53 protein-coding genes (1 of these 53 running past the window's edge) are annotated in these 57,671 nt (G+C 51.1%); 26 read left to right on the top strand and 27 right to left on the bottom strand.

Annotated elements, in window-relative coordinates; genetic code table 11:
• The 3 genes from gspE to gspC all read right to left on the bottom strand — a co-directional run.
• Positions 1-941, bottom strand: partial view of a type II secretion system ATPase GspE gene (gspE, locus tag D515_RS14930; RefSeq protein WP_051997517.1) — the 5' portion only. 532 nt of this gene lie to the left of the window's left edge; 941 of the gene's 1,473 nt are visible here — the first part of the coding sequence; it begins with the start codon at positions 939-941; its stop codon lies beyond the left edge, outside the window.
• 67 nt (positions 942-1,008) lie between these two features.
• Positions 1,009-3,027: a type II secretion system secretin GspD gene (gspD, locus tag D515_RS14925; RefSeq protein ID WP_002539733.1), complete on the bottom strand. Its 2,019-nt coding sequence runs from the start codon at positions 3,025-3,027 to the stop codon at positions 1,009-1,011.
• A gap of 23 nt (positions 3,028-3,050) precedes the next feature.
• Positions 3,051-3,965, bottom strand: coding sequence for a type II secretion system protein GspC (gene gspC, locus D515_RS14920; RefSeq protein ID WP_002539731.1), 915 nt, complete (start codon positions 3,963-3,965; stop codon positions 3,051-3,053).
• Positions 3,966-4,241: 276 nt separating this feature from the next.
• On the opposite strand from gspC, the gene hslR reads away from it, so the two are divergent.
• The 4 genes from hslR (at position 4,242) to D515_RS14900 (ending at position 9,594) form a co-directional block, all read left to right on the top strand.
• Positions 4,242-4,652, top strand: coding sequence for a ribosome-associated heat shock protein Hsp15 (hslR, locus tag D515_RS14915; RefSeq protein ID WP_002539730.1), 411 nt, complete (start codon positions 4,242-4,244; stop codon positions 4,650-4,652).
• Positions 4,653-4,670: 18 nt separating this feature from the next.
• On the top strand, positions 4,671-5,546 hold the full coding sequence (hslO, locus tag D515_RS14910) for an Hsp33 family molecular chaperone HslO (RefSeq protein ID WP_002539728.1): 876 nt from the start codon (positions 4,671-4,673) through the stop codon (positions 5,544-5,546).
• Between the two features lie 312 nt (positions 5,547-5,858).
• A complete protein-coding gene (gene pckA / locus D515_RS14905) occupies positions 5,859-7,490 on the top strand; it encodes a phosphoenolpyruvate carboxykinase (ATP) (RefSeq protein WP_002539726.1) in 1,632 nt (543 codons plus the stop codon).
• A gap of 214 nt (positions 7,491-7,704) precedes the next feature.
• Entirely contained in the window at positions 7,705-9,594 is a 1,890-nt protein-coding gene (locus D515_RS14900) for an AsmA family protein (protein WP_002539725.1), read from the top strand.
• Positions 9,595-9,607: 13 nt separating this feature from the next.
• On the opposite strand, the gene D515_RS14895 is transcribed toward D515_RS14900, so the two are convergent.
• From D515_RS14895 to D515_RS14885, 3 genes are read right to left on the bottom strand one after another with little or no spacing between them, the layout of a single operon-like run.
• Positions 9,608-10,552, bottom strand: a complete 945-nt coding sequence (locus D515_RS14895) for a bifunctional GNAT family N-acetyltransferase/hotdog fold thioesterase (protein ID WP_002539722.1) — start codon at positions 10,550-10,552, stop codon at positions 9,608-9,610.
• A 33-nt stretch (positions 10,553-10,585) separates the two neighbouring features.
• The gene (gene dtd / locus D515_RS14890) at positions 10,586-11,020 is read right to left on the bottom strand and encodes a D-aminoacyl-tRNA deacylase (protein WP_002539721.1); all 435 of its coding nucleotides are present in this window, start codon (positions 11,018-11,020) and stop codon (positions 10,586-10,588) included.
• 21 nt (positions 11,021-11,041) lie between these two features.
• Positions 11,042-11,935 carry a virulence factor BrkB family protein gene (locus tag D515_RS14885; protein WP_002539719.1) on the bottom strand — a complete coding sequence of 298 codons (894 nt, stop codon included), beginning with the start codon at positions 11,933-11,935 and terminating at the stop codon, positions 11,042-11,044.
• Between the two features lie 42 nt (positions 11,936-11,977).
• On the opposite strand from D515_RS14885, the gene D515_RS14880 reads away from it, so the two are divergent.
• Positions 11,978-12,613, top strand: a complete 636-nt coding sequence (locus D515_RS14880) for a DUF2959 domain-containing protein (RefSeq protein WP_002539717.1) — start codon at positions 11,978-11,980, stop codon at positions 12,611-12,613.
• 138 nt (positions 12,614-12,751) lie between these two features.
• Positions 12,752-13,000 carry a GlsB/YeaQ/YmgE family stress response membrane protein gene (locus D515_RS14875; RefSeq protein WP_002539716.1) on the top strand — a complete coding sequence of 83 codons (249 nt, stop codon included), beginning with the start codon at positions 12,752-12,754 and terminating at the stop codon, positions 12,998-13,000.
• Positions 13,001-13,069: 69 nt separating this feature from the next.
• Here the strand turns inward: D515_RS14875 and typA are convergent, their stop codons facing one another.
• Positions 13,070-14,899 carry a translational GTPase TypA gene (gene typA / locus D515_RS14870; protein WP_002539714.1) on the bottom strand — a complete coding sequence of 610 codons (1,830 nt, stop codon included), beginning with the start codon at positions 14,897-14,899 and terminating at the stop codon, positions 13,070-13,072.
• A 623-nt stretch (positions 14,900-15,522) separates the two neighbouring features.
• On the opposite strand from typA, the gene glnA reads away from it, so the two are divergent.
• The 5 genes from glnA (at position 15,523) to add (ending at position 21,347) form a co-directional block, all read left to right on the top strand.
• The gene (glnA, locus tag D515_RS14865) at positions 15,523-16,932 is read left to right on the top strand and encodes a glutamate--ammonia ligase (protein WP_002539711.1); all 1,410 of its coding nucleotides are present in this window, start codon (positions 15,523-15,525) and stop codon (positions 16,930-16,932) included.
• A gap of 121 nt (positions 16,933-17,053) precedes the next feature.
• Entirely contained in the window at positions 17,054-17,617 is a 564-nt protein-coding gene (locus D515_RS14860; protein ID WP_039850157.1) for a DUF4124 domain-containing protein, read from the top strand.
• Positions 17,618-17,737: 120 nt separating this feature from the next.
• Positions 17,738-18,784, top strand: coding sequence for a nitrogen regulation protein NR(II) (gene glnL / locus D515_RS14855; RefSeq protein ID WP_002539708.1), 1,047 nt, complete (start codon positions 17,738-17,740; stop codon positions 18,782-18,784).
• A 9-nt stretch (positions 18,785-18,793) separates the two neighbouring features.
• Positions 18,794-20,200, top strand: coding sequence for a nitrogen regulation protein NR(I) (glnG, locus tag D515_RS14850; protein WP_002539706.1), 1,407 nt, complete (start codon positions 18,794-18,796; stop codon positions 20,198-20,200).
• Positions 20,201-20,342: 142 nt separating this feature from the next.
• Complete coding sequence (gene add, locus D515_RS14845; RefSeq protein WP_002539704.1) at positions 20,343-21,347, top strand: adenosine deaminase; 1,005 nt, start codon at positions 20,343-20,345, stop codon at positions 21,345-21,347.
• Between the two features lie 352 nt (positions 21,348-21,699).
• Here add and hemN read toward each other — a convergent pair whose 3' ends face one another.
• The 5 genes from hemN to D515_RS14820 all read right to left on the bottom strand — a co-directional run bounded on the left by hemN (position 21,700) and on the right by D515_RS14820 (position 26,189).
• Positions 21,700-23,073: an oxygen-independent coproporphyrinogen III oxidase gene (hemN, locus tag D515_RS14840; protein WP_002539701.1), complete on the bottom strand. Its 1,374-nt coding sequence runs from the start codon at positions 23,071-23,073 to the stop codon at positions 21,700-21,702.
• A gap of 135 nt (positions 23,074-23,208) precedes the next feature.
• Positions 23,209-23,706, bottom strand: a complete 498-nt coding sequence (locus D515_RS14835) for a DUF2489 domain-containing protein (RefSeq protein WP_039850154.1) — start codon at positions 23,704-23,706, stop codon at positions 23,209-23,211.
• Positions 23,707-24,252: a Der GTPase-activating protein YihI gene (yihI, locus tag D515_RS14830; protein ID WP_002539698.1), complete on the bottom strand. Its 546-nt coding sequence runs from the start codon at positions 24,250-24,252 to the stop codon at positions 23,707-23,709.
• Positions 24,249-24,896: a class I SAM-dependent methyltransferase gene (locus tag D515_RS14825; RefSeq protein WP_002539697.1), complete on the bottom strand. Its 648-nt coding sequence runs from the start codon at positions 24,894-24,896 to the stop codon at positions 24,249-24,251. The genes yihI and D515_RS14825 overlap by 4 nt, the downstream gene beginning before the upstream one ends.
• A gap of 675 nt (positions 24,897-25,571) precedes the next feature.
• A complete protein-coding gene (locus tag D515_RS14820; RefSeq protein WP_002539694.1) occupies positions 25,572-26,189 on the bottom strand; it encodes a c-type cytochrome in 618 nt (205 codons plus the stop codon).
• A 149-nt stretch (positions 26,190-26,338) separates the two neighbouring features.
• Between D515_RS14820 and yihA the strand changes: the two genes are divergently transcribed.
• A complete protein-coding gene (yihA, locus tag D515_RS14815) occupies positions 26,339-26,995 on the top strand; it encodes a ribosome biogenesis GTP-binding protein YihA/YsxC (RefSeq protein WP_002539693.1) in 657 nt (218 codons plus the stop codon).
• 611 nt (positions 26,996-27,606) lie between these two features.
• Here yihA and spfP read toward each other — a convergent pair.
• Positions 27,607-27,654 carry a small protein SpfP gene (spfP, locus tag D515_RS26485; RefSeq protein ID WP_438356882.1) on the bottom strand — a complete coding sequence of 16 codons (48 nt, stop codon included), beginning with the start codon at positions 27,652-27,654 and terminating at the stop codon, positions 27,607-27,609.
• A gap of 209 nt (positions 27,655-27,863) precedes the next feature.
• Entirely contained in the window at positions 27,864-30,659 is a 2,796-nt protein-coding gene (gene polA / locus D515_RS14810; protein ID WP_002539692.1) for a DNA polymerase I, read from the bottom strand.
• Positions 30,660-31,188: 529 nt separating this feature from the next.
• Between polA and elbB the strand changes: the two genes are divergently transcribed.
• Positions 31,189-31,839, top strand: a complete 651-nt coding sequence (elbB, locus tag D515_RS14805) for an isoprenoid biosynthesis glyoxalase ElbB (protein WP_002539690.1) — start codon at positions 31,189-31,191, stop codon at positions 31,837-31,839.
• Between the two features lie 216 nt (positions 31,840-32,055).
• Here elbB and D515_RS14800 read toward each other — a convergent pair whose 3' ends face one another.
• From D515_RS14800 to recQ, 4 genes are all read right to left on the bottom strand, one after another.
• Complete coding sequence (locus D515_RS14800) at positions 32,056-32,496, bottom strand: GNAT family N-acetyltransferase (protein WP_002539688.1); 441 nt, start codon at positions 32,494-32,496, stop codon at positions 32,056-32,058.
• 129 nt (positions 32,497-32,625) lie between these two features.
• A complete protein-coding gene (locus tag D515_RS14795) occupies positions 32,626-33,291 on the bottom strand; it encodes a 7-cyano-7-deazaguanine/7-aminomethyl-7-deazaguanine transporter (RefSeq protein WP_002539687.1) in 666 nt (221 codons plus the stop codon).
• Between the two features lie 143 nt (positions 33,292-33,434).
• Positions 33,435-33,743 carry a DUF3630 family protein gene (locus tag D515_RS14790; protein ID WP_002539685.1) on the bottom strand — a complete coding sequence of 103 codons (309 nt, stop codon included), beginning with the start codon at positions 33,741-33,743 and terminating at the stop codon, positions 33,435-33,437.
• On the bottom strand, positions 33,736-35,586 hold the full coding sequence (gene recQ, locus D515_RS14785) for an ATP-dependent DNA helicase RecQ (RefSeq protein WP_039850164.1): 1,851 nt from the start codon (positions 35,584-35,586) through the stop codon (positions 33,736-33,738). The genes D515_RS14790 and recQ overlap by 8 nt, the downstream gene beginning before the upstream one ends.
• 277 nt (positions 35,587-35,863) lie before the next feature.
• On the opposite strand from recQ, the gene rarD reads away from it, so the two are divergent.
• The 3 genes from rarD to D515_RS14770 all read left to right on the top strand — a co-directional run bounded on the left by rarD (position 35,864) and on the right by D515_RS14770 (position 39,217).
• Positions 35,864-36,760 carry an EamA family transporter RarD gene (gene rarD, locus D515_RS14780; RefSeq protein ID WP_002539681.1) on the top strand — a complete coding sequence of 299 codons (897 nt, stop codon included), beginning with the start codon at positions 35,864-35,866 and terminating at the stop codon, positions 36,758-36,760.
• Between the two features lie 170 nt (positions 36,761-36,930).
• Positions 36,931-38,703: a gamma-glutamyltransferase gene (gene ggt, locus D515_RS14775; protein ID WP_002539680.1), complete on the top strand. Its 1,773-nt coding sequence runs from the start codon at positions 36,931-36,933 to the stop codon at positions 38,701-38,703.
• Positions 38,704-38,719: 16 nt separating this feature from the next.
• A complete protein-coding gene (locus D515_RS14770) occupies positions 38,720-39,217 on the top strand; it encodes a DUF2780 domain-containing protein (RefSeq protein WP_002539678.1) in 498 nt (165 codons plus the stop codon).
• 71 nt (positions 39,218-39,288) lie between these two features.
• Here D515_RS14770 and uvrD read toward each other — a convergent pair whose 3' ends face one another.
• Positions 39,289-41,466: a DNA helicase II gene (gene uvrD / locus D515_RS14765; RefSeq protein WP_002539677.1), complete on the bottom strand. Its 2,178-nt coding sequence runs from the start codon at positions 41,464-41,466 to the stop codon at positions 39,289-39,291.
• A gap of 381 nt (positions 41,467-41,847) precedes the next feature.
• Between uvrD and D515_RS14760 the strand changes: the two genes are divergently transcribed.
• Genes D515_RS14760 through D515_RS14745 form a run of 4 tightly spaced genes read left to right on the top strand, consistent with a single transcriptional unit; the run spans position 41,848 to position 44,185 of the window.
• Positions 41,848-42,108 carry a BufA1 family periplasmic bufferin-type metallophore gene (locus D515_RS14760; RefSeq protein ID WP_002539675.1) on the top strand — a complete coding sequence of 87 codons (261 nt, stop codon included), beginning with the start codon at positions 41,848-41,850 and terminating at the stop codon, positions 42,106-42,108.
• Positions 42,109-42,129: 21 nt separating this feature from the next.
• Positions 42,130-42,981, top strand: a complete 852-nt coding sequence (bufB, locus tag D515_RS14755; protein ID WP_039850152.1) for an MNIO family bufferin maturase — start codon at positions 42,130-42,132, stop codon at positions 42,979-42,981.
• Positions 42,978-43,727 carry an HvfC/BufC N-terminal domain-containing protein gene (locus D515_RS14750; protein ID WP_002539672.1) on the top strand — a complete coding sequence of 250 codons (750 nt, stop codon included), beginning with the start codon at positions 42,978-42,980 and terminating at the stop codon, positions 43,725-43,727. The genes bufB and D515_RS14750 overlap by 4 nt, the downstream gene beginning before the upstream one ends.
• Before the next feature lie 20 nt (positions 43,728-43,747).
• Positions 43,748-44,185, top strand: a complete 438-nt coding sequence (locus tag D515_RS14745; protein WP_002539671.1) for a DoxX family protein — start codon at positions 43,748-43,750, stop codon at positions 44,183-44,185.
• On the opposite strand, the gene D515_RS14740 is transcribed toward D515_RS14745, so the two are convergent.
• The 6 genes from D515_RS14740 to lptM are packed head-to-tail and all read right to left on the bottom strand — an operon-like array spanning position 44,182 to position 48,791.
• Complete coding sequence (locus D515_RS14740; RefSeq protein WP_002539669.1) at positions 44,182-44,898, bottom strand: HAD-IA family hydrolase; 717 nt, start codon at positions 44,896-44,898, stop codon at positions 44,182-44,184. The two genes, D515_RS14745 and D515_RS14740, sit on opposite strands and share 4 nt — an antisense overlap.
• Positions 44,899-44,925: 27 nt before the next feature.
• A complete protein-coding gene (gene xerC / locus D515_RS14735) occupies positions 44,926-45,843 on the bottom strand; it encodes a tyrosine recombinase XerC (protein WP_002539668.1) in 918 nt (305 codons plus the stop codon).
• Positions 45,840-46,514 (bottom strand): DUF484 family protein, encoded by a 675-nt coding sequence (locus D515_RS14730; RefSeq protein ID WP_002539666.1) that lies wholly within the window; start codon positions 46,512-46,514, stop codon positions 45,840-45,842. The genes xerC and D515_RS14730 overlap by 4 nt, the downstream gene beginning before the upstream one ends.
• Complete coding sequence (gene dapF / locus D515_RS14725) at positions 46,511-47,341, bottom strand: diaminopimelate epimerase (protein WP_002539665.1); 831 nt, start codon at positions 47,339-47,341, stop codon at positions 46,511-46,513. The genes D515_RS14730 and dapF overlap by 4 nt, the downstream gene beginning before the upstream one ends.
• Positions 47,342-47,351: 10 nt before the next feature.
• The gene (lysA, locus tag D515_RS14720; RefSeq protein ID WP_002539664.1) at positions 47,352-48,605 is read right to left on the bottom strand and encodes a diaminopimelate decarboxylase; all 1,254 of its coding nucleotides are present in this window, start codon (positions 48,603-48,605) and stop codon (positions 47,352-47,354) included.
• 24 nt (positions 48,606-48,629) lie between these two features.
• Positions 48,630-48,791 carry an LPS translocon maturation chaperone LptM gene (gene lptM / locus D515_RS25350; RefSeq protein ID WP_002539662.1) on the bottom strand — a complete coding sequence of 54 codons (162 nt, stop codon included), beginning with the start codon at positions 48,789-48,791 and terminating at the stop codon, positions 48,630-48,632.
• A 74-nt stretch (positions 48,792-48,865) separates the two neighbouring features.
• Between lptM and cyaY the strand changes: the two genes are divergently transcribed.
• A complete protein-coding gene (gene cyaY / locus D515_RS14715) occupies positions 48,866-49,177 on the top strand; it encodes an iron donor protein CyaY (protein WP_039850150.1) in 312 nt (103 codons plus the stop codon).
• A 77-nt stretch (positions 49,178-49,254) separates the two neighbouring features.
• Here the strand turns inward: cyaY and D515_RS14710 are convergent, their stop codons facing one another.
• On the bottom strand, positions 49,255-51,807 hold the full coding sequence (locus tag D515_RS14710) for a class I adenylate cyclase (RefSeq protein ID WP_476729714.1): 2,553 nt from the start codon (positions 51,805-51,807) through the stop codon (positions 49,255-49,257).
• A 388-nt stretch (positions 51,808-52,195) separates the two neighbouring features.
• On the opposite strand from D515_RS14710, the gene hemC reads away from it, so the two are divergent.
• The 5 genes from hemC (at position 52,196) to D515_RS25880 (ending at position 56,657) form a co-directional block, all read left to right on the top strand.
• The gene (gene hemC, locus D515_RS14705; protein WP_002539659.1) at positions 52,196-53,131 is read left to right on the top strand and encodes a hydroxymethylbilane synthase; all 936 of its coding nucleotides are present in this window, start codon (positions 52,196-52,198) and stop codon (positions 53,129-53,131) included.
• The gene (locus tag D515_RS14700) at positions 53,128-53,901 is read left to right on the top strand and encodes a uroporphyrinogen-III synthase (protein WP_002539657.1); all 774 of its coding nucleotides are present in this window, start codon (positions 53,128-53,130) and stop codon (positions 53,899-53,901) included. The genes hemC and D515_RS14700 overlap by 4 nt, the downstream gene beginning before the upstream one ends.
• Entirely contained in the window at positions 53,885-55,102 is a 1,218-nt protein-coding gene (locus D515_RS14695) for a uroporphyrinogen-III C-methyltransferase (RefSeq protein ID WP_002539656.1), read from the top strand. The genes D515_RS14700 and D515_RS14695 overlap by 17 nt, the downstream gene beginning before the upstream one ends.
• Entirely contained in the window at positions 55,099-56,286 is a 1,188-nt protein-coding gene (locus D515_RS14690) for a heme biosynthesis HemY N-terminal domain-containing protein (RefSeq protein WP_002539654.1), read from the top strand. The genes D515_RS14695 and D515_RS14690 overlap by 4 nt, the downstream gene beginning before the upstream one ends.
• 221 nt (positions 56,287-56,507) lie before the next feature.
• A complete protein-coding gene (locus tag D515_RS25880) occupies positions 56,508-56,657 on the top strand; it encodes a hypothetical protein (RefSeq protein ID WP_002539653.1) in 150 nt (49 codons plus the stop codon).
• A 91-nt stretch (positions 56,658-56,748) separates the two neighbouring features.
• Here D515_RS25880 and D515_RS14685 read toward each other — a convergent pair whose 3' ends face one another.
• Entirely contained in the window at positions 56,749-57,519 is a 771-nt protein-coding gene (locus tag D515_RS14685) for a class I SAM-dependent methyltransferase (protein WP_002539651.1), read from the bottom strand.
• Positions 57,520-57,671: the final 152 nt, after the last annotated feature.

Genomic DNA, 57,671 nt, shown 5'->3' with positions numbered 1-57,671 from the left:
GGGTCCTGACGCAAAATGGCGCGAAGACCGCGGGCGAAGGTCATATCCACCTTGGTGTTCACCTGTGTCTGGCCGATGCCATCGATATCAAATTCGATAGGGTCTTCGACCGTCAGAATGTTTCGCTCTGCACTGTTTAGCTCCGTCAGACCTGCATACAGCGTGGTCGATTTACCCGAGCCTGTCGGACCGGTCACCAGCAAAATGCCGTGCGGGCGTTTGATAAGATGCTGGAAGTTGTCGTGAACAGCCGGAGTCATACCCAGACTTTCCAAATCAAGCTGAGTAGCGTTTTTATCGAGAAGACGCAGCACTACGCGCTCGCCGTGGGATGACGGCATGGTCGATACACGCACATCTACCGCACGTCCACCGATACGCAGTGAAATACGGCCATCCTGTGGCACGCGCTTCTCTGCAATATCGAGTCGCGCCATGACCTTGATACGTGAAACCAAAAGCGGCGCCAGCTTGCGGCTAGGACTTAATACCTCACGCAGCACACCATCTACACGGAAGCGGATAGACAGGCTCTTCTCGAAAGTTTCGATGTGGATATCGGAGGCCGTTTCTTTGATGGCCTCGCCGAGCATGGCGTTGATGAGCTTGATGATGGGTGCATCATCTTCCGATTCCAGCAAATCCTCGCTCTGCGGCAGCTCTTCGGCCAGCGCAAAGAAATCGTCACTATCAGCGCCGATGTCTTCCATTAATTGCTGGGCTTCGGAAGAGTCACGCTGATAAAGCTGGGTCAGCTTAGGCTCGAAATCTTCTGAGCGCAGCTGGATCGGTGTAAAGCCATGACCGAGCACGCGGCGTACTTCATTCAGCACCGCAGGTTTTGGCTGGTCACGGTAGTACAGCAGGAAACCGTTCTCTGTTCGCTCCACCACCACGCCATGGCGCTTGGCAAAGCCAAATGGCAGCCGTGTGGCTACCATTGGGGCATCAAGGTCCTGAGCCAGTTCTGCTTCGACTTCCGTATCCTGGGACAGCAATTCCATGGCCTTACCTCAGCTCAGCCATAATGGCGCGTACTTCCGCAGGCATGGTCAAATCAGAGCCAAATTCCGGCAATACTGGCGTTGTCACGCCCGGCATCAACTTCACTTCTTCCTGTGCACGGAAAATCTGCTCGGCGCGGATGTAGTTGTACTTACGCTGTGTGATGCCATCTGCGGTCAGACCGGTGCGGATGATCGTCGGTTTGATGAACAGCATCAGGTTACGCTTGGTTTTGCCTGACGAGGTAGATTTGAACAAGTGGCCGAGGATAGGAATATCACCCAGCAATGGAACCTTCTGCTCACTCTCGTTGGTTTGCTCGTCAATCAGACCACTCAACACAATCATTTGCTGATCTGCCGCCAGTACCGAAGTATTGATTTGACGCTTACCAAAGCGGATATCGACGGCGCCACTTGCGCCCAATACGTTCGAAATTTCCTGTTCGATGTTGAGCTGTACGGAATCACCTTCGTTGATTTGTGGGGTAATCTTCAGCTTCACACCAACATCTTTACGCTCAACAGTCTGGAATGGGTTGTCGTTGTTGGAACCTGTGGCAGAGCCCGTCACAACAGGCACTTCCTCACCCACGATGAATGAAGCTTCTTCGTTATCCAATACCATCAGGCTTGGCGAAGAAAGGATGTTGGAATCACTGTTGGTCGACACTGCAGTCACCAGAGCAGTCCAGTCACCAAATACCACACCAGCAGCGAGGCCACTGACGCCACCCAACACTTCTGCAATCGCCGTTGGGTCGCCAGACTCAGTAATTGGCACCTGAACCAGGTTGTTATTGTTGTCGAAGCGCGACTCTGTCGTTGTGGTGTCTTTCGCTTCTTCCTGAGCGGCCAGATAATTGGTAATTGGTACGCCAGTATTACCAAACTGGATACCACCACCGTCCAGTGAGCCCCACTGAATACCGAGATTTGCACCGTCGCTTTCTGACATTTCGACGATCATCGCTTCAATCAGAACTTGGGCACGGCGAATATCCAGCTGCGAAATCACGCCTTCCAAAGCACGCATAATGTCTGGTGGCGCAGTAATGACCAATGAGTTTGTGCCTTTATGCGCAGAAATCTTTACGTCGCCACCCACGCTGGCAGCAGCCTTCTGACCGCCCTGTTTCTCAGCAATCAAGTTTTCAGATACGCCCTGAAGCACATCAACAACATCTTCGGCCTTGGCGTAACGCAGATAAATAACGCGGTTATTACCAACGGTTGCCATTTCACGGTCAAGCTGGGAAATCAGACGGCGAATGCGATCGCGTACCTGCGGCTCACCGGAGATCAGTACGGAGTTGGTGCGCTCATCGGCAACGAAACTTGGCTGCAATAGCGCTGGAGTGTTCTTGCCGTCGCCTTGCTTATTCAGGCTTTCAACAATACGCACCATTTCTGATGCCGAAGCATGCTTGAGGTTAACGACCTCAACTTCTTTGTTACCCGCTTGGTCAACGCGCTCAATGATGTCAGCCAAACGGTTTACTACCGCTGCACGGCCTGTGATCATGATGACATTTGCTGGGTCATAGTGAACCACGTTACCGGCACCGGCATTATCAATCAGCTGACGCAGCAACGGAGACAGTTCACGTACAGAGACGTTTTTCACTGAGACAACGCGGGTCACAACCGCATCGCCCTGAATATTGTCATTGTCGCCCACGACTGGAATTGCCGATTGCTTGGCGTCTTTGTCACGCACCACTTTCAGCACACCGTTTTCCATTTCGACCACAGCAAAGCCGTAAACCGACAGTACGTTGAGGAAAAATTGGTAGTACTGATCTTCATTCAGCACGTCGTAGCTGCGCACGTTCACTTTACCGCGCACCGCTGGGTCAACAATGATGGTCTTTTCGAGGTTGCGTCCGACAATCTCGATAAATTCCTGGATATCTGTTCCCTTGAAACTGGCACTGAATTCGGCAGCCCAAGCTCCCATGCTTTGCATGGCAAGCACACCTGCAACTAACCAGGATGTTTTACGTTTTTTCCACGTATTCACTTCGTTCTCCGTTTCCAGTCCAGTTACAGACCGATATAAATTTCGTGCAATTGACCGTCACGCTGGACGGTAAGGCTGATTTCAGAGGCATCAGACAAGCTTTGCCAGATACGGTTCATTTCTGCTGGGTTGGTCAAGTCAGCACCATTGATACCCACAGCAATGTCACCGGATTGAAGACCCGCCTGTTCGAACAGTCGGCTGTCTCCACCTGGCCCAAGGCGATAACCCACCAGCCCTTCTTCGTTTCTCTCTTGAGACAGTGTGATGTATTTCAGCAATGCTTGCGGATTATTCATGATTTCTGCTTTCACATTGCTCAGGTCAGCTTCACCCGTGTTCTTTGGAATATTCGGTTTGCTTTGCGCTCGAGTGGGCGCTGGGGAAGAGCTGGACTGGTTGTAATCGACCCCCGCTAGCATCAGCGCTTCATCACGCCCATTGTTTCGCAAAATAACGCGATCGGTTTGCACCTGACGAAGAATAACCCGCGTCCCCTCTATCGCTTCACCAATGCCGTAGGTTTTTTGCGAGCCACGGTTGGCTATCACAGCTAAACCGCGATCAGGTTCAGAACTAGCGACCAAGCCCACCAAGGTCAGATTCAGGCGGGTACGAGGAGCCTCGACGACAGGTTCAGGTTTTTTCTCGACGGGAGCGGCTTTGGCGCTATATCGGCCAAAGAAGTGACGGTTGACCAATTGGTCAAGCTGATAGGCGGGTCCCTGTGCGACAACTGTCGCCGCAGCAGCAGGCGCACCGGAAACGGCTTCAGGCGCAGAGTTGGGCACCCAAACCCATACCAGTCTTCCCAGCGTCCATGCCAGTATCAATACCAGCAAACGCGTTACCCACTTCGCGAGTGTAGCCGGGAACGCTTTTCCTAGTTGTGGTTGCGCCCAGACAGGTAAGCGCTTTATCCCAAAATTCGAAGACATGTTTTTCCTGTTACAAACATCGGCACTTCATTGCCATTCAGTCAATTGCCGCAATCTGATGCCTTTTGGCACCTTAGAATAAGAATATGAAATTGACTCACCAATTTACCTGTTTTCTTGTCCATTGCCGATAAGTGAGAACTGATTTTTGTCTGAATGATTCCATTGCGGCTTGAAAGTTAGACGAATGGACACCATATAAGAGCTCGAATTGTGATGCTGATCGTATTCAGCAAACGTGATAAGTTTAGCCCCCCGAATGTAAAGGAGTGTCTAGTGGGCTCGAAAGATAACGATTTTGATCAGGATCTGCAGGTCAGACTGGATAAATGGCTGTGGGCGGCACGTTTTTATAAAACCCGAACCATCGCCAGAAATATGATTGATGGTGGCAAGGTTCACTACAACGGCCAACGTTCCAAACCGAGCAAACTGGTAGAAATCGGCGCAGAGATCAAACTGAGACAAGGCTTTGATGAGAAAATCATCATCGTCGAACAACTGAGTGAGCGTCGCCGCGGCGCGCCGGAGGCTCAGGCCCTTTACAGTGAAACCAATGAAAGCGTGACGCGCAGGGAACAACGAAGCCTTGAGCGTCAGCTAAATGCACACAACCCAAGTCCAGATCGTCGTCCTGACAAAAAGCAGCGACGCGATATTATCAAATTTAGACACAGTAACGATTAACGCCGGAGAAGTTATCCCATGGCACAAGACAGTCTGCACCGTTACTTGTTCGATGGCGTCTCTGTACGCGGCGAACTGGTTCAACTTTCTGATTCATTCCAACAGCTGACGGGCAGCAAAAGCTATCCGGCACCGGTAAAAAACCTGCTGGGAGAGCTGATGGTAGCAACCAGCCTGCTGACAGCAACGCTGAAGTTTGAAGGCAGCATTACCGTACAAATTCAAGGTGACGGCCCAGTATCTCTGATTGTTATCAACGGTAACCACAATCAGGTGCTTCGCGGCACGGCACGCTGGAACGGCGATCTGCCAGAAACCGCAACCCTGCCAGAACTCATGGGTAAAGGTCACATTGTGATCACCATCGAGCCGGAGCAAGGCGAGCGCTACCAAGGCATCGTCGGTTTGGAAGGTGACACGCTTCAGGAATGTCTGGAAGATTACTTCGCACGTTCTGAACAGCTGAAAACCCGTCTATGGTTACGCACCGGGGAAGCGGACGGCCAATCAAAAGCGGCTGGCATGCTGTTGCAAGTATTGCCGGATGGCATGGGCAAAGAAGACGATTTCGATCATCTGGCAAAACTGACTGAGACAGTGAAAAACGAAGAGCTGTTCTCGCTGGAAGCGCAGGAAGTATTATACCGTCTTTACCACCAAGAAAATGTGAAAGTCTACGAGCCAAAAAGTGTGACATTCAAGTGTTCATGCTCGCGTGAGCGCAGCGCTTCTGCAATTGCTGCCATTGAGCGTCAGGAAGTTGAAAAAATGGTCGCTGAGACTGGAAATATCAAACTTCACTGCGACTACTGCGGTGCTGACTATGAATTCGATTCTGTTGATATTTCAGCAATTTTTGACCAAAACGGCCCTTCATCAGAAGCCGTACATTAATAATTTTCTTAAATAATTAATGGTTAAAAATCCTTCAAAAACCGGCCTCTGAGCCGGTTTTTTTCTGCCAAATCTCCACTTTTCGCAAAAAAAGTACGCTGAACGCTAACCTCTTAATTTTGTACAAATAATAACCAATCTCGTGTGGCACACATGCGCAACATGACGGTAATATTATAAGTACAGACTGGTTAAGACTATTACAAACCCTTAATTTGTTTGTGGTTATTTTTTGAGTTAACTCTCTGAATTGACTAATTCAGGTTGCTAGCATGGACGACAGTTACATTACATCTTACCCAAGGAGCACCTATGACTGTCATGAACGTCGAAAAAAAGGTTGCAAATAATATCGATTTGTCAAAACACGGCTTACACGATGTTAAAGAGATTGTTCGTAACCCTACCTATGAACAACTTTTCGTTGAAGAAACAAAGCCGGAGCTGGAAGGATTTGAGAGAGGCACTGTAACGGAGCTAGGCGCAGTGGCTGTCGATACCGGGATTTTTACCGGTCGTTCTCCCAAAGACAAATACATTGTGCGCGACAACACTACCGAAAACACCCTGTGGTGGTCAGATCAAGGAACGAATGATAATAAGCCTATCGACCAACACGTCTGGGATGACCTTAAAGCCCTCGTTACCCGCCAACTATCAGGCAAACGTGTGTTTGTGATTGATGGTTACTGTGGCGCCAACCCCGATACCCGACTGAGCATCCGCGTGATCACCGAAGTGGCCTGGCAGGCACACTTCGTGAAAAACATGTTTATCCGCCCAACCGAAGAAGAGCTGGAAAACTTTGAACCTGATTTCGTGGTCATGAACGGTGCGAAGTGCGTCAACGAGAAGTGGCAGGAGCATGGTCTGAACTCCGAAAACTTCACGGTATTCAACCTGACTGAGCGCATGCAGCTCATCGGTGGCACCTGGTACGGCGGTGAAATGAAGAAAGGTATGTTCGCGATGATGAACTACTTCCTTCCGCTCCAGGACATTGCTTCTATGCACTGCTCCGCCAACATGAACAAAGATGGCGAAGTGGCTGTCTTCTTTGGTCTTTCCGGCACGGGGAAAACCACACTATCTACCGACCCAAAACGTGCACTGATCGGTGATGACGAGCACGGCTGGGATGACAACGGCATCTTCAACTTCGAAGGTGGCTGTTACGCGAAAACCATCAAGCTCTCTAAAGAAGCTGAGCCAGACATCTATAATGCGATTCGTCGCGATGCACTGCTCGAGAATGTCACCGTTCGCAACGACGGCTCCATTGATTTCGACGACGGTTCAAAAACAGAAAATACCCGTGTTTCTTACCCGCTTTATCACATTGAAAACATTGTGAAGCCGGTATCGAAAGGCGGCCATGCTAACAAAGTGATCTTCCTGTCTGCAGATGCATTCGGCGTATTACCACCTGTATCCAAACTAACGCCTGAGCAAACCAAGTACCACTTCCTGGCTGGCTTCACCGCCAAACTGGCGGGTACTGAACGTGGCATCACCGAGCCAACGCCAACCTTCTCAGCGTGCTTCGGCAATGCGTTCCTGACGTTACACCCAACCAAGTATGCAGAAGTACTGGTGAAGCGTATGGAGGCGTCAGGTGCAGAAGCTTATCTGGTCAACACTGGCTGGAATGGCTCAGGTAAGCGTATTTCTATTAAGGATACCCGCGCGATCATCGATGCGATTCTGGACGGTTCGATTGAAGAAGCTGAAACCAAAGTGGTGCCAATCTTCAATCTGGAAGTGCCTGTGAAGCTGCACGATGTTGATCCGGATATTCTGGATCCTCGTGACACTTACGTTGACCCTCTGCAGTGGGAAAGCAAAGCCGAAGATTTGGCAAAACGCTTTATCGACAACTTTGCGAAATACACTGACACCCCAGAAGGTCAGGCGCTGGTGAAAGCAGGCCCACAGCTCAACTAACCGACCGTCGCCACAAACATAAAGATAGAAAGCCCCCTGCTCCGGGGGCTTTTTGTTTTGCAGTTTGACGGACAATCTCTAAATTCCTCCATTGCCTTGGCGCTGAAACAGATTACTGCTTGAATAACGTTGATTTTTGCGCCAACCTCAACAGAATCGCGGCGTAACACGCTGCCCCTTTCGCATCTGATAACCATAGAGAGAACACCGCCAAATGCGTTTCCTCGCCAAGTTGTTTGCCTCGCTTGTCATTATCACCTTGGTCGCATTGGGTGCGCTTATTACCGTACTCAGCACGAATTACGGTCTGCCATTGGTGCAAAAAACCGTGGCAACCCTCACGCCTTATACCTTACGTGCCAGCTCGCTGGATTACGATCTGCTCTCGCCTTTTTCCCTCACACTGATTGAACCAGAATTGGTTGAACAGGAAACAGGCAATACCCTTTACCGTGCAGGCTACGCCTCAGCAGCACTGTCGCTGTGGGACTCCATTGATGGTTCGCTGACATTGCAAAGCGTAGTGATCCGCAAAGCGACGATTGATTTAGCCGACAAAGCGGCACTTCCGGAATCACTGTCTATAAAGCATCTTGCACTGGACGATGTCGCCTACCAAAGCAGCGCGTTTGCGTTTGACCATGCCGATATTCAAATCGCCAACTGGCAAAATACCGAAGAGAAATGGGGAAGCTGGCAGGGACAGTTCCAATTCTCGACCCCCTCTCTTTCTATCGATGGCCAGACACTGACCAACCTCTTGCTCGACAGTGAGCTGAATGAGGAAAAATGGGAAATTTGGGGACTGTCGTTTAACAGCGAGTTTGGCAATATCACTGGCAGCGCTACCATCGAGAACCGCAAAGTCACACTCCACCAGCTTACATTGAGTGACGCACGTATTGAGCCTTCTAATAACCTTTCAAATCTCACTGCAATGTGGGCATCGTTGAGCGAAGATTACGATATTGCCATCAACCGCCTTGATTTGCTGGACGTCAGTGCATCTCTGGACACGCTTACCCTCGAGCATCTAAACCTCTCGGCACAATCAGTCAACTTGCAGGGCGGCGAATTGGTGTGGGCCGCCAACGATGCTTCCTCCCTGCTTTCTTTCAATGCCAATCTGATTAACTACGACACGTGGCTCTTGACCGATGTATTGGCAGAGATGTCGCTTTCCCCTTCACGTATCGAGGTCGGAGCCTTTTCCTCCAAAGTAGATGACGAGGGGTATATCTCCTTTGCCGGTGACATGACACCAGCGTCACTTTCATTGCGTTCGTTGGTGTTGAATGGCCTCACCCTTGAGCTTGAAGACGGGCTGTCCCGATCACTTTCGACGTACTGGAAGGGTTTTGACAATATCCGGTTGAACAACCTTACTGTGAGACACACGAACATCACAGTGCCAGATCCGGCTTTCCCACTGCAGGTGATGGGTCTCAACCTGAAAGGAAAAGATTTACTGCTAAGACAAGCCAGTCACAACGGGATGTGGCTAGGTGAGCTAACGGGGAGTGCTAAAGCCGCCAGCATCAACCGTATTCCGGTTTCCTCTCCGTATCTGGCTATGCGCGTCGAAGATGGCATATGGCGGCTTGACCCACTGAGCCTGACGTTTCAACAAGGCCAGCTGGCCGCTAAGGCTAATGCCGACCTAACCAATCCAAGTCGCCCTTGGCTGTTTGAAGGCACAGGACTCAGTTTGCCTACCGCCATTTATTCGCGCTGGTTAGGGCTGAACCTGCCTCTCGAAGGTGAACATGATCTCTCAGTGCGCGTCTCTGCACTGGGTGGAGATAAGGACAGTCTGGCTTACAGCCTGACCGGAGATCTCAAAGCCACACCGCACCGTACCGTGATGCTCGTTAACCAAGGAGAATCCTTCGGTCAATCTTTGTTGATGTTGTTTGCGGATAAAAGCGGGGAAGCGGAGAAAGTGGCACTGCCAGTGAGTCTTGGCGAAGTAAAAATCGCTGCCGATCGCGGCCGGATTGGGCTGGCTCCGCTCAGTTTGGTGCAGGAAGGACAGCGCTCAACGCTGTCGGGACAATGGGACCTGGTGACGGGCAATGGCGGATTATCCCATTCACGCCAGTAAACAAGTTGGAAAATCAGCCAAACAGTAATGTTTGGCTTTCAATGGTATCTGCTGCTTTTTCCTGCTCAGGAACCAGCATGTAGGTGCCTGTGAAGGTCCCCGCCACTTCATCACCACTGTAGAAAGTGACTTCCAGTTTCACCCGGGCTTTGCGGCCGTTTTCAAGGCGATCGAGATCGCCACTTAACCCATCAAGAGAGACCACAGCGCGCGGACGTTCCAGAATCGGCCGACGGTATCGGATATGGCTGTCAGCCAGCACGATGCTTGCTGACAACTGACGCTCTTTCATCAGCAGCCATACCATCCCCCAGCCAGCGAGGGTTGCCATGCTAAACACACTGCCTGCGAACATAGAGTCATGGGGATTAAGGTTGGCATTGAGCAGCGCGCAAATTTCAAAGCGGTAGCCGGTAAACTGATTGATGCGGATACCCATTTTGTCGCTGATAGGGATTTGCTGTTCCCAGCGCTGCTGAAGCTCGTGACACCATTCCGGGCGGCGCACGACATCGGACATCATATCGAGGGTTTTCAGCATCTGTTGGTGGCGCACAGGGCCGCGCTCTTCACTGAGCTCGCCCTGATTGACAAAACCGTTCTGGCTATAGAAACCAATGGCGTCTTCACGGGCGTTACAGACCAGTCGTTTCGCGCCTTCCTGGCGTGCCAGCGATTCCAGCGTCATCAGAATAAGTGCACCCAAACCACGCTGACGATATTGCGGAGCCACAGCCATGTAGCGGATTTGACCGTCGTTGTCCGGTGTCAGGTAAAGACGGCCAATAGCGATCGGCTCGCCTTTAGCGTCTACAATCATGCGGTGGTGAGAGCCCACATCATAGGCGTCACGTTCAGAGCCTTCCGGCAGACGCCAAGGTTCACGAAGCATCTTCCAGCGAAAATGAAAATACGCCTGAAGCTCATCATCCTTGGTAGGGGTGATTAACCGAAACATCCCGTTTCTCTCCTCGTAAACCCAACTGGGTTATTAAACCTGCAGCCAGAAAGTCACCGGACCATCGTTCACCAGGCTCACTTTCATATCGGCTGCAAACACACCATTTTCTGTTTTGACACCGCTTTCGCGACAATATTGCGAAAACAATTGATAAAGACGATCCGCTTCCGCCGGAGGCGCGCCGTTAAAACTGGGACGCATCCCTTTGTTAGTGAGAGCTGTCAGCGTGAACTGGGAAACCACCAGTACCTCTCCACCCGCCTGTTGCACGTTCAGGTTCATCTTGTCGTTTTCGTCACTGAACACGCGGTAACCCAACACCTTCTCATGCAGGCGATGCGCTTTCTTATCGTCATCGCCTTTTTCAACACCCAGCAGCACCAACAGCCCTTTGCCAATCGCACCGACGGTCTCGCCGTCAACCACCACACTGGCTTCGCTTACTCGCTGGATAAGCGCAATCATAGCAGCTCCTTTCTTATCGTCTTAATTATCAGTAAGTTGTTTTGGTTCTGAAGGAGTGGGAGTTTCCCACATCTGACGCTCGCCGAGCGAAGCGGTGATCTCAGCACCAATCAGCACGATACACCAGCTGAGATAGACCCAGACAAACAGCAAAGGGACCACAGCCAGCGCACCGTAAATCAGTTCATAGGACGGGAAATTGGTGGCATAGAAGGCAAAGCCTTTTTTGCTGAATTCAAATAGCAGAGCAGCGGATATAGCCCCGGCAGATGCATGTGCAAGACGCACCCGACAATTAGGTACCAGCGTATAGAGCCCCAAAAATGCCAGACCGGTGAGCAAAAACGGCAACCACTTCAGCAGGGTTGGCGCCCATATGTCTGCCCCATCAAGCTCAAGCAGGTTCAATGACCCCAGATAAGAGCTCACACCCAGACTGCTGCCCACCAACACAGGACCAAGGGTCAGCACCATCCAGTAAATAGAAAACGACACCACAGGCGCGCGCTTGTGCTTGATTCGCCAAATGTAGTTCAGGCTCTTGTCGATAGCGGAGATCAGCATCAAGGCCACCACAAACAGGAAGGCCACACCGACAGCAGTCATCTTACCTGCGTTAGCGACAAACTGGTTGAGGTATTGCTCCAACGCATCACCGGAGGCAGGGACAAAGTTATGCAGTACAAAAGTGCGGATCTGATCGCCGGCATCCGCAAAGCCTGGGATTAACGATAATGCTGACAGCACCACAGTGATGAGAGGTACCAGCGACAGCAAAGTGACATAAGCCATGTAACCGGCAGTCACTGTCAGGCGGTCATGAATAACACGTCGAATAAGATGCCTTGTGAAGGCGAACAGAATTTGCCCTACCTTGGGCAATGAATGCTTGAGTCGTTCCAATGCTTCAACCATAGTCTTTATTTAGAAAATTAATCATACACGAAGGAGTGTACCGTGCGCCTCATCTCCACCCTGCTTTTGTTTTTTACGCTGGCTGGCTGTCAGTCAGCTTACTACGCCACCATGGAAAAGGTTGGCGTGCATAAGCGTGACATCATGGCCGATCGCGTTGAGGCTGCTTCCGATGCACAGCAGGAAGCCAGCGAGCAGTTTACCAGTGCACTTGATGCACTCACCACTCTGACTAATTTTGATGGTGGAGAGTTACAAACAATGTACGACACCATCAACGATCAATATGAAGACAGCGAAGCTGCGGTGAAAAATGTGCGCGAGCGCATCGAAGCCGTAGAAGATGTGTCTGATGCCCTGTTTGATGAGTGGCGCGAAGAATTGTCACTCTATTCCAGTGCCACGCTTCGCCGTGACAGCGAACGTAAACTCAAGGAAACCGAACGCAGTTACGCACAAATGCTGTCTGCGATGAAAAAAGCAGAAAGCAAAATGGAGCCGGTTCTCGACACATTACGTGATAACACCCTTTACCTGAAGCACAACCTCAATGCCGCTGCGATTGGTGCTTTGAAGGGAGAGTTTGCTGGTTTAGAACATGAAATAAATCGTGCAATCAAAGACATGCAAGCCGCTATTGCAGAGTCAGAGCGCTTCCTGGCAACCCTAAAGAACTAAGGTTCATATCTCAAGGCGTCTCAATGATTTTCTCTATTTTGAAACAGACGGTGTGAGACAAACTGCCGTAATGTGTGCCCAGGCAATTTACTGCCTGCATTCAACGGTAGTACCGTTTCTCAACTTGGAGGAGAAAATATGAGCATTATTTCTTGGATCATTCTTGGCTTACTCGCAGGTATTCTCGCGAAGTGGATCATGCCAGGAAAAGACGGTGGCGGTTTCATCATCACTACCCTGCTGGGTATTGCGGGCGCCGTGGTGGGTGGCTGGGTCAGCACACTACTGGGCATTGGCACCACAACCGGTCTTAGCATTGGCGGCATCGTAATGGCAACAGTGGGCGCACTTATCCTGCTGTTTGTTTACAACAAGTTCGTCAAATAACGCAGAAAAAAAGCGATAGAGACAAAAAAGCCTCCCAACCGGGAGGCTTTTTTACGTTCCTAAGAAGGCTTACTTGCTGCCGCGGCTTGCGCGCTTACGGTCAGTTTCAGTCAGCAGTTTCTTACGGATACGGATGCTTTCTGGGGTGACTTCTACCAGTTCGTCGTCATCGATGAACTCCAGAGCCTGCTCCAGTGTGTACTTGATTGGTGAAGTCAGTACCTGTGCGTCATCAGTACCTGATGCACGTACGTTGGTCAGCTGCTTACCTTTCAGGGCGTTAACAGTCAGGTCGTTGTCACGGCTGTGAATACCGATAACCATGCCTTCGTAAACTTCAACACCGTGACCGATAAACAGACGACCACGCTCCTGCAGGTTGAACAGGGCGTTAGTCAGGGCTTTACCCGCTGCGTTCGCAATCAGTACACCGTTGTTACGCTGGCCGATGTTACCGCCTTTGTGTGGACCGTAATGGTCGTAGGTGTGGTACATCAGACCTGAACCAGAAGTCAGGGTCATGAACTCAGTCTGGAAGCCAATCAAGCCACGAGATGGCATGATGAAGTCCATACGTACACGGCCTTTACCGTCTGGAGACATGTCTTTCAGCTCGCCTTTACGCAGGCCGATTTTCTCCATGATGCCGCCCTGGTGCTCTTCCTGAACGTCAATGGTCACGGTCTCAAACGGTTCCATCAGCTGGCCATCTTCTTCTTTCAGAATAACTTCTGGACGAGATACAGCAAGCTCGAAGCCTTCACGACGCATGTTTTCGATCAAGATAGACAGGTGCAGTTCACCGCGACCTGAAACGCGGAATTTATCCGGGTCTTCAGTTTCTTCAACGCGCAGTGCAACGTTGTGCACCAGTTCTTTCTGCAGACGCTCAAGGATGTTACGTGAAGTCACGAACTTACCTTCTTTACCTGCGAAAGGAGAGGTGTTCACCTGGAAAGTCATGGTCACAGTTGGTTCGTCAACAGACAGCGCTGGCAGCGCTTCAACCGCGTTCACGTCACAGATGGTGTCAGAGATTTTCAGCTCACCCAGACCGGTGATTGCGATGATGTCACCTGCTGCTGCAGATGCAACGTCATGGCGCTCAAGGCCCAGGTAACCCAGTACCGTACCGACTTTACCGTTACGGGTCTTACCGTCAGCACCTACGATGGTCACTTGCTGGTTAGGTTTTACAGAACCACGGGTCACACGGCCAACACCGATAACGCCAACGTAAGAGCTGTAGTCCAGCTGAGAGATCTGCATTTGCAGAGAGCCGTCAGTATCAACTTCTGGTGCTGATACATTGTCAACGATAGCCTGGAACAGTGGTTCCATGTTCTCGCCGGTTTCGCCTTCTTCCAGGGTCGCCCAACCGTTCAGTGCTGATGCGTAAACCACTTGGAAGTCCAGCTGCTCGTCAGTAGCACCCAGGTTATCGAACAGGTCAAATACCTGGTCCATTACCCAGTCAGGACGCGCGCCAGGACGGTCGATTTTGTTGATAACAACGATTGGCTTCAGACCGTGTGCGAACGCTTTTTGCGTTACGAAGCGAGTTTGTGGCATTGGGCCATCAACTGCGTCAACGATCAGAAGTACAGAGTCAACCATCGACATGATACGTTCCACTTCACCACCGAAGTCGGCGTGTCCTGGGGTATCTACGATGTTGATGCGGTAATCATTCCAGTTAATCGCGGTGTTCTTCGCCAGAATGGTAATGCCACGCTCTTTCTCGATGTCGTTCGAGTCCATGACGCGTTCTTCGTGCTCGCCACGGGTTTCCAGGGTGCCAGACTGCTGAAGCAGTTTGTCAACCAGGGTGGTTTTACCGTGGTCAACGTGCGCGATGATCGCGATGTTTCTTAGTTTATCTATCTGTAAAGTAGACATGGGTTCTCTTTCACTCAAAAAAGATGTGCCGCCAAAAGCTCCGGCTTTGCCGAAAGCGCTCACCGCCACTGATTAAAAATCCGGCCGTAATTTACCAGATTTTTATTGAAAACCCACGAAATATGTGACTTAGGATCAATTTATATTCGTTCTGCCTTGTTACCGACACAAAAAGCCCACTTTGGAAGTCTGTCTCCATCCCTTATCTAATACTGCCTGCGGACGAACAGTGCGCTACATATGGGCAACATTTTTCTTCCTTATGATGGGTCGACTACTTACGTTTTTTATTGCACCACAATGGGCCGACTTTCGATCCACCTCACAGCTCCAACATTGTCTTATCCATCCCATTGTTCTGACGTTGACAACATCGCCGAACCGCTGCTGAATGAGTTGATTGGCACGCAACCCTTCCAGTTGCACCATCTTGGTGCGGACGCGCACCATAATTGATCGAAGTAACGCACTTTTTTAAGTCATTTTCGTGTAAAAGCGCGGAATGACTGGGATTTCAAACTTGGCACACTTTTAGCTTTAGTGGAGCCAGACCCATTTTTTGGTGGAACGCATAGAAGCAACTTCACCAAGTTAGAGAACAATGACACCGGAGGTTTATTCACATGTCAGTAGAAAACGTACTCGCCTTAATCCAAGAGCACGAAGTTAAGTTTGTTGACCTGCGCTTCACCGATACCAAAGGTAAAGAGCAACACATCTCAATCCCAGCACACCAGATCGACGCGGACTTCTTCGAAGAAGGTAAAATGTTCGACGGTTCATCTGTTGCAGGTTGGAAAGGCATTAACGAGTCAGACATGGTGATGATGCCTGACGCGTCTTCAGCAGTACTTGACCCATTCACGGAAGATGCAACGCTGAACGTACGTTGTGACATTCTTGAGCCAGCAACTATGCAAGGCTACGACCGTGACCCACGTTCTATCGCAAAACGCGCTGAAGACTACATGCGCTCTACCGGTATCGCAGACACTGTTCTGATCGGTCCTGAGCCAGAGTTCTTCCTGTTTGACGATGTGAAATTCGCGACTGACATGTCAGGTTCTTTCTTCAAGATTGACGACGTAGAAGCAGCATGGAACACAGGTTCTGATTTCGAAGGCGGTAACAAAGGTCACCGTCCTGGCGTTAAAGGCGGTTACTTCCCAGTAGCACCAGTTGATTCATCTCAAGACATCCGTTCAGCAATGTGTCTGGTAATGGAAGAGATGGGTCTGGTTGTTGAAGCACACCACCACGAAGTAGCAACTGCAGGTCAGAACGAAATCGCAACGCGTTTCAATACCCTGACCAGCAAAGCGGATGAAATCCAAATCTACAAGTACGTTGTTCACAACGTAGCGCACGCATTTGGTAAGACTGCGACCTTCATGCCTAAGCCACTGGTTGGCGATAACGGTTCAGGTATGCACGTTCACCAATCTCTGGCGAAAGACGGTCAAAACCTGTTCGCTGGCGACAAGTACGGCGGCCTGTCTGAAACTGCTCTGTACTACATCGGTGGTATCATCAAGCACGCTCGCGCAATCAACGCATTCGCGAACGCGTCTACCAACTCATACAAGCGTCTGGTTCCAGGCTTCGAAGCTCCTGTTATGCTGGCATACTCTGCACGTAACCGTTCTGCTTCTATCCGTATCCCAGTGGTACCAAGCCCGAAAGCACGTCGTATCGAAGTTCGCTTCGGCGATCCATCGGCTAACCCATACCTGGCGTTCGCAGCAATGCTGATGGCTGGTCTTGACGGTATTAAGAACAAGATCCACCCTGGCGATGCAATGGATAAAGACCTGTACGACCTGCCAGCAGAAGAAGCAGCAGAAATCCCAACTGTTGCTGAGTCTCTGCAGCAAGCTCTGCAAGCACTGAGCGACGACCGTGAGTTCCTGACTTCAGGCGGCGTATTCTCTGATGACTTCATCGATTCTTACATCGCGCTGAAATCTCAGGACGTTGAGAAGGTGAACATGACCACTCACCCACTGGAATTCGAACTGTACTACTCAGTGTAACTCAACGGGTTTCATACCAAATCAAAGGGCTCGCTCACAGGCGGGCCCTTTTTCTATTGTCTGGATTTCTCCCCCACGGAAAATAGGTTTGTTGGCATCCCGCCAGAAACTCAAGGAATTCATGATGCGCAAAATCGGTATGCTCCTTTTTGGTGCACTGTCTGTGTCCGCCAGTGCGGGTGAGTATTACCGCTGGGTTGATGAAAATGGCACTCTGCATTTCAGCGATTCGCCACCTTCCGCGAGTTTGGAGCTCGAGGTGGTGTTAGGTACGATTCCTCTACCTGCTCAGGGGCCATCCAATGTTGCTTCACCTGCCACGCCGGAAGCGCCGCCCATACCTGATGCCCCCGAAGCGCCGCCGCTGGCCAGCTCAATTTCCCTGCTCTCTCCGGGCGATGAAGCCACCATTCGCAGTAATGAAGGCAATATCACCCTCAATATTTCTACCGACCTGCCACTAGGGAAAAATCAATCTGTTCGCGCCGTGATTGATGGAAAGAAACAGCCCGCCTCAAAAGGTGCATCTTTAACCCTAAACAACGTTGATCGAGGCACCCACACCATAAAGGTGCAATTACTACAAGATGGCAAGGTAATTGCAGCATCCCATTCAGTTACTGTGTATCTGCATCGGGCAACCAAGAAGAAAGCACTGCCTCCGGGCAAGCCAACCCCCAGATAACACAGGCTGAGACGCTATTTGGCAGCGCTGCTGTAGAAAGCGGTTTTTCTTCGCTGCACAACAACGCACTATCGAGTAAACTGGATTGCACCATATTGGTGCAATCAAAAGGAAGGTAATGTGGCCACGCTGACCGAAACTGTTATGGATAACCTCATCACTGCGGTGTTGGTGCTTGATAATGATCTTGTTGTCACCTATGCCAACCCTGCAGCCGAGCAACTGCTCTGCCTGAGTGCACGTCGTTTACTAGAGCATCCCCTTCCCGAACTGTTGCAACACTGTTCAATCGACCTCAGCCTGGTCAAGGAAACGCTTTCTGGCGGTCAAGGGCTAACAGATAGCGATGTCACCATCGTTGTTGACGGCCACCAGCGCAAAGTCGAGCTGAGTGCCAGCCCTTTAATGTGGGCGCGCAGTCCTTCCATGCTGATAGAAATCAAAGCCATTGGTCACCAACAACAAATCAGTAAAGAGTTGCAGCAGCAGGCACAACAGCAGGCTGCCAAAGAGCTGGTGCGTGGCCTTGCCCATGAAATTAAAAACCCGCTCGGTGGCCTTCGTGGTGCGGCTCAGCTTTTAGAGAAAATGCTGCCCGACCCAAATCTTGCGGAATATACCCGCATCATCATTGAGCAGGCTGACCGCCTGCGCAATCTGGTCGACAGACTACTGGGGCCACAAAAGCCCGGTCACCGCCAGCAAGAAAACATCCACGTCATACTGGAGAAAGTTCGCCAGCTGGTTGAACTCAGTGCAGATAAAGTGGTGGTAGAGCGTGACTACGACCCCAGCCTGCCCGACATTGAGATGGATCCTGACCAGATGGAACAGGCCATTCTCAACGTGGTGAACAATGCAGCGCAAATTATGGGAGACAGCCCAAATGCTGAAATCATTCTCCGCACCCGTACTGAGCATCAAGTCGTGATTGGCGGGAAGCGCCACCGTTTGGCTGCACGTATCGATATTTCTGACAATGGTCCCGGCATTGCCCCTGAGCTCCAGGACACCTTGTTTTATCCCATGGTGTCAGGGCGCCCCGGAGGCACAGGGCTGGGACTTTCCATTACCCGAAACCTCATAGATCAGCATAAAGGCAAGATTTACGTTAATAGCTGGCCGGGACACACCACTTTCACCATTTTGTTACCCATTCGTCGCTAAGGGGAGAATATGAGCAAAGGACTAATCTGGGTCGTCGATGATGACAGCTCAATCCGCTGGGTACTGGAACGCACCCTGAGCGCAGCTGGGCTTGCTTGTGAAACTTTTGCCGACGCTGACAGCGTGCTGGATGCATTAAACCGGGAAGTCCCGGATGTACTTGTCTCTGATATCCGCATGCCGGGCACCGACGGCTTCACCCTGCTAAACCGTCTGCAATCTGAATACCCGACACTGCCAGTCATCATTATGACTGCTCACTCGGATCTGGATGCTGCAGTGAGCGCGTATCAGAAAGGGGCATTTGAATACCTGCCAAAGCCGTTTGATATTGATGAAGCTGTTGCTTTGGTTGAGCGCGCCGTTTCCCACAGTCAGGAGCAAAAACGCCAGCGCTCTCCCAAAGAAACCATGGAAGCCGCACCGGAGATTATCGGTGAAGCGCCGTCTATGCAGGAAGTTTTCCGCGCCATTGGTCGCCTTTCCCGTTCATCGATTTCCGTATTGATCAACGGTGAGTCCGGCACGGGTAAAGAGTTGGTTGCCCATGCTCTACACCGCCATAGCCCACGCGCATCAAACTCTTTTATCGCGCTTAACATGGCGGCAATCCCTAAAGACTTGATTGAGTCCGAACTGTTTGGTCACGAGAAAGGCGCCTTTACCGGTGCCAACAATGTCCGTCAGGGCCGCTTTGAGCAGGCTAATGGCGGCACCCTGTTTCTGGATGAAATCGGTGATATGCCGCTGGATATCCAAACCCGTCTGCTGCGCGTACTGGCTGATGGCCAGTTCTATCGTGTCGGTGGCCATCAGGCCATCAATGTGGATGTCCGTATCATTGCAGCAACCCACCAGAACCTCGAAAGGTTGGTGGCCGAAGGCAGTTTTCGTGAAGACTTGTTCCACCGCCTGAACGTCATTCGTGTTCACCTTCCACCGCTTCGTGAACGTCGTCAGGATATCGGTCAGCTCGCCAAACACTTTCTCAAGCGAGCTTCTGATGAGCTCGATATCGAGGTCAAATCACTGCATCCGACCACGCTGGATTTAATGTCAGGTCTTTCCTGGCCCGGTAACGTACGCCAGCTTGAAAACACCTGTCGCTGGCTGACAGTGATGGCGAGCGGTAAAGAAATTTTGCCCGAAGACTTGCCGCCAGAGCTGATGCAACCTGAATCAATGGAAAGTACCGGCGAAGGTGACAGCTGGCAGGCCGCACTATCCCAATGGGCTCGCCTGTCGCTGGATAACGGTGATGACAATCTGCTACGTGAAGCCTTGCCTGAATTTGAACGTATCTTGCTGCGTGAAGCACTCAGCCACACACGGGGGCACAAGCAGGAAGCAGCAAAACTGCTTGGTTGGGGACGTAACACCCTGACCCGTAAACTCAAAGAGCTTCAAATGCCATAAACCCAAAACAGTTCACCATTTAAACAAATTTGGTAAACAACCTTTTCAAAACCGCCTTTTTAGGCGGTTTCCTTTTCCTGCCCTACTGACGACCTTGTATTTAGTCCTTATACTTGCCAAAAGTTGATTTAAGGATATTCACATGATCGCAACCCACCTTCCTCTGACGGATTTGCACCGTCACCTTGATGGCAATATTCGTATTAACACCATTCTGGAACTGGGTCAGAAGTTCGGCATGACGCTTCCTGCTGACACTATCGACACACTCCGCCCTCACGTTCAGGTTATGTCTAACGAGCCGGATTTGGTTGGTTTCCTGTCCAAGCTGGATTGGGGTGTCGCTGTACTGGGCGATCTGGATGCGGTTCGCCGTGTTGCCTATGAAAATGTCGAAGACGCACTGAATGCACGCATTGACTATGCAGAGCTGCGCTTCTCACCTTACTACATGGCGATGAAGCACCAACTGCCAGTGCAAGGTGTGGTGGAAGCGGTGATTGATGGCGTTCAGGCTGGTAGCCGTGACTTCGGCGTGAAAACCAACCTGATTGGTATCATGAGCCGTACTTTTGGTGTGGAAGCCTGCATGCAGGAGCTGGATGCGCTGTTGGCACTGAAAGAGCACCTGGTTGCTATCGATTTGGCCGGTGACGAGCTGGGTCAGCCGGGTCACCAGTTCAACGACCACTTTGCCAAAGTCCGTAAAGCTAACTTGAATGTGACTGTGCACGCTGGCGAAGCGGCAGGGGCAGAAAGCATGTGGCAGGCAATCAATGAGCTGGGCGCAACCCGTATCGGCCATGGTGTGAAAGCCATCAAAGACCCATCATTAATGGAGTTTCTGGCCAAAAACCGTATCGGCATTGAGTCTTGCCTGACCTCTAACGTGCAAACCAGCACCGTGGCTTCATTGGAAGCACACCCGGTGAAACAGTTCCTGGCACAAGGCATTCTGGCAACGTTGAACACCGATGACCCTGCTGTATCAGGTATCGAGTTGCCTTACGAATACGAAGTAGCCGCACCACAGGCCGGTCTGAGCCAAGCGCAAATCACTCAGCTTCAAGCGAACGGCATGGAAATCGCGTTCCTGTCTGATAGCGAAAAAGCGGAACTGAAAGCCAAAGCAGCATCCCGCGGCTAATCCGTTCACCTGAAAAATATCCTGAAAACACCGGCAAAAGCCGGTGTTTTTTTGTTCAAAACTCAAGTAGAATGCCGCCGAATTTTAAGCAATCAAGGTCAATGCAGAGCCTTTTCTTTGATAAGCCCCTTGGTTGAAAACCCATATTTACGCCGGATGAGAAGTATCATGTTCGACGCACTGTTTACCGCAAATGAAATTGTTGCTGCTGGCCCAGGTCAACTGGCAGCGGCAGCTCTGGCTGTGGTGCTGGCTATTTTCAGCATCGGCAGCGGCGTATAACGCCCCATCAACAGCCAACAAAAAAGCCGCAATCAGCGGCTTTTTTCGTTTCTTGTGGTGTGAGACAGCATTAAATCACGCGGGAAAACTGCTGCTGACGTGCTCTGTCACGCAAGTAAGTGTCAAAGCACATGCAGATGTTGCGAATCAGCAGGCGGCCTTTCAACGTCACTTTAATGGTATCTGCATCAATGCTCACCAGCTCATCATCGACAAAGCACTGCAGTAAATCCAAATCTTCCGCAAAGTAGGTATCGAAGGAAACATCAAACTCGCGTTCAATCGCACGCTTGTCCAGTGTGAAGTTGCAGATCAGCGATTTGATGACTTCGCGGCGAAGCAAATCATCGCCATCCAGCATTACGCCTTTCCACAGCGCATGGCGTTGCTCGTCGACCTGACCGTAGTATTTCTTCAGCTCTTTCTGGTTCTGTGCATAGCAATCACCAATCATGGAAATCGCTGACACCCCCAACCCCAGCAGATCGCAATCGCCTTGGGTGGTGTAACCCTGGAAGTTTCTGTGGAGGATGCCTTCACGCTGCGCTACCGCCAGTTCATCATCCGGCAAGGCAAAGTGGTCCATACCGATAAACTGGTAGCCTGCGCCAGTCAGGGTGTTAATGGTTTGCTCCAACATCGCCAGTTTTTCCTGTGGCGATGGCAAATCGTCTTCTTTGATTTTTCGCTGCGCCGCGAACAGTTGTGGCAGGTGCGCATAGTTGAAAACAGACAAACGGCCCGGCTGCATGGTCAGCACCTGCTCTAATGTCTTAGCAAAGGTTGCACTATCTTGGTGCGGAAGGCCATAAATCAGATCCAGGTTGGTCGAGCGAAAACCCAATTCTTTGGCACGCACCACCATGGCTTTGATGAAGTCTTCATCCTGCTCACGGTTCACCGCTTTCTGAACTGTCTTATCGAAATCCTGCACGCCGATACTTAGACGGTTGAAGCCTTCACTACGCAGGTGATCCAACATGTCGAGTTCAATTTCACGCGGATCCACTTCGATACTGATTTCCGCATCGGCATTGAGACGGAATTCTTCACGCAGCAGGGACATCAGGCGGGAAATCTGCTCTTTGGTCAGGAAGGTTGGCGTACCGCCGCCCCAGTGCAGTTGAGTCACGTTGCGGTCGCGAAGCAGGTATGCACGTTGACGGATTTCCAGTTCCAGCGCATCAAGATACTGATCCGCTTTGTGTGCATGACGGGTGATCACCTTGTTACAGCCACAGTAGTAGCAAAGGGTGTGGCAAAACGGGATGTGCACATACAGAGACAGATTACGATCTGGGTATTGGGTGCATGCCATATCAAACTCAGCCGCCGTGAAAACCTCATGGAATTCCAGTGCGGTTGGGTAAGAGGTGTAACGCGGCCCTGAGTAGTTATACTTCTCGATCAGTGCCTGATCCCAGATAATTTGCTGCTTAGACATGTATGTTCCCGCCAAAATGAACAACCGGAAAGTGTAAGTTGGCTAATTCTGCCACACTCTCCGGCTGCTAAGAATTGTTCCCGCACAAGGAACGGGAAAATTGTTGGTCAGATCGTACCTTTTATGGCTGAGTTGTTAACTCGCTAAGGTACGCACCGGCGTCATTTTTGCGCCAGTAAATGCGAGGATTTCCTCAAGCTCTGTATGAATGGCCTGCTGAAGACGGGCTTCCGCCTTCATACGCTCCATGTCGTGGCGCATGCGTTCACGCTTTTCGATCTTCTTACGCGCATCGCCGCGTGGCATGTCTTTCACCACATCATACAATTCGTAAAGTGCGGGGAAGCGCTCAGGGAATTCTACGCGCTTCTCTCCCTGCAGGTGGTCCATGATCATGTAAAGACGGATAGCCGCTTCTGACAGGTCGCACTGCTCTTGCAGTGTCGCCATGGCAATCACATCTACACTCTCAATGATTTTCTCGTTACGTTGCTTGATAGCGGCGTTCATCGCCTTTTCCTGCATTTTGGTTTGATGGCGAAGTTTCGACAGCAACCAGCCTGCATACATAGCCAAACCGAGAATGATGGCACCACCGAGTACCACAACACCTATAGGAAGAGTTTCCAACACTTACTCCTGGTCAAATTTGAAGTTTTCAAACTCCGCCAGCAAATCGTCGTCATCGCGGCGTTTGTTTTTCTTCGGTGCTTCTTCCACTTCAGGCTCGTCCTCTTCGAACAGACCCAATTGCTTCATTAGCACCTCAATGCGATCCAGCTTCTCATCAACGTATTGCTGAAGGCCTGCGCCCAAACTGTCACCTTTTTCAATACGGTCGAGAAGCACATTTAGTTGCGCATCATTTTCCAACATTTCCAATTCCTGCTCAGCGCTCAGGCGACGGGCCTTCTTCGCTTCTGCAGATTTTGGATGTGGTTTGGCTTCTACCACCAACTGGATAGGCTTTTTGCTGCCCAGACGCGGGTCGCGTTGTGCCTGCGCCTGACGCTGTTGCGCGGTTTTACCTTCCGAGTGGCGTGAGCCAGACTTCAGACCTTTGCGCTTGCTCTTACGCTTGCGTGCCAGCGCAGCAATGTCTTCTTTGGTCAGCGACTTCTCGCTGTATTGCGCAGGACCTTCAGAGCCAACTTTGCGGGCTTTTTTCTTGCGGGTCATTCGTTTTTCTTCCTCAGTAAAATTACGTCGTTACCAACAAAGTCCACGTCAAGACCATCACGCTCGGCCAAAAAGCGGAACGTTTCGCGACTGAAAAAACTCACGTGGGTTGGGTCATTTTTGTAATGCCAGCTTTTGAAAGCTGGAGCATCAATAACGAGCTTGGTCATAATGGCTAACCAGCCTCCCGGCTTGACCAAGTTCAGCAATTGTCTCCATTCCCTGTGAGGCATATAAAAGTGTTCAATGGCTTCTGTACAGGTCACGAAATCATACGTAGCGTCCAACGCACTGAGGTTGGGCGCAAAATACGGATCGTACACGGCCATTTGGTGTCCGGCTTCTTCAAGCATGGCGGCTAAAGCCGGACCGGGACCACATCCAAAGTCTAAGCCTTGCTTGGCGCCCTCACCCATTTTTTCCATAAGCGGTGTCGCGAGACGGCTTAGGAAACGTCGATAGCCTTCATCTTCCACGACATTTTCATGTTTGTCGTAGACGGCTTTTTCTTCCTCCGGTGATAACAGGCACTCAGGGTCTGCAAAGACCAGATAGCATTCCTGACAACGGAAGTAACGGCGACGTCTATCCTGCTCGAAATCGGCTATATCAGCAGATCTACATAGAGGGCATTCAAGGGACATGGGGATTTCTACACCAAATTGAATGGCGGGAAATGTAGCAGAAAGTTGAATAAGAAAAAAGCGACAGGCAAAGCCTGTCGCTCTATAGCGTTCTAATGAACGGATTTACCGTTTTCATCCCTAACAGTAACACCACATCCCGGTGAATAAGGGTCCTTCTAAGCGCGGGCGTCCTGCCATTTTTATTTGAGTTATTACTCGCAACGTCCTGTCGTCATCACCATCCTGGTGTGTGTCCTAACCTTTCGTCCTGAAGGTGGTCCATGCTGAGTGTGAATCCTTCACACTTTTGAATGCCGTCCTGACAACATAACGTCCTGGTTTCTGAGGCTTTCCTAAGCCAAAGTCCGTTTGAATCCTTGCGCAGCCCTGCGAAATCGTCCTGATTGTCCTTTCCGTGTCGTGCTCCTGTCGACATGAATAAGTTTACGCTTTCGCACTTTTCAAAACAGGCGGTAACTCACAATTCAAACCATTACCAAATGCACTTAAAAAGTATCTTTCTGAAATATAGAAGAAAAAAATAAAAACCAGCAAATATTTAAGCACCTTTCTCTATAAAGAATGGTCAATCGCTTACAAGATCATGGGAAATAATAGAAACCCAAACGAAAAAAGGCAGCGAACGCTGCCTTTTTGACGTCTTTTTGCGCAATCTGACTATTGCACAGTCTGTTAGTGCAGACCGCCTACATAGTTCGAGATAGCTTCGATTTCTTTATCTGACAGCTTCTGCGCCACAATGCGCATCATGCCGTTAAGGTCGTTGTTGCGCTGACCGTCACGGAATGCCATCAGCTGGGCTTTCATGTAATCGGCGTTTTGACCGGAAATTTTCGGGAAGCCTGACAGTGCGGTGCCGTTACCTCGAGGGCCGTGACACGCAATACAAGCTGCAATACCACGCTCTTGGTCACCAGCCATGTACAGCTCTCTACCAATTTCGATAGAAGATTCCGGAGTCGTACCCGGTTTCGCTGTTTGTGATGCGTAGTATGCCGCCAAATCTGCCATGTCTTGCTCAGACAGTGCAGCCACCATGCCGGCCATCACGGCATTGTTACGACCTTGCTCTCCGCCAGTCGTCATACCCAGCTTGAACTCTTTGAGCTGCTTAAGAAGGTATTTTTCGTGCTGACCTGCAAGGCTAGGGTTGGCGGGAATGACGCTGTTACCGTCTGCACCGTGACAAGCGGCACAAGTGGCTGATTTTGCTTTACCTGCTTCTGCATCGCCTTGTGCAAAGGCAGTAAAGCTCGCGAATAAAGTGAGTAGTAGCGCTAATCTCTTCATGACATTCCATTTATAATTATCAAGCTTCCAATACCACGATGCCCACGCCATCATGATACAATCATCGAGCAAAAACCGAGCACGGTCATTTTACACAATTTCACATAAAAGTAATCAGTCGACTACATAAAGTCGAGACGGAGTTAACAGTGAATCCTTCACTCAACTATCGAAACACCCACTTTATTACCAGTGCACCAGATATCAGGGCTTTACCTCATGATACTGGCATCGAGATCGCATTCGCAGGTCGTTCCAATGCTGGTAAATCTAGCTCAATAAACAGGCTTTGTGATCAAAAAAGCTTGGTGAAAACCAGTAAAACGCCGGGTCGCACACAATTAATCAACCTGTTTAAAGTGGATGAGGGATGCCACATTGTTGACTTGCCGGGTTACGGCTACGCGCAAGTGCCGCTGGAAATGAAGCTAAAATGGCAGAAATCTCTGGGCGAATACCTGCAAAAGCGTAACCAGCTTAAAGGCCTCGTCGTGCTGATGGATATCCGCCACCCACTGAAAGAGCTGGATCAGGATTTGATTTTCTGGGCGGTAGACAGCAACTTGCCGGTGCTGGCACTGCTAACCAAGTGTGACAAGCTGAAAAGCGGTGCGCGCAAAGCAGAGCTTTTAAAAGTGCGTGAAGCAGCCAAAGATTTTGGCGGTGATGTAGAAGTCGAGCTTTACTCATCATTAAAGGGTATTGGTGTCGATAAACTGCGTAAAAAGCTGGATGGTTGGTACGCACCGGCACTCGAAATCCCACAAGAATCTGATCAGCAAGATACTGAAAACGACGAGGCTTAATCTGTCAGGACGCTGAAAATAAAGACCCCACCATATAGGTGGGGTAACGGGAGAGAAATAGGAGGTTTTTTTTAGTCGTTATAAAGCTAGTGTCAGTGATTTTCCCCAACCCCGCAAGTTACACCCGCCTAAACACCTGTCATATTTGCCTCAAAGATCAGGCACCTGTTCTGTTAAAAATTCCAACACATTGATTGTTAATCGCTTTATTTTTATTTCTCAAACTTATTTTTTGATATGAAATATCATAAAAATCGTATAAGTAACGATCTCTTTCATTCTGGAAGTGAGTTACAGATTTGATTGAATAAAAAAAGACCGAATCGATCACTCAATTCGGTCAGAAATAACGTGTGAGTTGCCTGTCGTAAGTTGGATTGCAGACAACCCTGACACATCAAGAACAAGAAGCAGTGGTCATTATAACGCCAACGCCCTCAAATTAAAGTATTTACTCTAATAAACGGTAACAAAATACAAATACATCAATAATAATACAGATAAGACAATGTATTTAAAGGAATTAATGAGAGGCATCTAGAAGAAGTATTGGATAGGAAAAGCACAATAAAAAATGCCCCGGCTGACATTTGTCAACCGGGGCTGCTGAATCAGCTAAATCCAATAACGTGAAACAAAAGGTCTGAAAGATAGAACATCTTACCTCTGTACCCTACGCCTCTTACTGTATATCAAATGGCCGATTAAGAAAACCCTTTACGTAGTTTTTTTTCATCAAATTATAAAAATGAACACCTGATGTATTCATATTGTTTCATTTCAGAAATAAAAAAGCCCACAGCAGCGGGCTTTTTTCGCGTTAAGTTTTAAGTGTTTATGCGAGTCAGGTCGGAATCAACCGCCTGATTTAATGCGCCTGATCCCAGTTTTCGCCGCTACCAGATTCGGCGACCAGCGGAACTTCCAGCAACGCAGCCGATTCCATTAACTTACAAACCTGTTGCTCAATGTCAGAAAGGTGTTCGGTATCTACTTCCAACACCAATTCATCGTGTACTTGCATGATGAGTGCCACACGACCCTCAGGCTGGGTTTGAATCCAGGCATCCACCAAAATCATCGCGCGTTTGATGATATCTGCTGCCGTTCCCTGCATAGGAGCATTGATTGCAGCGCGCTCTGCCCCTTTGCGACGCATGGCATTACTGGATTTGATTTCCGGCAGGTGAAGACGGCGGCCAAAGATAGTTTCTACATAGCCCTGCTCCGCAGCCTGCAGTCGGGTGGTTTCCATGTACTGGCGCACACCTGGGTAGCGCTCGAAGTAGCGTTCCATGTATTGCTGCGCTTCACCACGTGGAATGCCGAGCTGTTTCGCCAGACCAAACGCACTCATGCCATAGATAAGGCCGAAGTTAATGGCTTTCGCACGGCGACGCATTTCAGAGGTCACATCACTGATATCAATCCCCATCACTTCCGCAGCCGTTGCCGCATGGATGTCTTTGCCGTGTCGGAAAGCATCAATCAGGGCTTCATCACCAGACAAGTGCGCCATGATACGTAGTTCAATTTGCGAGTAGTCGACTGCCAGAATGGTCTTACCTGCCGGTGCGATAAACGCCTGACGGATACGACGGCCTTCTTCATTGCGGATAGGAATGTTCTGAAGGTTCGGATCGGTTGATGACAAACGACCCGTTGCCGTGACTGCCTGATGATAAGAAGTGTGCACACGGCCAGTAGCTGGTTTCACCATCTTCGGCAGTTTATCGGTATAGGTGGATTTCAGCTTCGCCAGTCCACGGTATTCCAGAATGCGTTTTGGCAGCGGGTAATCCAGTGCCAGCTCCTGAAGCACTTCTTCGTTAGTAGAAGGGGTGCCTGATGGTGTCTTCTTCAACACAGGAAGACCCATTTTCTCGAACAGGATGGCCTGAAGCTGCTTGGGTGAACTCAGGTTAAATTCTTCACCGGCAATCTCATAAGTTTCCTTTTCGAGCTCATCCAAGCGAATCGCAATTTCCTGAGATTGCTTCGCCAGCATTTCCGCACTGATCAACACACCATGGCGCTCAATACGCGACAGTACTGGCACCAACGGCATTTCATACTGTTCGAAAATAACTTTCAGTTTCTCGTCATTGTTGAGCTGTGCCATCAGGGCATTGTGCAAACGCAGGGTGACGTCAGCGTCTTCTGCCGCGTAAGGGGACGCCTGATCCATTTCAATCTGGTTGAAGGTCAGTTGCTTCTTGCCCTTACCGGCAATCTTTTCAAAGCTGATGCACTTATGCTGCAGGTAGCGAAGTGCCAGACTGTCCATGTCATGCTTACCTGCCACGCTGTTGAACACGTAAGATTCCAGCATGGTGTCGTAAGCAATGCCGCGCATCGCGATATCGTAACGTGCCAGCACGCTCGCATCGTATTTCAGGTTCTGGCCAACTTTCAGCGCACCGGCATCTTCGAGCCAGGCTTTCATTTCTGCCAGCACCCAGTCTCTGTCCAGCTGCTTCGGCGCATCCAGATAGTCATGAGTCAGCGGCAGGTAAGCAGCTTCACCTTCAGCAACGGCGAAGGAAATACCTACCAGGTTGGCTTCCATGTAGTCCAGGCTGTCGGTTTCGGTATCGAAAGCCACGACATTGGTTTTCTTCAGCTTCTCCATCCAGCGCTGGAAGTCTTCTTCTGTCAGGATGGTTTCGTATTGGCTTCGATCAATCGCGGCGGCTTCGAATGTCGCTTCTGCTTTGGCAGACGATTTCGCTGCTGAAGCGCCAGAAGCTGCGCGCTCTGCGACGGCATCAACACCTGCACTGCCACTTTGGGCTTCTGCCAGCCAGCGCTTGAAGTTCAGTTCAGTGAAAAGCTCAACCAGCTTGTCGTTATCTGCCGAACGGTTGATTAGCTCTTCCGGCTTAAACGGCAGCTCACAATCAAGCTTGATAGTGGCAAGCTGATAAGAGAGGTAAGCGTTCTCTTTATTGTCCTCAAGCTTTTTCGCCATGGTTTTTGAGCCACGGAAGCTAAGGTCTGCAATCTTATCAAGGTTGTCATACAGCGCATCCAGACCACCGATACCGGCGATCAACGCAGTGGCGGTTTTCTCACCCACTCCCGGTACGCCCGGGATGTTGTCGACTTTATCGCCCATCAACGCGAGGTAATCGATGATGTGCTCTGGGCCAAAGCCGTATTTGTCATGCACGCCTTGTGGCGTCATGATCACGTTGGTCATGGTGTTAATCAGGGTGACGTTTTCATCCACCAACTGCGCCATGTCTTTATCACCGGTGCTGATAAGGATTGGCATGCCTGCCTTAGAACCTTGCACCGCCAGTGTGCCGATAACGTCATCCGCTTCAACGCCTTCAATCACCAGCATCGGGAAGCCCATGGCCTCGATGATTTGATGCAGCGGAGCAATTTGGCTTCGCAGATCATCCGGCATTGGCGGACGGTGCGCTTTGTATTCCGCATACATGTCATCACGGAAGGTCTTGCCTTTGGCGTCGAAAATCACCGCCACATGAGATTGCGGATACTGTTTCACCAAGCTGCGCAGCATGTTCACGACGCCATAAACGGCACCTGTTGGCTCGCCATTGGCATTGGTCAGGTTGGGAGAAGCGTGGTACGCGCGGTAGAGATAAGAAGAGCCGTCGACCAGGATCAACGGGTTATCAGAAGTCGTCGCCATAACGTTATAAGCTAACCGGAAAATGATTGATGGGTAAGGATGCCACGAGTTCCGGAGTCTGTTAACCCGAGATTTCGCTCTTCGGCTCAGGAATGCCAAGGTGATCGCTTTGGATTTACAACATTATTCTTCTCTGCTTAGCCGACCTTCCCCACCCTGTGCATAAGCCTTATACACAGCTCATTCACTAAAAATCACTGTGGATAAGTTTGTTGGTATTTATTTTCAGGTCTGTAGATCAAATTCGGAATGCCATAAGGGAAAGAAATTTACCTTATAATTTTTAGACACTTAACCTTAAGTCATTGATCGTGATCAGGATCGATCGCCGATCATCGACTGTGGAAAAAGAAATTAATGGCATGATCGAGTTATCCAGAAAAATTTTCTTTTATCGATCTGTAAGGATGTGATCCGGTTAGATTCAAATCCCTACCAGTTTGCTCATAAACTAGCCTAGCATTGATGATCTGACAGGCTAGGAATGAGCGTTGATTGCCTGTCCCGAATTTAAAATGAGGACACATTTATGAAGAAAGTGGCAGTCATTCTGGCTGGGTGTGGTGTCTACGACGGCGCAGAGATCCATGAATCCGTTTTATCCCTGTTGGCCATTGAGCAGGCGGGTGCTTCCTGGCATTGCTTCGCGCCGGATGTTGATCAACACCATGTGATTAATCATGCCGCGGGTGAAGAATCCGGTGAAACACGTAATGTTCTGGTAGAGGCGGCGCGCATTGCCCGCGGTGATGTAAAGCCACTCAGTGAACTCAACGTGAATGAGTTTGATGCCCTGCTGCTACCCGGCGGATTTGGTGTCGCTAAAAACCTAAGCACCTTTGCCACCAGCGACGAAGAAATGGAGATCGAAAAAGAAGTGCTGCGCGTGTGTAAGGCATTCGCCATCGCAGAAAAACCGGCTGGTTATGTCTGTATTTCTCCCGTCTTGATCCCGAAAGTGTATGGCCCCGGTGCGAAAGGGACTATCGGTAACGATCCGCAGACTGCAGCGGCATTCAACGCCATGGGCGGTGAACACATTGATTGCCCAGTGGATGACTTCGTGCTGGATCAAAGCCGTCGCCTACTCTCAACACCGGCATACATGCTGGCAACCTCTGTCAGTCAGGCAAATGCGGGGATCTCTAAGCTGGTCAGTAAGCTGGTTGAACTGGCGTAGGATAAAAAAGAAAAAAGCGACGCTTTTGAGCAAAAGCGTCGCCTGCATCAGGGTCAACTGCACAACGTAAGCAGTTTCATGCAAAAAACATATACTGGAAGCAATGTGAGCAATGTCGTGTGTCCGAAAGTAAGTTTCCCACTTGCCTTCGAACAAGACAAATAATAATCATTCTCATTACTATTTGGCAAGCAGTATTTTGCTTGTTTTTTACCTTCATGCCACAGGTGTGATTTTCTTCACAAAATGAAGGCGATATTGCTCCAATGCCTCTTTCTTCTCCAGATGTTCAATCTGGTAGTGATTGTTCAACAGTAAACACAGCATGCCTGCAAAGCAGTTACGGGATTTCACCCTGAGACTGGTATAGCCATGTTTTGCCACCCAACGTTCCTGCGCATGTAACAGCGCCTGTGCAATACCGCGGCGGCGACCAGTTTTGGTCACGCCACCCAGCCAACTGTAAAAACACTCATCATCTAACTGATAGCCAATTTTGACACCACAAAGTTCGCCGTCGATATCAGCAACCAATACCAATGAAGACTTGTCACCAATGCGTTTTTTTAGCGACTCGAGGGATTCCTGATGGGCAAATTCATCAATCTGGCTGAGCACGTTCACGGCTTCCGCCAGCGTGCCTTCTCGAATGATCATGGGATAGTCCTTGAAATGATTAGCGCCAAGACGCTCGTGTTTCGATTATAGCGCTTGAAGTTAAGACATAAAAAAAGCCGGTCTTTCGACCGGCTCTCTTTCCCTCAATATTCTGCGTTGATTTCGCTGTTAAACCAGCTTGGTTTCAACGGCTTCGTTCACCCGGGTAATGCGGCTGACAATATAGTTCAGCAGCACACCGTACATAGGAACGAACAAGCCGAGGCTGATCACCAGTTTAAATGCGTAGTCGACCAGCGCGATTTCTACCCAGTTCTCCGCCATAAAGGCATCCGGACTGTTGTAGAAAGCAATCGCAAAGAACGCCAGAGTATCAATCGCATTACCAAACAGCGTTGAACAGCTTGGCGCCACCCACCATTGCTTGGTTTGGCGCAAGCGGTTGAACACGTGGATATCGAGGATTTGTCCCAGCAGGTAAGCCATAAAGCTTGCGGCGGCGATACGCGCGACGAACAAATTAAACTCAGTCAGATGACCCAGTCCCTGATATTCGCCTTGGTAAAAAAGGACCGACAGCACATAGGAGATCAGCAACGACGGTACCATGACCGCGAAAATGATCCGGCGCGCAAGGCCCGCACCAAAGATGCGAACGGTTAGATCGGTTGCCAGAAAAATGAACGGGAAAGTAAACGCACCCCAAGTGGTGTGAAACCCGAAAACGGTAAATGGCAGCTGAACCAGGTAGTTACTGGATGCAATGATAACCAGGTGGAAAACCACCAGGAAAGAGAGGGCTTTGCGCTGTTGCGCGGGCGTAAAAGTGCTCATTGTGAACCTTTTTGTCATTGGGGGTGAGGGAACCCAAATTACCAACTCACCAGATTCTGTGATCTGGCTCCTAAGAAGGTGGCGAATTATACATCAATTCCGGCGAATGCCAACTGCTGCAAATTAGTCGGTTTCTAATGCGCTTAGCCAAGCTGTTTCGACAGCCAGGTATTCAGAAAGGCAAGCTCTTCATCACCCTCTGCGCCCAGCCTTTCCAGCCAAACACTGGCGCTGTAATGCTCGGCACGCAGCATAAATGGCACACCTTCAAAGTCGATAAGCCAGCTTAATAAATCCGCATCAGTTTGTTTTTCCGTGACCTTAGCGTCAATCAGTTGGCAAAACGCCATCAAATGTTGCTCGGCGTTATCAAAATCCAGCGCATCTGCAGCCAGCACCAACCGACCTGCTTCGCTGTCATGGTGGGAAAGACGGAAAGTAGGGTTATCCATAACTCGGCTCATCGTCATTAAGGGTGATATGGTCTTCAATCACATCGAGGAATACGTTGCCATATTTTTCAAGCTTGCGCTGACCGACACCGTTCACCGCCAGCAGCTCACCTTGAGAGGTTGGGATCATCTCTGCCATCTCAATCAAGGTGGCATCGTTGAAGACCACGTATGGTGGAATGTCTTCTTCATCCGCAATCGCTTTACGGAGCTTACGAAGTTTGGCAAACAGCTTCTTGTCGTAATTACGCTTACCAAGCTTGTCAGCTTTGCTACGTGGCGACAGACCTAATCTCGGCACTGCAAGTTCTAGCGCAATTTCCCCGCGAAGCACCGGACGCGCCTCTTCGGTCAATTGCAAAACGGAGCTTCGAGCGATGTTCTGCACCAAATAACCACGGTGGATAAGCTGACGGAAAATGCTGACCCAGTATTCATGGCTGAACGCTTTCCCCAGACCATAGGTGCTGAGCTTCTCGTGTCCGTGCTCCTTAATACGCTGGTTCTGCATCCCGCGCAGCACTTCGACCGTGTAGCCCACACCGAAATTCTGGTTCACGCGGTACACGCAGGACAAGGCTTTTTGCGCTTGCTCAGTACCATCAAACAGCGTTGGTGGGTCAAGGCAGATATCGCAGTTGCCGCAAGGCTTCTCGCGGTATTCACCAAAGTAATTCAACAAAACGAGACGGCGACAAGTCAGCGCTTCGGCAAACGCGCCCATGGCATTGAGCTTGTGGCTTTCCACCAGCTTTTGCGGACCATCCGGTTTTTCTTTCAAGCAGCGGTGCAGCCAGCCAATGTCTGACGGGTCATAGAGCATCACCGCTTCTGCTGGCAGGCCATCGCGTCCGGCACGGCCAGTTTCCTGATAATAAGATTCGATATTACGCGGGATGTCGTAGTGCACCACAAAACGTACATTGGGTTTGTTGATGCCCATGCCGAAAGCGACGGTGGCGACGACTATCTGCACGTCATCACGCTGGAACGCTTCCTGCACCCAGGCGCGCTGCTCGTTCGTCATGCCTGCATGATAAGCTGCGGCGCGGATATTACTGCCAATCAGCTTTTCTGCCACCTGCTCGACACGCTTACGGCTATTACAGTAAACAATGCCGCTCTGACCGGACTGGGTTGCCAGAAACTGGGTCAATTGCGCCAGAGGCTTGTGCTTTTCCACCAAGGTGTAGCGGATATTTGGACGGTCAAAACTGCCAAGATAAATGTGCGGGTCATCGAGGGCCAGACGCTGGCAGATATCCTGACGCGTGGTGTCGTCTGCCGTTGCGGTCAACGCCATCACAGGCACATCAAGGAAATGCTGCTTCAGGCTGCCAAGTTGCGCGTACTCAGGACGAAAGTCGTGTCCCCACTGACTAATACAATGCGCTTCATCGACCGCAATCAGGCCAAGGTTTACCGACTGTAGGCGCTCGATGAAATCACGCATCAGAATACGCTCTGGCGATACATACAACAGCTTGAGCGAGCCATTGCGCAGCGATTGCCACGTGGCCGATTGCTCATCTGGATTCATCGAAGAGTTAAGACATGCTGCCTGCACGCCGTTCGCCAGCAATTGGTCGACCTGATCTTTCATCAAGGAGATCAGCGGCGAGATCACTATGGTGAGGCCATCGCGCACCAAGGCAGGAATTTGATAACAGAGGCTCTTGCCGCCGCCTGTTGGCATGATCACCAATGAATCACGCCCGCCAACTGCGGAATCGATGATTTCTTTCTGACCGTCGCGGTAACTGTGATAGCCGAACACTTCCTGCAGAACAGTTTCGTCGTGCGCCAGTGGTGGTGTCATTTCGGCCGAATCGGTAACGGTCATAGAGCCTCTCATCATTTAATAGCCGCTCATTCTAAACGCAGCGGAGCATGGATAAAAGGTCAACGACGACGAACTGTCAGTTCAATTTTTCTCAACAGAAAAGGTGTGCTTCAAAAAGGGAAGTCCATATACTGGCGAAAGCAGCAAAAACTTTTATATATGATGTGGATGCTGGGCTTTCACCGGAAAAATCCGCATCAAGCCCTTACTTTTCGCTGCACGCACCGCCATCAGGCGGTTTTTGCTCTTTAGCGTTTTTAGATGTAGAGATTTCGCAGTGAATGATGCGCAACAAACCCGCCGCGGCGTGATGCTGGCGCTGGGCGCTTACACCATGTGGGGCGTTGCTCCGCTTTACTTTAAGGCTCTAACCGATGTACCACCGATGGAAGTGTTGGTGCACCGCGTGATTTGGTCTTTCTTCTTCCTTGCCCTCATTCTTCATGCAAGCGGTGGTCTTGCGCGCGTCAAATTGTTACTGAAAGACAAAAAACGTCTTGGCCTTCTGACCATTACTGCCGTAGTGATTGCGGCTAACTGGCTGATTTTCATTTGGGCGGTGAAAAATGACCTGATGCTCGATGCCAGTCTCGGCTACTACATCAACCCGCTTATCAATGTGGTGCTTGGTATGGTCTTCCTCGGTGAGCGTTTCAGAAAACTACAATGGGTTGCCGTAACCTTGGCATTTCTCGGTGTGGCCATTCAGGTCATCACCTTTGGCTCACTGCCTTGGGTCGCACTGGTACTGGCGTGTAGTTTCGGCTGCTATGGCCTGCTGCGTAAGAAGATAAACGTCGATGCCGCAACCGGCCTTTTCATCGAAACTCTGGTGTTGATGCCTGTGTCGCTGATTTACCTTTTGTTTATCGCCAGCAGCACCACCTCAGACATGATGCAAAACAGCTGGGGATTGAACCTCCTTCTGGTCGCTGCCGGCGTGGTGACCACACTGCCACTGCTTTGCTTTAACGGCGCGGCGACGAAATTGCGTCTTTCAACCTTGGGCTTTTTCCAGTACATCGGCCCAACCATCATGTTCATGTTGGCCGTTGGCCTCTACAACGAGCCTTTCACGACAGATAAGGCGACCACTTTTGCCTTTATCTGGACCGCGCTGGCAATCTTTACCTTTGATGCCGTCCGGAACCGGAGCAAGCAACGCAGAAAATAAACACTCAATACGGCACCGTCAGGTGCCGTTTTCCTTTACGCCCGACAAATTCTCTATCTCTCTGCCATAGCGGGAAAAATCCATCTTCATGCCTCGATAATCCGACACTCTTCTCTTCCTTTTGCGGACTATACTCAAAGTCCAACTCTTGGGCGTTAAAAGGAATTACAATGAAAAAACACCCTACCCCTTTTCTTTCCGCACTGGCACTCAGCCTTGCACTCGCTTTTCCTGCTGCCGCCACCAACCAGGGTGAAGCCGCTGACGCCGTTGCACCGGAGCTTGCCACCGGAAGCGTGATGCGAAAAGCCGTGAAAGGTAAAGAGTGGATGGTGGCTTCTGCCAACCCCCATGCCACCAGAGCAGGTGAAGCTATGTTACGTGCTGGCGGGAATGCGATTGATGCCATGGTGGCGGTACAAACTGTCCTCGGCTTGGTTGAACCACAAAGCTCAGGTATCGGCGGCGGTGCACTGCTGGTGTATTGGGATAGCGATGCACAGGCACTCACCACGTTTGACGGACGCGAAACCGCGCCCAAAGATGCCACGCCTACGCTGTTCCAGAACGAAAATGGCGAGCCGCTGAAGTTCTATGATGCTGTGGTCGGTGGGCGCTCTGTCGGCACACCGGGCACATTACGCCTGATGCACGACACCCACGCCAAATTCGGTAACCTTTCGTGGCGCGCAGTGCTGACGCCGGCCATTGAACTGGCAGAAAGTGGCTTTGAGGTGTCACCCCGTTTGGCGGGCCTGATTGAAGGGGATGCCGACAGGCTGCGCCGCTATCCATCCACCTATCAGTTTTTTTTTGACGACAATGGTAATCCGCTCACCGTCGGTCACCGTCTGGTGAATCAGGAGTATGCCGATACCTTAAAGTTGGTCGCTCAGGACATTGATAACTTCTACGAAGGTGAGATTGCCGCCGATATCGTGGCGACAGTGCAAAACGCCGCGGGCAATCCGGGCATTTTAAGCAAAGAAGATCTGGCAGATTACCGTATTGTGGAGCGCAAACCTGTTTGCGCGCCTTACCACCAGTACCGTATTTGTGGCATGGGTCCACCAACATCAGGCGGTATTACAGTGGGGCAAATTCTGGGGGTACTGAGTCACTTCCCAATGAAGTCGCTGGGTAAAGATAATCCGGAAAGCTGGCGCTTGATTGGTGATGCCTCACGGATGGCGTTTGCAGACCGTGGCCGCTACATTGCCGACAGCGATTTTGTGCCAGTGCCAACAGAAGGTCTGCTGGCACCGGAATACCTCAAAGCCCGTGCGGAACTGATCCCAGCCGAAGGTGCCATGAAAGAGGTTAGCCCGGGCGAGCCCAAGTTCAGTCACGCCAGCGTTGCGCCAAAACTTGCCGATGACGAGTCTATTGAGTTGCCCTCCACCAGCCATTTCTCGATTGTGGATAAAGACGGCAACATCGTTTCCATCACCACCACCATCGAGAACGGGTTTGGCTCGCGCCTGATGACACGAGGCTTCTTGCTCAACAACGAGCTCACAGACTTCTCGTTCAAAACCCACGCCAACGGCTACCCGATTGCCAACCGCGTTGAACCGGGCAAACGTCCCCGCTCATCCATGTCGCCAACTATCGTGATGCGTGATGGCAAGCCATACATGGCCGTCGGTTCACCGGGCGGCAGCCGCATCATCGGCTACGTGGCGAAAACCTTGGTCGCGCACCTTGATTGGGGTCTCGACATCCAATCTGCCATCGACCTGCCTCACCTTGTAAACCGTTTTGGCACTTACGATCTTGAAGCCGGGACGGATGCAGAAAGTTTCAAGCCTGCGCTTGAAGCAATGGGATATGAAGTCAATATTCGTGACTTAACCTCGGGTATCCACGGTATTGTTATCGATAGCGGCACCTTGGTAGGCGGAGCTGACCCAAGGCGCGAAGGTTTAGTTGTGGCGGATTAACGCCAGGAGCAAAAGAATGTTGCGTAAAGTGAATATGATTGCGCTGTGTACCCTTCTGGGCGCAGCGAGTGTCCCGGCGCAGGCGACCGACTTGGGTAGCCTGCTGGGCAGTGCCGAGAAAGAAGCATCGAACCTGTTGGAAGGCGTGAGCAGCGAAACAGCCAGCAACCCGCTGACCTCTCTGCTTTCTACCGACCTTGGTGTTGACGACAAGCAAGCGGCAGGCGGTGCCGGTGCATTGCTGGCAATGGCTTACCAGACATTGGGCGAAGGCCAAAGCAGCGAACTGCTGAAAATGGTACCGGGTATGGATTCACTGACCAGTATGATCCCGGGTGATTTGGGCAGCAACTTGTCGAACATGGAGTCAGTAGACAAAGTGTTTAACATGTTGGGAATGGACTCAGGTATGGTGCAGAAATTCGCACCTGTGATTTTGAAGCACCTGACAGGTGCTGGCGCGAGTGAATCGCTCATCAGCGATCTGGCAAGTGCCTGGGGCACGCCCGCTTAATTCAACATATCGACACGCCAAAAATAAAAGGGTGGCTCAATGCCACCCTTTCTTTTTCTTCAGACCCCGAATCACATCGCCTCAAGCTTGGCGTATTGGGTTACTAGCCACTTGATGCCTTCCCCGTTAAAGGCCACCTGCACGCGACTTTGCTGGCCGCTGCCTTCAAAGTTGATGATGGTGCCTTCACCAAATTTCGGATGCAGCACACGCTGGCCGAGCGAGAATCCGGTTTGGTTGAAGTTCTCTTGAGTCTGGGTTTGCGAGAAACGCCCGGATGCTGCGGCAGGACGCGACACTTTCGCGCGCATTCGCACTTCTTCGAGACAATCTTCAGGCAGTTCTCGGATAAATCGCGACGCTTTGTGGAACATGTCTTTGCCGTAAACTCGGCGCATTTCCGCGTGGGTGATGTAGAGCTTTTTCATCGCACGGGTCATACCGACATAACAAAGGCGACGCTCTTCTTCCAAACGTCCGGCTTCTTCCGCCGACATCTGGCTTGGGAACATGCCTTCTTCCACTCCCACCATGAACACCATGGGGAATTCAAGGCCTTTGGCACTGTGCAGTGTCATTAGCTGCGCCGCATCGTCAAACTCATCCGCCTGACCTTCACCGGCTTCAAGCGCGGCATGAGAGAGGAACGCCGACAGTGGTGACATTTCTTCCTGCACCTCTTCCGGCACTTCAAACTGACGGGTTGCGGTGACCAGTTCTTCAAGGTTATCAATGCGCGCCTGCGCTTTTTCACCTTTCTCCGCTTCGTACATAGCGCGAAGGCCGGAGTGCTGGATCACGTAGTCCGTTTGCTGGAATAGCGCCATTTCGCGGGTGTCGTCTTCCAGTGCATTCACCAGCTCGACAAAACGGCGCAATGAATTTGCGGCGCGGCCTGCCAGCACCTGCTCTTCAAGCAACTGGTTACTCGCTTCCCACATGGTTGCACCGCGGTCGCGCGCAGCAAGACGGATGGTTTCGAGGGTGCGATCGCCAAGACCACGTGCTGGCGTATTGACCACGCGTTCAAAAGCCGCATCATCAAAACGGTTGCCAATCATGCGAAGGTACGCCAGCGCATCTTTGATTTCCTGACGTTCGAAGAATCGCATACCACCGTAAATGCGGTACGGCAGGCCTGCCTGAATCAAGGCCTCTTCAAGCACACGGGATTGGGCGTTGTTTCGGTATAAAATCGCGGTGTCATTCAGCGCGCCGCCTTCGTCCTGCCAGGCTTTGATTTTGCCCACTACGAAGCGGGCTTCATCCAACTCGTTAAACGCACTGTATACAGAAATTAATTCACCTTCCTGGCCTTCCGTCCACAGGCTCTTGCCCATGCGCTCTGAATTGTTTTCAATCAGGTGGTTAGACGCTTTCAGGATGTTGCCGGTCGAGCGGTAATTCTGCTCAAGACGGATGGTCTCAGCGCCAGGGAAGTCCTGCAGGAAGCGGGAGATGTTCTCGATTTTCGCGCCGCGCCAACCGTAGATGGACTGATCATCATCACCTACGATCATCACTTTGGCACTGTTGCCCGCCATCATACGCAGCCAGGCATATTGGATGTTGTTGGTGTCCTGGAACTCGTCCACCAGAATATGCTGGAAACGTGCTTGATAGTGCTCACGGATATGCTCTTTATCACGCAGCAGTTCGTGGCAACGCAGCAGCAATTCCGCAAAATCCACCAGGCCTGCACGGTCACAGGCTTCCTGATAGGCAGCGTAAACACGCAACCAGGTTTTCTCTACCGGATCAAACTGGGCATCGATGTGATGCGGACGCAGGCCTTCGTCTTTCTTGGCGTTGATGTACCAGGACGCCTGACGCGCAGGCCAATGTTTTTCATCCAGATTCTGCGCTTTGATCAGGCGGCGAAGCAGACGCTGTTGATCATCTGAGTCCAGGATCTGAAAGTCCTGCGGCAGGTTTGCATCCAGATGGTGGGCGCGGAGAATACGGTGACACAAACCGTGGAAAGTGCCGCACCAAAGACCGGAGGCCGTACCCTGCATCAACTGCTCAATACGCCCGCGCATTTCTGCGGCGGCTTTGTTGGTAAACGTTACCGCCATCACCGAAAACGGCGAGGCATATTCAACCTGCATTAACCAGGCAATACGATGAACCAGCACACGTGTTTTACCACTGCCTGCGCCCGCCAGAACCAGATAGTTGCCAAGCTGAGCAGCCACTGCCTCGCGTTGTTTGTCATTCAGACCGTCAATCAGGTGGGATACGTCCATCGTTCATTCACTGGTTATTTATACACTGGTTGAGGATTATACCCATAAACCGTCGTGAGTTGCAGATCTGCTTATCGCACTGCGCTTGTTTTTGAATCTGTAACGGCTTCTGCCTCTTTCTCACCTCATGAATAGCTTTAACGTCTACCGTTTCAAGACAAAAAACACCCAAAAATTAAAGGCAATAAAATCATAGATATAGAGGCATCTTTACTTATTCAAAGAAAAATAGGCTTAAAAAATAACCGTAATAACGAAAGTTTTTATGCCAGAGACCTATCCTTTTGGAAGAGCACTGAATAACCAACAGTGCCATCAGGGACTCCCTGAATAACCTATTGATTATCTTGATGACAAAAGTCTGTAAAGAGAGGAACCATCATGAAAAAGACCAATTTTGCTGTCGCTGCTGCTGTTACCAGTCTTCTTGCTGTCGGTGCAACTACCCTGACAGCTGCTCCCGCTCAAGCAGCAGAGAAAGAAAAATGCTACGGCGTGGTTAAAGCCGGTAAAAACGACTGTGCAACGAACAACAGTTCTTGTGCAGGTACCTCAACCAAAGATGCACAAACCGACGCATTCGTCGTAGTACCAAAAGGTCTGTGTGAGCGTCTGGTTGGCGGCTCAACCACTTCGTCTTAATTGGCACTAAAGGGTCCCGGTATGGAAAAGGTATCTCCTTGGGTGGGCGTTGGACTGAGACAGCCACACCACGATCACTTTCTTAATCATTCCCCGGATATCGGATGGTTAGAAGTACACAGTGAGAACTTTTTCCTGCCGCACTCAAAAGCCTTTGAGGCGCTGCACACCCTGCGGCGCCACTATGACGTCAGTTGCCACGGTGTGGGTTTGTCACTAGGGTCTGTCGATCCGGTGAACAAACACCACCTTGGCAAGCTGAAACAACTGGTCGACACCATCGACCCCCTCTTTATTTCCGACCATTTAAGCTGGAGCTCGGTCGACGGTGAATACTTCAACGACCTGCTGCCTCTGCCGTATACAGAAGAAGCGCTGGAGGTGTTTTGCCGCAATGTCGACGCAACGCAAGATTACCTGAGCCGCCAAATGTTGGTCGAAAACCCTTCGAGCTATCTGAGCTTCAGCCACTCCACCATTCCTGAATGGGAGTTTCTTGCCGAAGTGGCGAGGCGCACTGGCTGTGGTTTATTGCTCGATCTGAATAACATTCATGTCAGCGCCTTCAATCATGGCTTTGATACCGACACTTACCTCGCGGCAATTAATCCAGATTGGGTGCGGGAAATTCACCTGGCCGGCTTTACCGTGAAGCAGTTGGACGAAGGGGAAATCTGGATTGATACCCACAGCCAGCCAGTCTCTGAGCCTGTGTGGTCGCTTTATGAAAAGTGGATTGCCAAGCATGGCGCGCGCCATACCCTGATTGAATGGGATCGCGATATCCCCACGCCGGACGTTTTACTCGGTGAAGCGGCAAAAGCCGATCGCATCGTCAAATCCCTCTCGCCTTCCGTCAAGGAGGCCTCATGAATGCACCTAGCCTTGCTTCGCTGCAGCATCAATTTCGCGATGCCCTGCATTATGAGTCGCACGAGCTCCCTGTTGCGCAGGGCGTGACGGAGCCTGAGGCGCTGATACAGGTTTACCGCAACAACTTTGTGATGACCCTGACTGAATGCCTCGAGAACATTTACCCCGTCGCCAATGCTCTGGTGGGTGAAGAGTGCTTTCAAGCCATTGCCCGTCACCACGTACTTGGCACCACCATGGATAACGCCTGCGTCGATCGCTATGGCGCCGGGTTTGCTGACACCATTCGCGCGCTGCCCAACATCATCGAAACCGTGCCGTATCTTGCAGATATCGCTGAGATTGAATGGCATATCCAATGCGTGAACAGAGCACCATTGTCTGAGGCTTTTCCGGTCGAGGCCTTGTCAGAAGTAACACCGGAAGATTTTCCGCGTATTCAACTGGCGGTTTCTCCCGCATCCGCCGTGATGAAAAGTGACTTTGCTGTCGCCACACTCTGGCAAGCGGTCAGCAATCAGGATGAGGAAGCATTGAATCAGCTGGATTTGATGCGTCCTGAAGCCCTGCTGGTGCAGAAAGATGACGAAGGGATCAGTGTCACCACTATCAGCGATGAAGAAGCCTCGCTGATCCTCGCTTGTAAAGATTTCGCGTTTGGGGAGATTGACCCCGAGCTTTTGCCACACATTTCCGGCGCCATGCTACGCGGTGTTTTCAGCAGCTTTGCACTGGCCAGTGATTAACAAGAAAAAGGAAATCGCACATGTTCGCTGTGATCAATAAAATCGACGACTTGATGGAATCTGCACTAAAGCCTTTGGTTCCAGTTCTTCTGCTGGTTAGCCGCCTCTGGGTAGCCTGGGTGTTTTTCAAATCTGGCCAAACCAAAATCGCCAGTTGGGACAGTACCCTGTTCCTGTTTGAATACGAATATCAGGTACCATTTCTTCCTTGGGAAATGGCGGCCTACCTCGGCACGGCGGCGGAACTCATTTTACCTATCTTCCTGGCACTCGGCCTTCTCACTCGCCCAGCGGCTTTTGCCCTGTTTGCCTTTAACATTGTTGCGGTGGTGTCTTATCCGGCGCTGTGGCCAAAAGGCTTTTTCGACCACCAGATGTGGGGCGTGATGCTGCTCGTCACCATGATTTGGGGACCTGGCATGGCAGCAGTCGATAACTGGTTGAAGAACCGTAACTAGCCCAGCAAGAGCAACTCGGATAGGTTGGAAACTTCCACGTCCGGCAGTAACGAAGCGCGCCGCTGCAATGTCAGCGGCGTTTTTGTGTCGTTAAACCAACACGCTTTAAAGCCCGCCAGTTTCGCTCCGCGCACATCGGCTTTGAGGTGATCGCCAACATGGAGAATGGTGTCTGCGGGAATATTCAGGATGGATTGCGCCTTGGTAAACAGTGCGCCGTCAGGTTTCGCTGCACCGTCCGGCCCGGCCTGAAGCACCTGCTTGAATAGCGACGTCAGGCCCAGCTTGTCACAATCAACATTCCCGTTGGTGATCGCCACCAGCGGATAGCGGGCAGCCAGTTCGCCCATGATCTGCATCGCTTCTTCCGGCACGGTAAAATTACTGCGCTCATGAAGGAAAAATGCCACGCCATCATCAGCCAGAGATTTGGCGTCTGCCTCGCAAAGGCCACAGCGTAAAGCCGCCAGGGTAAGTTGGGCACGACGGATTTCAGTGACAAAACCCACCAGCGAGGCATTCGCTGCAATCACTTCTGCGCGCATCACCTGCCACTGCGGCCAGTCAAAATCAACCATCGCCGGGCAGCGCGCTTCCAGCCAATCCAGCAACATTTGCTCTGCACGGATAATCACCACCCGGTTGTCATAAAGGGTGTCATCCAAATCAAAGGTCATGGCAGAGATAGGTTGCCAGCGGCGATAGAACTTCATGCGCGCTCCTTGCAGTGAGTAGTGCGGTTAGTCGTCGTTTTTACGCTTCCGCGCTCTGGGGTGCGCGGCGTCGTACACTTTAGCCAGGTGCTGAAAATCGAGGTGGGTATAAACCTGAGTGGTGGAGAGGTCAGCGTGGCCCAGAAGCTCCTGCACCGCCCTCAAGTCACCGGAAGATTCCAGCATGTGGGTAGCAAAACTATGACGCAATTTGTGGGGGTTGATATGGCTGCTGACCGCCTGTTTCTGTCCCCATTCCGCCATACGTTTTTGTACGCTGCGCGGAGAGATACGGTTTCCCAGCTTCGACAGGAAAAGGGCATCTTCCGGCCCTTTAAGCAGTTGGTTACGTACTTTCAGCCAGTTAAACAGCCACTCTTTCGCCATACCAGTGAAAGGCACAACACGCTCTTTGTCGCCTTTACCGATTACACGCAAATCACCCTTACGCATCGCCACATCGCGAACGTTAAGGCCAATAAGCTCAGACAGACGAAGTCCTGCGCCATACATCAGCTCCATCATGGCGCGATCGCGCACGGCTAATGGATCGTCTGCATCCACTGACAGCAACTGATTCACTTCATCGACATCAAGGTTCTTTGGCAGCGTGCGACCTTGCTTGGGCGCTGCGACGCCTTTCGCGGGATTCGCCGCCAGTGCGCCGTCTGACACCATAAAATCAAAGAAGCTGCGAAGGGCTGACAGGCGAAGCGCAATGCTGCCCGCTTTCAGACGTTCGCGCTTGGCTTGGGCTGCAATCTGGCGCACCCATGCGGCATCGACATCCTGCCATTTGGTCACGCCAGCCCCTACCAGAAACTCAGCACTGGCAGTCAGTTGTTGGCGGTAATTGTTTTCAGTGTGGCGGCTTAAGCCCCGCTCGCGGATCATGTAATCAAAGAATCGCGCCAGCGGTTTTCCGATGCTGGCAGGCAAACTCATTCGTTCGCCTGCCACTTAGTGAGGAGGATGGCGATGTGCTCGGCGATCTGTTCGACGAACAGAGTATCCATGCTTGGCTGGAAGTGACCGCCATCTTGGCTGGCAAAAGTCAGGAAACCCAGTTCTTTGCCTTTAAACACAGGAACTAGCGCATAAGAGCCAAGCTCAGGTGCCTGAGTTACAAACTGGTCGCCATCGACTTTGCGCAACCTGCCCAGGTAGATGCGCTGGCCGCAGAAATGCGCCGCTTTCACCGCATCCACACTCTTTCGGTTTAACTGGTGGTGTCCACCGTCATAGAGACGAAGGCTCACAACCAGGTGCAGTGAGTTGGCAAGTTCCAGCAAGGCTTTATGAATATCGTCTTCACTTTCTGCCGCAAACAACGCCTTATGCGCGTGGGAGAAAGCGCGAAACAGGTTTTCATTGCCTGCCGCGATACTCATCAACTGGGTAATATCTTCTTCAAGCTCGGCCACACGCTCACGCAAACGGCCAAGTTGGATTTCGACGAGAGATACCGCACCACGCTCAGCATGAGGCACTCTCAATTGCGCCGCCAGTTGAGGTTGGCGGTGGAAGAAGTCTGGATTGTCTTTCAGAAAAGCGGCCACGGCTTCTTCGGTCAATGCCTCAGCCAGTGGCCCTTCGAGCTTGGAAAGCTCCGTCATACTGTTATCTGTCCATCGTATACGTGTGAAGCCGGACCCGTCATGTAAAGCGGATGCCCTACGCCTTTCCAGCGTATTTTCAGATCGCCGCCCGGCAAGTGCACTTTCACCGACTCATCAAGCAAACCCTGCAAAATGCCTACAGCGACTGCTGCACAAGCACCACTGCCACACGCCTGAGTTTCGCCCGCACCGCGCTCGTAAACGCGAAGACGGATTTCATTGCGCGATACCACCTGCATAAAGCCAGCGTTAACACGCTCAGGGAAACGCTCGTGGGATTCCACCAGCGGACCCAGACCTTCCACGTCATAAGTATCGACGTCATCGACCACAGTGACGCAATGTGGGTTGCCCATACTGACCGCGCCCACAAACAGGGTTTTATCTTCTACACGTAAAATATAGGTTTTTTCTTCAGCATTTGCGCGGAAGGGGATTTTAGACGGCGCCCAGATAGGCTCACCCATATTGGCAGTAACCAGCTCGTCACTGTCCATCTTGAGTATCATCTTGCCGCCTTTGGTGCTGACCTGAATTTGGTTTTTGTTGGTCAGCCCTTTCATCCGCACAAAACGGGCAAAGCAGCGCGCACCATTGCCGCACTGCTCCACTTCGCTGCTGTCAGCATTAAAAATCCGGTAATGGAAATCACTTTCCGGATCATACGGTGGCTCAACCACCAACAGCTGATCAAACCCCACGCCGGTATTTCTGTCCGCCAGACGGCGGATCATGTCCGGAGAGAAGTATGCATTTTGCGTCACGCAATCAACGACCATAAAGTCGTTGCCGAGACCATGCATTTTGGAAAATTGTATCTGCATCCGGATCCTTTTACTCAGGCAGTACCTGTTCTAACTCCCACAGTGATGCCAGCGGCTCACGCTGACGCACCAGGTGGGATTGGTCGCCATCTACCATCACTTCTGCCGCACGGCAGCGGGTGTTGTAGTTAGACGACATCACAAAGCCATAAGCACCTGATGAACGCACCGCCAGCAGGTCGCCTGCTTCAAGCACCAGCGCGCGGTCTTTACCGAGGTAATCGCCGGTTTCGCACACAGGACCAACCAAATCATAAGTTTTGGCTTCACCCTGACGTGGCTGTACGGGAACAATATCCTGCCAAGCCTGATAAAGCGCAGGACGCAATAAATCGTTCATCGCCGCATCAATGATGGCGAAATTCTTTTCTTCGTTGTGCTTGAGGAACTCAACCTTGGTCAGCAGCACACCGGCATTAGCGGCGATCGCACGACCCGGCTCAAACACCAGCTCGATATCCTGATGGTTCGACAAACGGTCAAGCAAGGCTTTCGCATAGTCAGACGGCTCTGGCGGTTTCTCGTCGCTGTAAGTCACGCCGAGACCACCACCTACATCAAGGTGATCGATAGAGATGCCATCCTGTCCCAGCGCATCAATCAGCGCCAGCAAACGATCAGTAGACTCGATAAACGGAGCCAGCTCAGTCAGCTGTGAACCGATATGACAGTCAATACCATGCACAGAAAGGTGTGGCAGGCTGTTCGCGTATTGGTAAACCTCACGGGCTCTATCAAACGCGATGCCGAATTTGTTTTCTTTCAGACCGGTAGAAATATAAGGGTGGGTTTTGGCATCCACGTCTGGGTTGATGCGCAGGCTGATTGGCGCCACTTTACCCAGCTCGCCCGCCACTTTGTTCAGGCGATCAAGCTCAGCTTCTGATTCGACGTTGAAGCACTTAATGCCCAGTTCCAGCGCGCGCGCCATTTCCGGTTCGGTTTTACCCACGCCAGAGAACACCACTTTCTTCGGATCGCCGCCAGCCGCCAATACGCGCTCCAGCTCTCCCTGTGAAACGATGTCAAAACCTGAGCCCAGACGCGCCAATACATTCAGTACGCCAAGGTTACTGTTTGCCTTCACGGCATAACAAATCAGGTGCGGATGGTCACCCACGGCTTTATCAAACGCATGCCAGTGACGCTCCAGCGTCGCACGCGAATATACGTAAAGCGGTGTGCCGTATTGCTCTGCAAGCTGCGCCAGTGGCAGATCTTCTGCCCACAGTTGCCCGTCATCCTGATAATTGAAGTAGTCCAACGTTGTCCTTCCCTGTCCAAAGTTTTATGGCTGAGTGGATTCCTGAGTATCCTGCGGCGTTTCCGAATTGACCTGCTCATTTTGCGCGGGTACATCTTCTGGAAAGTAGAGGGGTCCTTGCTGACCGCATGCCGAAATCAGGGCTACTGTTGCCAGCGCGGCAAGTTTCAGGGTTAATCGCATCATTTCTGCCAGTGATCTAAAAGTTAATGCCCTCTATAATCGCATCAACGCACTGAAAAGCAATAGGACGACTGAGAATGAACACAAGCCAATACCATGAACTGGTTGACGAGCAATGGATGGCGATTGAAGACGGCATCGACGAGAGTGGCGCGGATATCGATTACGAAACGAATGGTAATGTTCTGACACTGGATTTTGAAGATCGCAGCCAGATCATCATCAACCGTCAGGAACCGATGAAAGAGATCTGGTTGGCATCGCGCTCAGGCGGCTTCCATTTCAGCTACCAGGACGGCCAATGGCTGTGCAGCAAGAGTGGCATGGAATTTATGGATATGGTGAAGCAAGAATGTTCCAAACACGCTGGCGAGAGTGTGGACTGGTAACAAGCTGCTTGATTTAAAGTGTATTAATAAAGGCTGACAGCATGTGTTGTCAGCCTTTTTTCTAAAATCGGGATTGATCAGCGGGACGCGTATTGGGCGGCGTCAGTATTCGCATCAGCACGTTGCCACTGACGCTCACTCTTGTAGGGAATCACCTGCGCACGACCATCGGCTTGATGGATGATGTCGTAAAACTGTGGCAGGTTGAAATTCACGCCTTTACCGGCAAAGTTAGCGGTTTCCTGTGAGGAGGTATAGAAGCGGTTTACGCCCTGCACCATCTCTTCTTTGTCACCGCTGCACTGGCGATACACTTCCACGCGGTTGTTTTCATCCAGCACATAGATGTGAAATCCATCATCGCAATCTTCAAAGAAGAACTGGATAAGACCTTCACTGGCGTAAGCATCGACCACTTCCGGCGGATGGATATCAGCGTCTTTGTCCAATACCACGACCGGTGAACCGTGAACCTTATTGGTCGAAATCGAACGGTAGAACTCGACGGAGTTTTCCAGCTTCTGCACTGACACACCTCGGCGCTCGAAGAACAGGCCGAAGGTTTGGTCTGCCACACGAATCGCTTTAAAGCGGCGGCGTTTTTCCTGATCGACCGGTTTCAGGCGCATGTCGATACACTCTGCCACCAGTTGGTAAACCAGGTTACGAATCAAACCACGCATCTTGCCCGCATAACAGAACACATCCACTGACTCAGGTGGAATGGCATCCTGGTGCATCTTACCCAGCAAAGTTTTCAGCACGTCGAGAATGGCGTTCTCACCCTTGAAGTTAAGGGTACGCACTTCGTTCCAGCTGTTGCGGTAAACCAAATCAACACTGCCAACCAAACACTGCTGCTCAGCGCCGTAGCTGAAAATGTCTGTGTTTTTGAAATCAAAACGCACCGCAGGCTGTTTAAGCTCTGTGGTCGGGTCATTTTCAAGGTTGATGAACAGCGCCAGTTTACGCACTTCACAAGGGCTCGACAGCGCCTGCAGCGAAGGCTGCGGACGACGCACCGAGAAGGTGTTACGAAGGTCACTGACCAATTGGTAAAGCTTGTCGATGTCGACATCGCTGTTACGTGCCACTGAATGCAGGCGGCTTGATTCGGTCAACAAACCATTGAAATACGCCCACGCCACCAGCTTTGACAGGTAACGGTTATGTTCGAGCGGCGAACGGCCGATGATTTCGACAGGCTTCAGTGATTGCTTATAGAGATACCAACCCGGCGGGTTACTGCGCCCTTCTGGCACCTGAATAAAGCTCAAGTCCGCTTCGTGCAAATCCGGAGACAGTTGCGGGTTGAGCAGGGTCACTTTGCCCGGCAATACCTCAAACGCAGCATAAAGCTTACGGGCCAGAATACTGATGTCTTCAGGGCTAATTGCAGAAGTGATGTCATTGCGGCGCGCGAAACGGATAAGGTTTCGATAGCTCAGCATTAAGGCTTCAAGCAGCTCGTTGTGCGCTTCTTTAACCTCTTCCACTTTCCAGTTACGGCGATTATCCAGACGCGCGATGTCTTCCTGCGTCCAGCCCCATTCACGGGTCAGGATACACAGTACTTCACGGCGCCATGGCACAGAGCCAGGGCCCGGTTCGCGGGTCAGTTTTTCGTGGGTTTTGAGGTAGAAGCAGCGACGCACCAGATCAAGACGGCGGTGGTCATCGATGCGCTCAAGATAGCGGGTGACTTTCTCCAGCATCAGGTAATAAGCGTCAGACTGGTAAACGTCCAACATGCCAGAGAAGAAACGGCGTTTGCCGTCAACGCTCAAAAGCTGGGTACCTGGGTATTCCCAAGAGTAGGCTTCAAGCAGAATCGCTTTCAGTACCGACTTATAAGGTGAATCGATACTTTTATACAGTTGCCAGAGGCTGGAGCCGAAGTACTCTTCCGCCGGGATCGATGGCAAACCGCCAAAGTCCACCCAGTCTTCGCGTTTTATCGCGCCACTGGCAATCATCTCTCCGACGTAATCTTCGTAGCAACCTTCCATCTCCGGTGGCACCAAATACCAAAGCAGATGTTGGCCGGCGAGATGCACGGCGGATCGGTAGAATTCATCGAGCAGCAGGTAGTGTTGGGTAGAGCCACAGTTTTCTGTGGTCATCGCCTGCGCCATGTTCTGGCGGAAACGCTGCTCGCAAATCACAAAGAAGTTCACTTCCACACCCTGAGACATCGCCCAGTCGGAAATCAGTGAACATTTAGCGTCCAGCATGTCACGTTCGTCGTGCGCCACCCAATCCTGCACACAGACCCAGATATCCAGGTCACTGGTAAGGCTTTGGCCCATTGATGCAGTACTACCCATCGAGAACAAACCTTTAATAGGGTGCTCTTGGGAAAATGGCTTAACTGGTGATGGGGTATTCAGAGCGAGGGCGCAATCGTTGACGAAGTCTTGCTGAACGTCTGAAAGGGAGAAATTGCAGATACCATGGACGACGCTACGTTCTAAGTAACCAGGGACAGCAGGATGATTAAAGTGCAGCAAGGCAGGCAATACGTTAAAGACATTAACGGCCTGAGAGTGCATAGCGCTTCGTGCGCGCTCCAACCTAACGTGGTTGAAGGCATTAAGACGCTCTAATTGCTGATCAACATAGTTTTGCAAGATAAACATCCAAAGTTGCCGACATCCTAGTCAACGTAACGGGAGCTGAATCTAAAAGACTTCGGCGCCCATGGATAAAAACGTGATCAATCTAACAGTTTTTCTTTGGAGCGTAAAGCGAGCAATGACTCATCATTTCTGCTTCACTTTGCTCACTATATGACCAAAACTGTGAGAGAGACAACGCTTTATCTCAAATTTGATTCGAAATAAGGTGAACCACGTTGGGTTTTACCCCTGTGAATCGCCCCAAAAACATGATCCATATCACATCATCATAGCCGAAGCCGCGTGGATTCGCACCTTTTTATCGCCACTATCACCTTAAGTTCTCAAGGAATAACAAGGGGTGGTACGATTAGCGTAAGCAAATCAAATGGACGCAACTATGACTTCAACACCCATCCGCATCGCCACCCGCCAGAGCCCACTTGCCCTATGGCAGGCTGAATTTGTTAAAGCCGCTCTGGAAGAAACCCATCCGGGTTTGGTTGTGGAGCTGGTTCCTATGGTGACCAAAGGCGACATCATTCTCGACACTCCACTGGCCAAAGTTGGCGGTAAAGGACTGTTCGTGAAAGAGCTGGAGCAGGCAATGCTGGATGGTCGTGCAGATATCGCAGTCCATTCCATGAAAGACGTGCCGGTAGAGTTCCCTGAAGGGCTGGGGCTGGTCACTATCTGTGAGCGTGAAGACCCACGTGACGCCTTTGTTTCCAACAATTATGAAAGCATCAATGCACTACCAGAAGGTGCGGTTGTCGGTACATCAAGCCTTCGCCGCCAGTGCCAGGTTCGTGCCATGCGCCCTGATTTGGTGGTGAAAGATCTACGCGGCAACGTCGGCACCCGCTTGGGCAAACTGGATAATGGTGAATACGACGCCATCATTCTTGCATCAGCAGGTCTGAAACGTCTGAATCTTCACGACCGTATCCGCAATGAAATTGAACCGGAAGAAATTCTGCCAGCGGTTGGCCAAGGCGCAGTTGGCATTGAGTGCCGTCTGGATGATGAACGCGTCCGTGCGCTGCTGGAACCATTGGCCGATGCCAACACCACTTACCGCGTGCTGTGTGAGCGTGCGATGAACAACCGCCTGATGGGTGGGTGTCAGGTGCCGATTGGCAGCTACGCAGAAATCCACGGCGACCAAATTCATCTGCGCGCACTCGTTGGTGAGCCAGACGGCAGCAAAATCGTCAGCGGTGAAGTGACGGGCCCGCTTGAAAAAGCGGAAGAGCTCGGCACTGGCCTTGCTGAACAGCTGCTTGAAGATGGTGCCCGCGTGATTCTGGAAAAACTGTATCAGGACGAAGTATGACCGTACTGGTGGTGCGCCCCGCACCTGCCTGCTATGAACTTGCTGAAACGCTGAACCAATCAGGAATAAAGGCGCTTCCCGCGCCTTTATTGTCTTTTTCCGCCGGAAACGATCTTCCCTCTCTGACTCATCACCTTAATACACTCCCTTCACACAGCGTAGTCGTGGCGGTGAGTCCCCGCGCGATTGAATACGCCCATCAACAACTTCAGGACGAAAACGCCAGCTGGCGTGACGATCTGCATTATGTCGCAGTCGGAGAAAAAACAGCGCAAGTCTGGAAAGCCAAAAGCGGTGTGGATGCGATTCAGCCACCGACAGAAGACAGCGAAGGCATGGTGTCCTTGTCTTTTTTCGAAAAGCCGGAAAGTCTTCAGGTCGTGATCTTGCGTGGTAACGGCGGACGGGCACTATTGGGCGACACTCTGACAAATCACGGCGCCAAGGTGCGCTATTTTGAAGCCTATCAACGACATTGGACCAGTGAGTCCCTATCATCACTGGCTATGCAATGGCGAGCGGAAAATGTCGATACTCTGGTCATCACCAGTGGCGAACAACTTTCGCTTTTGTGCCAGACAATCTCAGAGTGTGACCAGCAATGGTTACGAGAATGCCATATACTGGTGCCTAGCAAACGGATTTACAATCAAGCAATTGGCCTTGGTTTTAATGCAATCAGCTGCGTAAACAGCGCCTCCAATCACGCCCTGTTTCACGCGTTAAACGAGATGATTAACTCGGGACATTCGGATGACAGACAACAATAAGACTTCAGGCACGGATAAAGACACGTCGGCGCCAGCATCCCCTACCGGCAAGGAAACGCCATCGTCTTCCAAGCAAAGCGGTAAGCCTTCTGCGACCGACAAATCCGCTGCCAAGTCCACGCCTGCTGATACGCCGGCCAGTGACAAAAACACTGCAACGCCGCCCCCTGCCACCCAAGAGAAAAAAGGTGGTAACAAACTTTCTGTGGTTGCCATTGTGTTGGTGATTGCACTCGGCGGTGGCCTTTACTACCACGGCCACCAGCAAAGCCAACAGCTCACAGCCAACATCTCTGCATTAACGGATGAAATTAGCTCACTGAAATCGGCGCTGGCTGACAGCGAAAAGCAAAGCCAGGAAGCGGTGAAAAAAGCCGTGCAGGATACTCAAGTGCTGATTGAACAGCAGGACACCACCATTCAGAGCCTGCAATCTGCGCTGGCTGATGTGAAAGGCCGTCGTCCGAATGACTGGCTGTTAGCGGAAGCGGATTACCTGGTGAATCAGGCCGCACGTAAGCTTTGGCTGGAACACGACGTGCTGACGGCGACCACCCTGATGCAAAATGCCGATCAACGCATTGCTGAGCTTAATGACCCGTCGCTGACTCCAATCCGTCAGGCGATGGCAAAAGACATCCAGCAATTGAAAGCAGTGAAGCGCATAGACCGCGACGGTATTGTGCTTCGCCTGAACTCGCTTCAACAGGAAGTCGACAAACTGCCGCTGGCCAATGCCATCATGCCAGAAGCGGAAGAAGTCGCACCGCAGCAGGTTTCTGGCAATGTCGACGACTGGCAGCAAAACCTGAAAGCCTCTTTAAGTGATTTCGTCGGTCAGTTCATCACCTACCGCAAACGTGAAGGCGACGTGGTACCGCTGCTCACCCCGGCGCAAACTTTCTATCTGCAGGAAAACCTCAAGGCGAAGCTGGATCAGGCCGTGACCTCGGTATACCGCGAGAATGGCCGCTTGTATGCAGAGTCACTGAAAACCGCGAAAGACTGGGCAGAGCGTTTCTACAATCAGGATGCTGATATCACCAAGAGCTTCATTGCGACCCTGACCAACCTCAGCCAGCAGACTATTGAAGTCAGCTACCCTGAGGCACTGGAGAGCCAAGCACTGATTAGTGACATGCTGGCTGACCGTCTTCGCCGCGATTTAGCGCCGCTGCAAACCGGGGAGAATAACCAATGATTAAAATTCTCCTGCTGGTTATCGCGCTGATTGCAGGCCTGATTGTCGGGCCGGATTTGGCGGGTAATCAAGGTTACGTGCTGATTTCCGCAGCTAACCAAACCATCGAGATGAGTGTATCCACGCTCATCATTCTGGTGGTATTCGCTTTTGCTGCACTGTTCATCCTTGAATGGCTCATTCGCAAAATCTTCTCGCTTTCAAGTTCAACCCGCGGCTGGTTTTCCGGCCGTAAGAGTAAGAAAGCACGCGCGCTGACCAACGATGGCTTGCTGAAACTGCTGGAAGGTGACTGGAAACAGTCCGAGAAACTGGTGATGAAAGGGGCTGCCCACAGCGATGCCCCTTTATTGAACTACCTGGCAGCAGCAGAAGCAGCGCAAGGCCGTGGCGACGTGGACAGCCGTGACCGTTACCTGCAGCAGGCGGCGGATTTTGGGACTGATCGTCTGGCAACCTCACTGACCCGCGCCAAACTGCAATTTCGCCAAGGTCAATATGAAGAAGCGCTCGCGAGCCTTCAAGGGTTGGTCGATGCCAATCCGCGCAACCCGATTCTGCTGAACTTGCTGAAAGATACCTACCTACAGCTTCAGGACTGGCAAGCTCTGCTGCGTTTGATGCCATCACTGAAACGTGTAAAAGCCGTAACTGAAACGGAAGCAGAAAAGCTGGAGTTGAAAGCCGAATGTGGCCTGATGGCTCACATCGCGACACAGAAAGGCAGCGACGGCCTTCTGGCTCACTGGAACAGCCTAAGCCGCGCAGCACGTCAGCAACCCAAGCTGATTGCCTGTCTGGTGAAACAGTTGATTTCACGTCATGCCGATTCAGAGGCTTACATCATTCTGCGTGAGAACCTGAAAAAGCATCCGGATGAAACCCTGATTTCTCTGGTGCCTGAGCTGAAACTGCCTGATTACCATCCGGCTATTCTCAAACTTCAGGAGCTGCTGCGCTACAACGAGAATAACCCGGTGACACACAGCGCATTGGGTCAGCTCTACTTCCGTGAAGGAAAATGGACAGAGGCTCGCACTCACTTTGAAAAAGCGTTGGAAATTCGCCCAGATGTGACCGATTACGCTTGGCTGGTGGATACGTTAGAAAAACTTAACGAGTCCGGTGCTGCAAACAGTCTTTCCCGCGAAGCCCTCAAGCTTGCTCTGCCTCACAAAGAGTGAAACATTTCACGAACAAAAAACGCTCGAAAGGGCGTTTTTTTATTCACGATTTTCGCACTCAGACTCAAAAACAACCCAAGTTGTTTCAAGCTGTTAATAATGATTAACTGCTATTTACCAGCCATTGTTAAGACAAAGTAGCTGTTATCAAATAGGGGCGTAACAAATTATATTTTGCCGGTTTCAGTTGTTAATCAATTCGCAGGCTTTTATCAGTCAGCATGAGCAACAAATGGCGTCGGCTTTGCCAATCCCTTTTGAAAGTGAGCCCGCCCATCATGGATATGTTACCTTGGATCCTGGTGTCAGGCCTGTTGGTTTCAGTTGTTACTGGTCTGCTGACAGTTCTGCTGGTTAAAGGTATGGAGTAATCCGACCCTTTGCACCCCACGCCTCCGCTTCGGAGGCGTTTTGGTTTCTGGCGGAGAGGAATCTGGGTCTGTCGACCTTTGGTGATTGGGACTATCGCATCGCTGCTTTCACATAGACGTCAAAGCGGTTCTTCTTGGTTTCAATTTGAGTAGACGGCGTTTTACCAGCCAGAAACTTGGCATAATCCGGACGCTTAACCACCACACGCTTGGTCGCCAGTGTATAAGCTGGCTCATACAGACCATCTGCGTCGTCATCTGCGCCTACCAGCGACTGGAAAACACGCATCTCTTTTTTGACCAATGCTGACTTTTTCTTATGCGGGTACATGGGGTCGAGATACACCACATCCGGGCGTTCCAGATTTTCGTCATCAACAAGCTTCACCAGTGCATCATGGCTTGAAGCATGCAGAAGCGACATGCGCTCACTCACCCAACCGCCGATTTCCGGATCCACTTTGGCACGGGCAAGGCCATCATCCAGCAGCGCCGCAACCACAGGGTGACGCTCAACCATCTGTACCTTACAACCAAGAGACGCCAGCACAAAAGCATCGCGCCCCAATCCTGCTGTGGCATCCAGTACCGTTGGCGTCGCGCCTTTGTTGAGTCCGACTGCTTTAGCGATCGACTGCCCTTTCCCGCCCCCGAATTTACGGCGATGACCTACAGCACCGCCCACCAAATCGACGAAAACCGCGCCGAGCTTTGGCTCGTCCAGCTTTCGAAGCTCCAATTGATTTTCGGTCAGTACTAACGCAAACAGGGCGTTCTCATCGTGGGTCAGTCCCCAACGGTTGGCAATCTGGTTAAGGATGTCAGCGCGTTCTGGCGCTTCGCAGGTTAAAGCTATCTGCACCTGGGTTCTCCGGCGTAATATTCGCCGTGAGTATATAACGAAAGGGTGAGGTTTGAGGAGAAATAGAAAGCTGGGCGCGGCCCTTGTAGGGGCTGTTGACCTTTGGTGGTGATTTTTGCAGCAGTTTGTGGGGATTTTATGCAAGGCAGAGG

This window comes from Grimontia indica (assembly GCF_000333895.2).
Lineage (GTDB): Bacteria > Pseudomonadota > Gammaproteobacteria > Enterobacterales > Vibrionaceae > Enterovibrio > Enterovibrio indicus.
The sequence above is the reverse complement of the archived record's forward strand: the minus strand, read 5'-3'. Positions and strand labels throughout refer to the sequence as shown.

Excerpts from the sequence above, each read along its gene's own strand:
- gspC (WP_002539731.1), bottom strand. The coding sequence starts at position 3,965 with ATGTCTTCGAATTTTGGGATAAAGCGCTTACCTGTCTGGGCGCAACCA.
- hslO (WP_002539728.1), top strand. The coding sequence starts at position 4,671 with ATGGCACAAGACAGTCTGCACCGTTACTTGTTCGATGGCGTCTCTGTA.
- pckA (WP_002539726.1), top strand. The coding sequence starts at position 5,859 with ATGACTGTCATGAACGTCGAAAAAAAGGTTGCAAATAATATCGATTTG.
- D515_RS14900 (WP_002539725.1), top strand. The coding sequence starts at position 7,705 with ATGCGTTTCCTCGCCAAGTTGTTTGCCTCGCTTGTCATTATCACCTTG.
- D515_RS14895 (WP_002539722.1), bottom strand. The coding sequence starts at position 10,552 with ATGTTTCGGTTAATCACCCCTACCAAGGATGATGAGCTTCAGGCGTAT.
- dtd (WP_002539721.1), bottom strand. The coding sequence starts at position 11,020 with ATGATTGCGCTTATCCAGCGAGTAAGCGAAGCCAGTGTGGTGGTTGAC.
- D515_RS14885 (WP_002539719.1), bottom strand. The coding sequence starts at position 11,935 with ATGGTTGAAGCATTGGAACGACTCAAGCATTCATTGCCCAAGGTAGGG.
- D515_RS14875 (WP_002539716.1), top strand. The coding sequence starts at position 12,752 with ATGAGCATTATTTCTTGGATCATTCTTGGCTTACTCGCAGGTATTCTC.
- typA (WP_002539714.1), bottom strand. The coding sequence starts at position 14,899 with ATGTCTACTTTACAGATAGATAAACTAAGAAACATCGCGATCATCGCG.
- glnA (WP_002539711.1), top strand. The coding sequence starts at position 15,523 with ATGTCAGTAGAAAACGTACTCGCCTTAATCCAAGAGCACGAAGTTAAG.
- D515_RS14860 (WP_039850157.1), top strand. The coding sequence starts at position 17,054 with ATGATGCGCAAAATCGGTATGCTCCTTTTTGGTGCACTGTCTGTGTCC.
- glnG (WP_002539706.1), top strand. The coding sequence starts at position 18,794 with ATGAGCAAAGGACTAATCTGGGTCGTCGATGATGACAGCTCAATCCGC.
- add (WP_002539704.1), top strand. The coding sequence starts at position 20,343 with ATGATCGCAACCCACCTTCCTCTGACGGATTTGCACCGTCACCTTGAT.
- hemN (WP_002539701.1), bottom strand. The coding sequence starts at position 23,073 with ATGTCTAAGCAGCAAATTATCTGGGATCAGGCACTGATCGAGAAGTAT.
- yihI (WP_002539698.1), bottom strand. The coding sequence starts at position 24,252 with ATGACCCGCAAGAAAAAAGCCCGCAAAGTTGGCTCTGAAGGTCCTGCG.
- D515_RS14825 (WP_002539697.1), bottom strand. The coding sequence starts at position 24,896 with ATGTCCCTTGAATGCCCTCTATGTAGATCTGCTGATATAGCCGATTTC.
- D515_RS14820 (WP_002539694.1), bottom strand. The coding sequence starts at position 26,189 with ATGAAGAGATTAGCGCTACTACTCACTTTATTCGCGAGCTTTACTGCC.
- polA (WP_002539692.1), bottom strand. The coding sequence starts at position 30,659 with ATGGCGACGACTTCTGATAACCCGTTGATCCTGGTCGACGGCTCTTCT.
- elbB (WP_002539690.1), top strand. The coding sequence starts at position 31,189 with ATGAAGAAAGTGGCAGTCATTCTGGCTGGGTGTGGTGTCTACGACGGC.
- D515_RS14800 (WP_002539688.1), bottom strand. The coding sequence starts at position 32,496 with ATGATCATTCGAGAAGGCACGCTGGCGGAAGCCGTGAACGTGCTCAGC.
- D515_RS14795 (WP_002539687.1), bottom strand. The coding sequence starts at position 33,291 with ATGAGCACTTTTACGCCCGCGCAACAGCGCAAAGCCCTCTCTTTCCTG.
- D515_RS14790 (WP_002539685.1), bottom strand. The coding sequence starts at position 33,743 with ATGGATAACCCTACTTTCCGTCTTTCCCACCATGACAGCGAAGCAGGT.
- recQ (WP_039850164.1), bottom strand. The coding sequence starts at position 35,586 with ATGACCGTTACCGATTCGGCCGAAATGACACCACCACTGGCGCACGAC.
- ggt (WP_002539680.1), top strand. The coding sequence starts at position 36,931 with ATGAAAAAACACCCTACCCCTTTTCTTTCCGCACTGGCACTCAGCCTT.
- D515_RS14770 (WP_002539678.1), top strand. The coding sequence starts at position 38,720 with ATGTTGCGTAAAGTGAATATGATTGCGCTGTGTACCCTTCTGGGCGCA.
- uvrD (WP_002539677.1), bottom strand. The coding sequence starts at position 41,466 with ATGGACGTATCCCACCTGATTGACGGTCTGAATGACAAACAACGCGAG.
- D515_RS14760 (WP_002539675.1), top strand. The coding sequence starts at position 41,848 with ATGAAAAAGACCAATTTTGCTGTCGCTGCTGCTGTTACCAGTCTTCTT.
- bufB (WP_039850152.1), top strand. The coding sequence starts at position 42,130 with ATGGAAAAGGTATCTCCTTGGGTGGGCGTTGGACTGAGACAGCCACAC.
- D515_RS14750 (WP_002539672.1), top strand. The coding sequence starts at position 42,978 with ATGAATGCACCTAGCCTTGCTTCGCTGCAGCATCAATTTCGCGATGCC.
- D515_RS14745 (WP_002539671.1), top strand. The coding sequence starts at position 43,748 with ATGTTCGCTGTGATCAATAAAATCGACGACTTGATGGAATCTGCACTA.
- D515_RS14740 (WP_002539669.1), bottom strand. The coding sequence starts at position 44,898 with ATGAAGTTCTATCGCCGCTGGCAACCTATCTCTGCCATGACCTTTGAT.
- xerC (WP_002539668.1), bottom strand. The coding sequence starts at position 45,843 with ATGAGTTTGCCTGCCAGCATCGGAAAACCGCTGGCGCGATTCTTTGAT.
- D515_RS14730 (WP_002539666.1), bottom strand. The coding sequence starts at position 46,514 with ATGACGGAGCTTTCCAAGCTCGAAGGGCCACTGGCTGAGGCATTGACC.
- dapF (WP_002539665.1), bottom strand. The coding sequence starts at position 47,341 with ATGCAGATACAATTTTCCAAAATGCATGGTCTCGGCAACGACTTTATG.
- lptM (WP_002539662.1), bottom strand. The coding sequence starts at position 48,791 with ATGATGCGATTAACCCTGAAACTTGCCGCGCTGGCAACAGTAGCCCTG.
- cyaY (WP_039850150.1), top strand. The coding sequence starts at position 48,866 with ATGAACACAAGCCAATACCATGAACTGGTTGACGAGCAATGGATGGCG.
- hemC (WP_002539659.1), top strand. The coding sequence starts at position 52,196 with ATGACTTCAACACCCATCCGCATCGCCACCCGCCAGAGCCCACTTGCC.
- D515_RS14700 (WP_002539657.1), top strand. The coding sequence starts at position 53,128 with ATGACCGTACTGGTGGTGCGCCCCGCACCTGCCTGCTATGAACTTGCT.
- D515_RS14695 (WP_002539656.1), top strand. The coding sequence starts at position 53,885 with ATGACAGACAACAATAAGACTTCAGGCACGGATAAAGACACGTCGGCG.
- D515_RS14690 (WP_002539654.1), top strand. The coding sequence starts at position 55,099 with ATGATTAAAATTCTCCTGCTGGTTATCGCGCTGATTGCAGGCCTGATT.
- D515_RS25880 (WP_002539653.1), top strand. The coding sequence starts at position 56,508 with ATGAGCAACAAATGGCGTCGGCTTTGCCAATCCCTTTTGAAAGTGAGC.